The organism is Pseudomonas sp. XP1 (assembly GCF_053557675.1).
Map to the genome: position 1 here is coordinate 414699 of NZ_JBNRIJ010000001.1, position 55184 is coordinate 469882.

Consider the following 55184-nt stretch of genomic DNA (forward strand, 5'->3'; position numbering starts at 1 on the left):
ATACGAGGATCGCTTGCGAATTCAGTTATCTGTGCGACAGCGCGGCCTGAAGGGCTGGGCAATCTCCCACAGGTATCGCGTGGCTGCCGTTCCGAGCTTCACCGGCGAAGGCAATGGGGCAAATACAATTCAGACATGGCCGCTGCTGTTGACGATCCGCAGGCACAGTGCCTCATAAGGGTCCAGGTTCACCATCAGCCGCCCATCCTCGGTCAAATCCCCTTCGACCGTTTCATTGATCATGTCCACCACCGGCCCCGGCGTGAACCCGGTCAGTTGCAGCTCCTCGGCGATCACCTCCTGGCCAAAGTTCAGCGCAGTGATCTGGATGCCACGCCCGGCCGGCAGCTCATGCACCATCACCAGCAAGCCGGGGCTGCTGACTTCGGGCACCAGCACCTGGCGGCTGGTGGCGATGCCATAGGCCTGACGCACCGCCAGCAGTTTCTTCACCTTGCAGGCAAACGAATTGCCGTTTTCCAGCTGGCTGTCCAGGCTGCCATACAGCGCCCGGGCACGGGGCATGCCGCGCACAGACGTCTGAGCCTGCGGCTCGAGCCCGGCCAGGTCGTAGCCGCCGCGGTGAATCCAGCGGGTATCGCCATCGAGCATCCGCTGCGCGACCGCTTCGGCGGGCAAGGGCAGGGCGCCCACCAGGTCCCAGCCGGACAGCGCCACCACACCTGGCTGCATGGCGTTGTACATGACCAGCAGCAGGTGCACCTTCTGGATCAGCTCGATTTCTGCCACCCCGATCTGCCCAAGATCGCGGATGCCCAGTGCAGCAGCGATCAGGCTGGCCGTGGTACAGGATATGCCATTGGTGACGAAGCGCAGGTTGTACGGCGCATGTTCGCCCGACAGCCGTTCGTAGATCTCTTCGCGGATGTGCTCGCGCAGGATGCCGCCGGGCAAGGTCTGGCCCTTGTACAGGTACATGTCATGTGCATGCAGGGTCCAGAAATGCACCAGTTCCACGGTCAGCTCGTCATGGTTCTGCAAGGCATGGATCAGCGAAGCTGGGTCGATGCCGAAGGCATGCATCTCCTTGAGCATCAGGCGCAGGAACTCGGTGTCGCCGGTCAGCAGTGCATGCTGGTAGGCCGGCCGGGTAATGAAATCGTAGGACAGGTCGGCACCGCCTCTGGACATCTGCGCGATGTCGTCGAGGGTCAGGTTCAGTTCTTGGAAGCTGAAACCGCCGGCCTTGCGGATCATGCCGCCGATCAGCTGGTTGCCGACGATCGACAGCGGGTGGCTTTCCGACCAGGCAGTGCCGCTGGCGCGGGTCTCCACGCCGAGAAAGCCGTTGGCATCCAGGCGCAGGCCGCGCGCACCCAGGCAGTCCAGGGCGTGCAGGGCATCGCCAATGATCATCTGCTGGGCGGCGAAGGTCGGGTCCAGCCAGTTCAGCGACGGCTGACCTTCCTTGAAATAGTGCAGGTACACCCAGCGTCGGGTCTTGCCATCCACACCGGTCACCGGCGGTGTGGCGCTCCAGTCGGTTTCCTTCACGCCTGGTTCGAAGAAGATCACCCGTTGCAGTTGGCCGACGATGTAGTGGCGGGCCTTGAGTTCGTCGCACTGGGCCGGCAGCAGGTTGACCGCATCTCGCCCGGCAGGCACTTCGGGCAGTAGCGGCCAGTCTTCCTCGCGGATTTCGACCATGTGGTACAGCCCCGGGTAGGGACCGTAGGCCAGTTCGGCCAGGCGGAAGTCGGCGCCCTTGCCAGTGTGCGAGGGGATCAGGTCGTCGATGGTCACGGCGTTGTGCGCGGCGGCCATGCGGCTCATCTGGATCAGCTCCTGTTCGCTGCCGTACAGCGGGTCGATGTCGAAACTGATGCGGTCGAAGTTGCCGTCCACGCTGGGTGTGAGTTCACGCCCGCGAATGCCGCCGGACAACTTGATCGGGCCGGTGTGCAGGCCCTGGATGCCGATCTCCGACAAGCGCTTCCACAGCGCTTCGTGGGCCAGCGCACCGAGCACTGAACAGCCTTCGGGGGCGATGATGGCATCGGGGTAGACGGTCAGCCAGACCGATGCGATTTCAGTGGCGCGTCGGGGTTGGGCTTCGGCGTAGGGTTGCTGCCACAGGCGCGACTGGCCCGAGTACAGATGGGTGCGTTGCTGGGAGGCCCTGAGCATGGCGCGGTCTTCGAGCCATTTGACGTATGACGGGTCGGGTTGGGTCATTTCGCGTCCTCTTTGCGTGTCGGCAGCGGCTCAGGTTATGACGGTTGTGGCGGCTGATCGTTCGGCTTGAGAATGTTCGTGGGCTTGCTGATCTGTTTGCCAGCCTGGGAGGCGACTTCAAGGGCTTGGCCGTCCCGTTGCTTGCCCTGGCGAGCCAGGCCTTCAAGCTGCGGAATCAGCATGCCCTCCGGCAAATGTCGCCAGAACCGCCCGGGCATGTGCAGGCGCAAGGCGTCGGGGTTGAGGCGCGCAGGGTTGAAGGTATGACGATAGTAGGTGCGCCATAATTCGGCGCCAGGGTCTTCGGCGTTGCGGGCCCACTGGCGCCAGGGTTCGGGGCACTGGCGCTGGTAGTCGAATGCCTGGCCATCGAAGCGTATGCCGTCGTGCGCCGTGGCAATCACCCAGCGCAAACGCCCAAGGCGGTCAGCGAAATGCGCACTGGCGCTTTCCAGAACGTCATGCGCCGGCTCGTGATAGGCCACCAGGTCAAGTTGCAGCTGTTCGGCCAAAACTTCGGGGAGTGGCACGAAGCGCACAAACGCATGCAGGTGGTGTGCTTCGCGATTGACCTGCTTGATCCGTCTTTGCAGCTCGCTACCCAGTCGGTCACCCGCCAGCATTGCAGTGCGGTCACCATGGGCCACCCGCCAAAGTACTTCGTAAAGCAGGTTCCAGCGGTGCTCGCCACGGTAGCGGGCGGCCTGTTCCAGCTGGCTCAGCAGCGCCGCTGGCACCTTGGCGCGAAACGGACCGGAGCCCTCAGGCAGCGCTGTCGGTACGGCCAGCAAATCAGCCACTGGCCCTTGCGCCCAGGTCACTTCCGACGGGTCGATGCCATGCCCCAGCAACACCCGGGCCTGGTCACGCCAGGTGGCGAACAGGCCGTCGCAGTCGAGCGCGATCATCCCCACAAGCCCATCTGCACCGGCGCCTGCGGCTCACGCAAGCGCGCTCTCAGCAGGCCGCTGCGCAGCTCGGCCTGGGCCGGGCGGTAGTCGCTGGTGATAATGAACGGCCGCGCCTTGTCCAGTACGCAGCGCAGCTGGATCAGGTCATCGTAGCGAATGCGCCGTTCGCGTCGCAGGGCTACCAGCCGCTGCACGCTGCGCAGGCCGATGCCGGGGATGCGCGCCAGTAGCGCTGGCTCGGCACGGTTCACGTCCAGCGGGAACACTTCGCGGTTAGCCAGCGCCCAGGCCAGCTTGGGGTCGATGTCCAGTGCCAGGTTGCCGCTCTGGCCCAGCAGTTCGCCGGCCTTGTAGCCATAGCCACGCAGCAGGAAGTCAGCCTGGTACAGGCGGTGCTCGCGCAGCAGCGGTGGCGCCGCCAGGGGAACGCTGTCGGGGCTGTCAGGGATGGGGCTGAAGGCAGAGTAGTACACGCGCTTGAGGCCGTAGCCCTGGTACAGCGATTCGGCATTGCGCAGCAATGTGCTGTCGTCGGTGCTGTCGGCCCCGACGATCACCTGGGTGCTTTGCCCGGCCGGGGTAAAGCGCGGCGCCTTGGGTTCGTGGGCCACGGCTTGCTGGCCCTGATGGATCACGCCCATGGCCTGGCGAATGGTGTGCGCCTGTTTCTCTGGTGCCAGGCGTTTCAGGCTGGCGTCGGTCGGCAGCTCGATGTTGACGCTGAGCCGGTCTGCCAGGCGCCCGGCCTCTTCGATCAGCAGCGGGTCGGCATCGGGGATGGTCTTTAGGTGAATGTAGCCGCGGAACTCATGCTCTTCGCGCAACAGCCGCGCCACACGAATCAGCTGCTCCATGGTGTAGTCCGCCGAGCGGATGATGCCGGAGCTGAGGAACAGGCCGCTGATGCAGTTGCGCCGGTAGAAATCCAGGGTCAGCCGGACCACTTCCTCGGGGCTGAAGCGCGCGCGTGGCACGTTGCTGGAGCGGCGGTTGACGCAATACTGGCAGTCGTAGAGGCAGAAGTTGGTCAGTAGCACCTTGAGCAGCGAGACGCAGCGCCCGTCGGGGGTGTAGCTGTGACAGATGCCCATGCCATTGGTTGCACCCAGGCCATCAGCCCCGCGCGAGTTGCGCTTGGGCGCGCCGCTGCTGGCGCAGGATGCGTCGTACTTGGCAGCATCGGCAAGGATGCCGAGTTTGGCGATGAGTTGCATGGCGGCTGACCTGTGATACTGAATATTCATACAGTATTTTGAGATGTGACGGATTGCAAGTGATTGTGCGCCGGCCATGCCCGACTGAATCCGTCATCTAAGCTTGTGGCTGAACCTACGGATGGCAACGAGGCAAGGGAGAGGTTATGAAGATCACCATCAAGCCGGCAGTGGCGCTGACCGGGCTGGCTTTGGCATTCGGCATGCTGGGTGCCCAGGCCGCGGAAACCAGGAAGGTCGATGTCATGCTGGTGGGCGGCGGCATCATGAGTTCAACCCTGGCCGTCTGGCTCAATGAGCTGGAGCCGGGTTGGTCGATGGAAATGGTCGAGCGCCTGGACAAGGTCGCCGAAGAAAGCTCCAACGGCTGGAACAACGCCGGCACCGGCCACTCGGCCCTGGCCGAGCTGAACTACACCCCGGAGAAGGACGGCAAGATCGATATCAGCAAGGCGGTAGAGATCAACGAGTCGTTCCAGGTCACCCGCCAGTTCCTGGCCTGGCAGGTGAAGCAGGGCGTGTTGAAGAACCCGCATTCCTTCATCAACACCACCCCGCACATGAGCTTCGTCTGGGGCGACGACAACATTCGCTTCCTGAAGAAGCGCTACGAGGCGCTGCAGGCAAGCCCGCTGTTCAAGCCCATGCAGTACTCCGAGGACCACGAACAGATCCGCAAGTGGGTACCGCTGATGATGGAAGGCCGTGACCCCAACCAGAAACTGGCCGTGACCTGGACGCCGATCGGCACCGACGTCAACTTTGGCGAAATCACCCGGCAGTACGTGGGTTATCTGCAGACCCGGCCGAACTTCGACCTCAAGCTGTCGAGCGAAGTGCAAGCCATCACCCGCAACGACGACGGCTCCTGGCATGTCGAGTACAAGAACCTCAAGGACGGTAGCAGCTCTGCCACCGACGCCAGGTTCCTGTTCATCGGCGCCGGTGGTGCAGCGCTGCCATTGCTGCAGAAGTCGGGCATCGATGAGGCCAAGGACTATGCCGGTTTCCCGGTCGGTGGTTCGTTCCTGGTCACCGACAACCCGGCCATCGCCCAACGTCACATGGCCAAGGCCTACGGTATCGCCGCCACCGGCGCACCACCGATGTCGGTGCCGCATTTGGACACCCGCGTGCTCGATGGCAAGCGCATGATCCTGTTCGGGCCGTTCGCCACCTTCTCGACCAAGTTCCTCAAGCAGGGCTCGCTGCTTGACCTGTTCGCCAGCGCCAGTGTGCACAATGCCTGGCCTATGGTCAGGGTCGGGGTGCGCGAGTTCGACCTGGTGCAGTACCTGATCGGCCAGGTGCTGCAATCCGACGATGACCGTTTCGAAGCGTTGCGCACCTACTTCCCCGGGGCGAAGAAGGAAGACTGGCGGCTGTGGCAGGCAGGGCAGCGGGTGCAGATCATCAAGAAGGACGAAGCATTGGGTGGCGTGCTCAAGCTCGGCACTGAAGTGGTGGCGTCCAGCGATGGCAGCATTGCCGGCTTGCTGGGGGCTTCGCCTGGCGCCTCGACCGCGCCGCCAATCATGCTCGATGTGCTGAGCAAGGTGTTCAAGGACAAGATGGCATCGCCGCAGTGGCAGGCGAAGATCAGGCAGATCATCCCGTCCTACGGCATTCGCCTAAACGACCACCCGGACCAGGTGCAGAAAGAGTGGGCGTACACCAACGAGGTGTTGCAGCTGAGCGCTCCCGAGAGCGTCGTTACGCCGTAGCAAGATACCGTGCGGCCCTTCCGGGCAGCTCACTCCCATGAACTGCGCATGAGTCGTTGGTCCAGTGAGGTTCTGTAGGAGCAGCCTTGTGCTGCGAAGAGGTCGATACTGGCAAAGGCTGTTCATTGCGTGTACCGGCTTCTTCGCAGCACAAGGCTGCTCTTGCAATGTGTGGGTTGCGGCCTTCCTTCAGCGACTCGACGAAGCCGCGCGCGAACCATACCAGGGCCATGGCAGTGAACGTCCTGCACCAGGCCTGCCCCAAAGGCAGCGCTTGGGCAGCCACGGCAGCAGTGGCGCGATCACCTGTGGTCTTGTTGTGATTGGGCAGTGCGCTCGGGTGGGTGATGTCGAGGGTGTGGAAGCGGAAATGGGCAAAGCCGAAAAGTCGCTGCAGGCGAGCCAGCTTCAGCTTGACGCTGTAGTAGGCATCGAGGTTGTCGATGCCTGTCACCTCGATGCCTGCTTCGCACAGGCGCCGCGCAACGTGGTAGCCGATGAAGCCGGCCACGCCGGTAATCAGTACGGGCATGCTGGCTGTACCTGGCCACGGCCGATGCCGTAGTAAGTCAGGCCGGCAGCGGCCATGTGCTCGGGTTCGAACAGGTTGCGGCCGTCGAACACCACCCGGTCGGCCAGTTGTTGTGGCACCTTGTCCAGGTTGAGTACACGGTAATCCTGCCATTCGGTGACGATCACCAGGGCATCGGCGCCGCGCAGCGCATCGTCCTTGCACGGTACCAGTTGCAGGTCGGCGCGCGGGCCATAGTGGCGCTGGATCTCTTCCATGGCCTGTGGGTCATGGGCCTGTACCCGCACGCCGGCGGCCCACAGCGCCTCCAGCAGGACCCGGCTGGAGGCCTCGCGGATATCATTGGTGTTGGGCTTGAATGACAGCCCCCACAAGGCAAAGACCTTGCCCCGCAGGCCGCGTGGGTAGTGGCGCTGGATCTTGCTGAACAGTCGGCCCTTTTGCTGCTCGTTGACCGATTCCACCGCACGCAGCAGCTGCGGCTCGAAGCCTTCGGCCTCGGCGCTGCGGCGCAGGGCTTGCAGGTCCTTGGGGAAGCACGAGCCACCAAAACCGCAGCCGGCATAGATGAAGTCGTAGCCGATGCGCGGGTCCGAGCCGATGCCACGGCGTACCATTTCGATGTCGGCGCCCAGGTGCTCGGCCAGGTTGGCGATTTCGTTGATGAACGAGATCTTGGTCGCCAGCATGCAGTTGGCCGCGTACTTGGTCAGCTCGGCGCTGCGCGCATCCATGACCATGAGCTTTTCGCGGTTGCGGCTGAACGGCAGGTACAGCTCGCGCAGCAGTTCTACCTCGGCTGGTTCCGCGCCACCGATGATGATGCGCTCCGGGCGCATGCAGTCATCGACTGCCGAGCCTTCCTTGAGGAACTCGGGGTTGCTGACGACGCGGAAGCGGCTGGTGTCGGCCACGGCCTGGGCGATGCGCGCCTTGATGCGGTGCACCGTACCGACCGGCGCGGTGGATTTGTTGACGATCACCTTGGGACCGTCGGCATGTTCGAGGATGCTGTCGACCACGGCGAATACGTGCTTCAGGTCGGCACTGCCGTCGGCCTGTGGCGGGGTGCCGACGGCAATGAACTGCAAGCTGGCGTAGTTGGCCGCTTCGCTGGCGTCGGTGGTGAAGCGCAGGCGACCGCAGGCCAGGTTCTTCTCCAGCATCGGCGCAAGGCCGGGTTCGAAGATCGGGCAATGGCCTGCATTGAGGCTGGCGACCCGCTCGGCGTCGATATCCATGCACAACACCGAATGCCCCACCTGGGCCAGGCACACCGCCTGGGTGAGGCCGACATAGCCGGTACCGAAAACCGTGACCTTCATTTGACAGCTCCTTGGCGAGAAAGCTGAAAGAACATGTCACATCGTTGTTTAGATCTTGTTACTTGCGCAGGCCCCTGCCTCCTGGGCGGCGCTCCACAGTTGCTGGCGGAACCAGCGCCGCAAGGGGTCGGCGTGAGTGCGTTCGTGCCATATCTGCATCACCTCGATCGCTGGCAATGCCAGCGGCAGCGGGTACATGAGCAGGTCGTCATCACGCTCTGTGGCTTCGATGGCCAGCGAGCGCAAACAGGTGAGCAGCAGGTCGCTGCCGCGCAGCAGGCGCGAGGGGGCGACGAAGCTCGACAGGCCAGCCACGACCCGCCGTTGCATGCCCTGGCTGCGCAAGGCGCGGTCGACCAGGCCATCGAGGTCGCCGGTGAGGGTGGTGAGCAGGTGATCGCTGGCGAGGAAGCTATCGAGGTCCAGGCCCTGGTCCGCCGCTGGATGACTGCGCGAGGCCAGCACAACGAAGTGTTCGGTGAGCAGGCGCTGTTGGTGGAAGGTTTCCGGGAGGTCGGTATAGAACCCGGCAACGGCCAGGTCACAGGTGCCTTTCTCCAGCTCTTCGCGAGGGAGCTGGCCACGGGTGTTGTGGGTCACCAGCGTCAGGTTCGGTGCCTGGCTGCGCAGGATCGGCAGCAGCCTGGGCAACAGCGTCTGTTCTACATAGTCGGTGCTGTACAGGTGCAGGCGGGCAGGGCGGGCGAGGAAATCCCGGCCTTCGCAGCGTTCATAGAAACCCTCCAGGCCCACTACCAGGCGCTCTACCTCGGGCGCCAGTTCGTGGGCACGTGGTGTCGGGGTCAGGCCCCTGGGCGCGCGCACGAACAGCGGGTCGCCAAACTGATGGCGCAGCTTGTTCAACTTGTGGCTGAGCGCAGGCTGGCTCAGCGCCATGCGCTGGGCGGCAAGGGTGGCGTTGCGTTCCTGATACAGCACATGGAACAGGTACAGCAGGTTGAGGTCCTTGCTGGAGATATTCATTTTATGGATCGCAGACATGAGGGCTTTCGAATTATCGAATCATAGCCTTGCCACTAGCATGGACGCATCCCGCCAACATGAGCGGACGATTCTATTTGCCTGATCAGGAGATTGTTGCATGACCAAGATGTCCCGGCTTGCCCTGGCTGTTGCCGGCACCCTGCTCGCCGCCGGCGCACACGCTGCGCCCAAAGGTGAAGTGCTGGTGCTGTTGTCCAGCGAGCACCAGCTGCCGCTGCAGGAGGGCAAGCGCTACGCCACCGGCTACTACCTCAACGAGTTCGGCGTGCCTGCCGACCAGTTGCTCAAGGCTGGCTACAAGCTGGTGCTGGTTACCCCAAAGGGTAATGCCCCGCGCGTCGACCAGCGTTCGATCGATCCAAGCTACTTTGCCGGTGATGCGGCGGAGATGCGGCGGATCGAGAAGGTCGTGCAAGGCCTGCCGGGCATTGACGATACCCTGTCGGTGAAGGAAGTCCTGGCAGGTGATCTGGAGCGCTATGCCGGGCTGTTCATCCCCGGCGGCCATGCGCCGTTGATCGACCTGGCCAACAACCCGGACGTGGGCGCCTTGCTGCGGCATTTCCACCAGGCCGGCAAGCCCACAGCCGCCATCTGCCACGGCCCCATTGCCTTGCTCTCGGCCCAGCAGGACCCGGCGAGCTACCAGTCGGCGCTGGCGCGTGGTGAAAAGCCGGCAGCCACCGACTGGCTGTACAAGGGTTACAGGATGACCATCTTCTCCGACCCGGAGGAGCAGGTGTTCGAGAGTTCGCTCAAGGACCAGCGGCTGTTGTTCTACCCGGCCAACGCCATGGCAATGGCAGGAGGCGACATGGGCTACGCCAAGGCCTGGCAGCCCAATGTGGTGGTGGACCGCGAACTGATCACCGGGCAGAACCCGTTCTCGGACAAGGCACTGGCCAAAGTATTGCTGGAAAAGTTGGCTGGGCAGGCAAAGCCCTCTGATCAAGGCATCTAGACTTACAAGTGGCCTGCACCGGGCAACGCTCGGCAGGCCGATACCATTCAACCGACCACCGCCTCCCCGGAGCGGATGTCCCTCGCTGGCGATGGCCTTCTTTGCAGAGGAGGGCAGGTCATGGACGAGGCAAGGCTTCACGACTTCATGGGCAAGCTGGTGGGCGACATGGGCGCGGCGGCGACATTGGCCAACGTGATTCTTGGCGACGAACTGGGGTTGTACCGGGCCATGGCCGACAGCCAGCCGACCACCCCCGAGGCGCTGGCGGAAAAGACCGGCTGCCACCCGCGGCTGGTGCGCGAATGGCTCAGCGCCCAGGCCGCATCGGGCTACATGGTGCATGACAAGGGCCTTTTCGTGTTGCCTGAAGAGCAGGCCATGGTCCTGGCGCTGGAGGATTCGCCGGCCTACATGGCCGGTGGCGCGGCAGTGGTGGCAGCACTGTTCCATGACAAGGACAAGCTGGTCGCGGCCATGCGCGGCGACGGCGGGCTGGCCTGGGGTGACCATCACCCCTGCATGTTCAGTGGCACCGAGCGGTTCTTCCGGCCGGGTTATCGCACCTTCCTGGTGGCCGAATGGCTACCGGCGCTGGAGGGCGTGCTAGCCAAGCTGCAGGCGGGCGCCAAGGTGGCGGATGTGGGCTGTGGGCACGGTGCTTCGACGCTGGTCATGGCCCAGGCGTTCCAGGCATCCACCTTCGTCGGCTACGACTACCACGGGCCTTCCATCGTCACCGCCAACGAGCGGGCCCGCGAGGCGGGGTTGGCGGGGCGTGTGAGCTTCCAGCAGGCCAGTGCCAAGGACTACCCGGGGCATGACCATGACCTGGTGTGCTTCTTCGATTGCCTGCACGACATGGGTGACCCGGTGGGGGCCGCGAAACATGCCTACCGCGCGTTGAAGGCAGACGGCACGGTGATGTTGGTGGAGCCTTATGCCGAGGACTCGCTGGATGGCAACCTGACACCGGTCGGGCGCTTGTTCTATGCGGCATCGACGTTTATCTGCACGCCCAATTCGTTGTCGCAGGAGGTGGGGCTGGGGCTGGGCGCGCAGGCGGGGGAAGCGCGGTTGCGGGCGGTGTTCGAGGAGGCGGGGTTCAGCCGGTTCCGGCGGGCGACGCAGACGCCGTTCAACCTCATTCTGGAGGCTCGGAAGTAGAGTTAAGCCTGTGCCGGTCCTTTCGCGGGCACACCCGCGAAAGGGCCGGGCCTGCAAAAACAGAAGGGGCGCCTTGATGGCGCCCCTCTTTCTTGCTGCTTAGGCTTCAGCGTCCCAGGGACGATCGCCTTTTTCATCCTTGACGCGGGTCGGCAGGCCCATCACGTCCAGCGCCTTGAGGAACGGCTCGGCTGGCAGCTCCTCGACGTTGACCATGCGCTTGGCATCCCACTCGCCACGGGCGACCAGCAGGGCGGCAGCCACTGGCGGTACACCGGCGGTGTAGGAAATGCCCTGGCTGTCGGTCTCGGCGTAGGCTTCTTCGTGGTCGGCCACGTTGTAGATGAACACTTCGCGCGGCTGGCCATCCTTGGTGCCCTTGACCAGGTCACCGATGCAGGTCTTGCCGGTGTAGCCCGGGGCCAGCGAGGCTGGGTCCGGCAGCACGGCCTTGACCACTTTCAGCGGTACCACTTCCAGGCCTTCGGCGGTTTTCACCGGTTGCTCGGAGAGCAGGCCCAGGTTTTTCAGCACGGTGAACACGTTGATGTAGTGCTCGCCGAAGCTCATCCAGAAACGCACGTTCGGCACGTTGAGGTTCTTCGAAATCGAGTGAACTTCATCGTGGCCGGTCAGGTACAGGTTCTGCGAACCTACCACCGGCAGGTCGTCGGTACGCTTGACTTCGAACATGGTGTTGCTGGTCCACTGGCTGTTCTGCCAGCTCCACACTTGCCCGGTGAACTCGCGGAAGTTGATTTCCGGGTCGAAGTTGGTGGCGAAGTACTTGCCATGCGAACCGGCATTGACGTCGAGGATGTCGATCGAGTCAATGCTGTCGAAATACTGTTGCTGCGCCAGCTTGGCGTAGCTGTTCACCACACCCGGGTCGAAACCGACGCCGAGAATGGCGGTAATGTTCTTTGCCTGGCACTCTTCGAGGTGTTTCCACTCGTAGTTGCCGTACCACGGCGGGGTCTCGCAGATCTTGCCCGGCTCTTCGTGGATGGCGGTGTCCAGATAGGCGACACCGGTATCGATGCAGGCACGCAGCACCGACATGTTGAGGAAGGCGGAACCAACGTTGATCACGATCTGCGATTCGGTCTCGCGGATCAGCGCCTTGGTTGCCTCGACATCGAGGGCATTGAGCGAGAAGGCCTGGATGTCGGCGGGTACCTTGAGGCTACCCTTGGCCTTGACGCTGTCGATGATGGCCTGGCATTTGGAGATGTTCCGTGACGCGATGGCGATACGACCCAGTTCGTCGTTATGCTGCGCGCACTTGTGGGCCACCACCTTGGCGACACCTCCTGCACCAATGATAAGAACGTTCTTCTTCAATTTATCCCTTGCTCCTTACTGAAAGCCGGTCTTACGACAGGCTGGAAACGTAGTCTTCGAAACCGAACTCGCGCACCACTTCGACGCTGCCGTCGAGTTGCTTGACCACGATGGATGGCATTTTCAGACCGTTGAACCAGTTTTTCTTGACCATGGTGTAACCCGCCGCGTCGACGAACGACAGACGATCACCGATGGCCAGCGGACGATCGAATTGGTATTCGCCGAAGATGTCGCCGGCCAGGCACGACTTGCCGCAGACCATGTAGGTGTGCGCACCGTCGTTGGGGGCCATCTTGGCGTTGAGGCGGTAGATCAGCAGGTCGAGCATGTGCGCTTCGATCGAACTGTCGACCACGGCCAGGTGCTTGCCGTTGTACAGGGTGTCGAGCACGGTCACTTCCAGCGAGGCGCTGTTGGTGATGGCCGCTTCGCCCGGCTCCAGGTACACCTGCACGCCGTACTTTTCCGAGAAGGCTTTCAGGCGCGCGCAGAAGGCGTCCAGCGCGTAGTCTTCACCGGTGAAGTGGATCCCGCCACCGAGGCTTACCCACTCGACCTTGTGCAGCAGGTGACCGAAGCGCTCCTCGATGTGCGTGAGCATCTTGTCGAACAGGCCGAAGTCGCCGTTTTCGCAGTTGTTGTGGAACATGAAGCCGGAGATCTGCTCGATCACCTGTTCGACCTTGGCCGGGTCCCATTCGCCCAGGCGGCTGAACGGGCGGGCAGGGTCTGCCAGCAGGTAGTCGGAGCTGCTGACCTGCGGGTTGACGCGCAGGCCACGGACCTTGCCTTCGGACTGTTCGGCGAAGCGCTGCAGCTGGCCGATCGAGTTGAAGATGATCTTGTCGCAGTTATCGAGCATTTCCTCGACCTCGTCGTCGGCCCAGGCCACGCTGTAGGCGTGGGTTTCGCCGGCGAACTTCTGGCGGCCGAGCTTGAGCTCGTACAGCGACGAAGAGGTGGTGCCGTCCATGTACTGCTGCATCAGGTCGAAGACCGACCAGGTGGCAAAGCACTTGAGGGCGAGCAGGGCCTTGGCACCGGAGTGTTCGCGCACGTAGGCGATCTTCTCCATGTTGCCCAGCAGCTTGGTTTTATCGATGAGGTAGTACGGCGTCTTGATCATTTAAAGGCCCCCGGCCAGGCCGGCCAAAAAAAGGACACGCATTGTGCCTTCACTTGCCGCAGACCGAAAGGGTGGGTTACGCATTTCGTCGTGGTTTACGCCGTTGCGAGAGGATTTTTCCGGTTGCGGCGGGCTCAGTAGAACAGCGGCATGTGACTATCGTAAGCAGCAACCGGGTGCCGCAAGGAGAATCCGATGAGTGTTGCATTTGGATGGCACCGGCTCCGCCGGTGTTCGCGGGTGAACCCGCTCCCACAGGGAATGCGCTTGCTTCAGACCTTGCGCAGTCCAGTCTGTGGGAGCGGGTTTTCCCGCGAAGAGGCCGGTACAGGCAACCTCAATCAACCTGCTGCAACCATGCCTGGATCTGCTCCAGCGTGGCGGTAGCCCCGCCACAAACCACCACCAGCACATTCTGGTACTGCGCCAGGGCGCCCTTTGCATAGACCAACGCCAAAGCCGCCCCACATGCAGGCTCCACCAGCACGCGATGGTCCAGCAGGAACCGCTCGCAGGCTTCCAGCGCAGCGCGGTCAGTGACCAGGTGGCTGTGCACCGGATGCTGCTGCACGCACACCAGCGCCTGGTCAGCCACACGCTTGGCCCCCAGCGACGTCGCCACCGAGGCAATACGCTCCAGCTCCACCGAATGCCCCGCCTGAATGGCCGCATGCAGCGATGCTGCACCTTCGGTTTCCACCGCCAGCACAGGCACATCGTCCCAACCGTTGCGTTTCAGCCCCTCGACCACGCCACTGAGCAAACCGCCGCCGCCTACCGACAACACAACGGCATCCGGTTTCACGCCGGCTTCGGCCACCTCATCCACCAGGCTGGCATGCCCGGCCCACAGCAGCGAGTCATCGAATGGATGGATGAAGGCGTCATCCGGGCCGACCAAGGTCTGCGCCAGGGCGTTGGCCTCTTGCCAGGAGCTGCCATGCACCACCACCCTGGCGCCCTCCAGGCGTAGCAGGTCCTTGGCCCGCTCAGTGGTGGTCTCGGGCACTACCACGGTCACCGGCACGCCCAGCTTGCGCCCGGCATAGGCCACTGCCAGGCCGGCGTTGCCGCCCGAGGAAGACACGAAATGCCGCGCGCCGCGAGCATGGTGCACCTCGCAGGCGTGGCCCACGCCGCGCAGCTTGAACGAGCCGCAGGGCTGCAGGGCGTCGAGCTTGAGCCAGACGTTGCTGCCCGCAGCCAGCGACAGCGGACGGGACTCGATCAGGGGGGTGTGGACATGCAAGGTCATTGGCTGGCTCCGCGTAGTTGCTCGAGGTAGTTGTATACGGTGTAGCGGGTCACACCCAGGGCACTGGCGGCCTTTTCCACGCCGCCCTTGACGATGAACAGGCCACGCTCCTGCATCACGCGCACGGCCTCGACCTTGGCCTGCTTGTTCATTCGCCCCTGGCCGCTGCGCTGCAGGGACGCGTGGATTATCTCGCTCATCAGCAGTTCCATGTCGGCGGGTTCAGTGACGGCAGGTGTGGCCCCTAGCGGCTGGAACTGCTGAAGAAAGTTCATGGCGGCGTCCAGGCCGGTGACGTCGGTGTTGACGCAGAGGCTGGCGAAGGGGTGGCCGGTGCTGTCGCGAAAGATGGCCGTGGCGCTGCGCAGCGTGCGGCCCTTCAGCGTGGTGGGGTAATCGGGCAGCACCACCGGCTCGCAGCCGTGCTGATCGGCCGATGCCTGCATGAGCGCCTTGAAACCCTGGTCCTGTTCCGGGGCGGCGAGGATCGGGCTACCGACGCTGCGCCCGGAAAGATGGCCGTTGACGATCGCCACCACGGAGTGTTCCGGGTGGTCGAGGTCGTGCAGGAGGATTTCCATGTTGCGCGCGGCAACGCTGCCCAGGGCCTGGATGGCGGCCTTGAGGACGGTGAGGGTGAGCTGGCGTTCTTCGCTTGGGGTGATCGGCATGGCAGATCGCAAAATCAACGTTTTGTGTATTTTTACACATAAAGTTGAATTAGGCGATTTGCTTTTCCAGGCCCATTCGCGGGTAAACCCGCTCCCACAGGGACCTCACGGTTCTCAAGGGCTGTGGTGTCCCTGTGGGAGCGGGTTTACCCGCGAATGGGCCGCAAAGCGGCCCCTTTGACCCTCAGCCCAGGGGCGGGGTACGCGGCGGAATCACCCGACGCGACCCGGTGGCCTCGAAGGCCGCTCCAAAGCTCAGCAGCGCATTGTCGCTGTAAGCCCGGCCAGCAAAGGTCAGCCCCACCGGCATGCCGATATCGGCCATTACGCCCATCGGCACGGTCACGGTCGGCACGCCCAGGTGACGGATGGCCAGGTTGCCGTTGGCCACCCAGATGCCGTTGCTCCAGGCGATGTCCGCCGATGCCGGGTTTACGTCGGCATCCGCCGGGCCCACGTCGGCCACGGTGGGGAACAGAACCGCGTCCAGGCCCAGGTTGTCCATCCAGTCTTCCAGGTCCATCTTGCGGGTCTGCTCCAGGCCGCGCAGGCCGTCGGGCAGGGTCTCGATCTGGTCCCAGGTCTTCAGGCCACGCTTGGCCATGTTGACGTACTCGTCCATGCCGGCGGCCAGGTCGTCCTCACGGTTGGGCAGGGTACCCGGGTCGTGGGGGAAGATCTGTGGCCCGTCGACATCGGCCAGGCGGTTGAGCTTGGGGTCACCGTTGGCGCGCAGGAAGTCGTCGAAAGCCCAGCCCGACAGCTCCCACAGCTCGTCATGCAGGAATTCCTTGCTGACGATGCCGCGGTTGTACACGGTCGGCGCGCCCGGGCGGTCGCCCTCGCAGTTGGACACCAGCGGGAAGTCCACTTCCAGCACTTCGGCACCGGCCGCTTCCAGTGCCTGGCGGGCCTGTTGCCACAGGTCGATCACCGTGGTGCGGGTGTTGATGCGCTGGCCAGTGGGGCCGCCGATGCCAGGCTTCTCGGAAGTACCGGCTTCGGCATCGGCATTGATGTACATGCGCGGCACGCCGAAGCGCTTGCCCTTGAGCGCGCTGGCATCCACGGCCAGGTCCAGGTACGAAGCCGGGCGCACTGTCGAGGCCGCCGGGATTGGCACCCAGGGTTGCAGGCGCCACAGGTCGCCGCGCTTGTCGGCATCGTCGGCTACGACCACGTCGAGGATTTCCAGCAGGTCGGCCATGGTCCGGGCATAGGGCACCACCACGTCCATGGTCGGTGTCAGTGGCCAGTTGCCACGCACCGAAATCACCCCACGCGACGGGGTATAGGCGCACAGGCCGTTGTTGGACGCCGGGCCACGGCCGCTGGACCAGGTTTCTTCGGCCAGGCCGAAGGCACTGAAACTGGCGGCGGTGGCGGTGCCGGCACCGTTGGACGAACCCGAGGCGAACGGTGCGGTCAGGTAGTTGGCGTTGTACGGGCTTTCGGCGCGGCCATACACGCCGCGCTGCATGCCGCCGTTGGCCATGGGCGGCATGTTGGTCTTGCCCAGGCACACGGCGCCGGCGGCGCGCAGGCGTTCGATGGTGAAGGCGTCGCGCTGGGCCACCAGGTCCTTGAAGGCCGGGCTGCCGGAGGCAGCGGTCAGGCCTTTGACCAAGTAGCTGTCCTTGGCGGTGTAAGGGATGCCGTCCAACGGGCTCAGGACCTGGCCTTTGGCGCGACGGGCATCGGAGGCTGCGGCCTCTTTAAGCGCCTCGGGGTTGCGCACCACCACGGCGTTCAGGGCAGTAGCGGTGTCGGCGCCATCGTAGGCGTCGATGCGCGCCAGGTAGGCCTGGACCAGCTCGACCGCCGTCGTGCGGCCCGACTCGAGCGCGTCGCGCAGCTCGGCAATGGAAACCTCGGTTACCTCGATCATGCGTTCACCAAAAAAATGTGCAGGTGGGGGCTAATGCGAGGAGTGTACAAGAAGGGCTTGGCGGGCGCAGGTTTGCGCGGGGGCAAATGGTTTTTTGCAGGCGGGCATTGTCGGGGCCTGTATCGGCCCCGATTGCAGCTCAATCCAGGTCTGCCGCTGCATGCCGCTCCGGCACCTGGCTGGCCTCATCCCCCCAGGTCCGGTTCACTCGTGTGCCACGTTGCACCGCCGGGCGCAAGGCAATCTCTTCGGCCCAGCGCTGCACATGCGGGTATTCGTCCACCGCCAGGAACTCCGCCGCGCCATACAGGTTGCCGCGCACCAGCTGGCCATACCACGGCCACACGGCAATGTCGGCGATACTGTATTCCTCGCCGCCCAGGTAGCGGCTTTCGGCCAGGCGGCGGTCGAGCACATCGAGCTGGCGCTTGGCTTCCATGGTGAAGCGGTTGATCGCGTACTCGAACTTTTCCGGCGCATACACATAGAAGTGGCCAAAGCCCCCGCCCAGGTACGGCGCCGCGCCCATTTGCCAGAACAGCCAGTTCAGGCTTTCGGTGCGTGCAGCTGGCGCTTTCGGCAACAAGGCACCGAACTTTTCCGCCAGGTACAGCAGGATCGAACCCGACTCGAACACCCGCACTGGCGGCTCGACGCTGTTGTCGAGCAGGGCGGGGATCTTCGAGTTGGGGTTGACCTGGACAAAGCCGCTGGAAAATTGGTCACCCTCGCCAATGCGGATCAACCAGGCATCATATTCGGCGCCCGGGTGGCCCAGCGCGAGCAGCTCTTCGAGGGCGATGGTGACCTTGACGCCATTGGGCGTGGCCAGGGAGTACAGCTGTAGCGGGTGCTTGCCCAGCGGCAGCTCCTTGTCGTGAGTCGGGCCGGCAACCGGGCGGTTGATGCTGGCGAACTGGCCACCGGACGCTGCGTCGTTGCGCCAGACCTTGGGTGGCACGTAGGCGGGCTTGCTCATGCATGAATCTCCTTAAATGGCGCGAAACGGTCACGTAAAGACGTGGACATGCATCTATGCCACGGGTTCGACGAAAAGCGCAAATGCATAGGGCGCGGGCATGCATTGCATGACTTCGGTTTCATTCAGGTTTCATCCGGTGCAACTCAGGCCGGTTCTATTCTGGGCTATCTCTTCGCCCTGCAAGGAGCTGCCGGCCGATGACGCTCTCACGCTGCATGCTGACGCTGGCCCTGTTCGGCAGCCTGCTGGCCCACGCCCAGGCTGCGCCATGGGTTGCCGGCCTGCACCACATGACGCTACCCGACCCAGTCGACGCCCAGCCCATGCAGGCGCTGGCGTTCTACCCGGCCATCGGCACTACCCGCATGAGCCGCATAGATGGTTACCCGATCGAAGTGAGCGAAGAGGCGCCGGTCGCGTTGGGCCAGTACCCGTTGCTGGTGCTGTCCCACGGCAATACCGGCAGCCCGCTGGCCTTGCACTACCTGGCGACGTCGCTGGCGCGCCAGGGCTTTATCGTGGTGGCGGTGGTCCACCCCGGCGACAACGCCCGCGACCACAGCCGCCTGGGCACCCTGAGCAACCTGTATGGCCGGCCGCTGCAAATCAGTGCCGCGATTACGGCCGCCCGCGATGACGCCTTGCTGGGGCCTTATCTGAACGGTGGCAAGGTTGGGGTGATCGGCTACTCGGCCGGTGGTGAAACCGCCTTGATCCTCTCAGGCGCGCGCCCCGACCTGGACCGCCTGCGCAAGTACTGCCTGGAGCGCCCTGGCGACGCCGACGCCTGCAAGACCCACGGGGTAATGATTGCCGACCGCAGCGAGCTTGTGCCAGAGGCCGACCAGCGGGTGGGGGCGGTGATGCTGATGGCACCGCTCAGCCTGCTGTTCGGGCGCCATGCCCTGGCCGGGGTACGGGTGCCGGCGCTGATCTACAGTGGCGACAGCGACCAGTTGGTGGCGGTGGACCGCAACGCCGAAGCCCTTGCCCGCAAGCTGCCGGTGACGCCGGACTATCGCCTGCTGGCCGGTGCCGGGCACTTCGTGTTCATGGCCCATTGCGATGCCGAACAGTCCGTGCGGATGCCGACGCTGTGCCAGGATGCCGCAGGCGTGGATCGTCGGCACATCCACCATTCCCTGCAACGTGATGCCGCGGTGTTCTTCAGCCAGACGTTGGGCGCACCGCAGCCGGCCGAGCGTTCAGCCGCGAGCGGCGCGCCGCGCCAGCAACAGCGTTAGGCCGACACCGGCCAGGGCGAGCAGGGCGGCCACGCTGAAGATCGAGGCATAACCCAGGTGCGCGGCCACCGCGCCCATCACCGGCCCGGCGATGGCCAGGGCCATGTCGAAGAACACCGCGTAGGCGCCGAGCCCTGCGCCGCGGCTGCTGCTGGGTACCTGCTTGATCGCTTCCACTCCCAGCGCCGGGTACACCAGCGACAGCCCGAAACCGGTAAGCCCGGCACCGATCAGCGCCCACGGCGGCGACGGTGCCAGCCACAGCAGGCTCAGGCCGAGCACTTCGGTGGCCATGCACGCGACCGCCACGTTGTAGCCACCAAAACGGTTGACCGCATTGACGAACAGCAGCCGGGAGATGATGAAGCACACGCCGAAGGCACTCAGGCACCAGGCCGCGCCCGCCCAGCCGCGCTCCAGGTAATACAGTGTGACGAAAGTGGTCAGGGTGCCGTAGCCGATAGAGGCCAGGGTCAGGCCCAGGCCGCAGGGTGCGACCCGGCCGAAGGCCGACCAGAAGGGCAGGCGCTCACCGCGTACCACCACTACGTCCGGCCGCTTGCGCAGTACCAGCAGGGCCAATACCGCCAGCACCATCAATGCCGGCCCCAGTACGCTGAAGTCCAGCCCGTCCACGGCCAGTACACCCAAGGGGGCACCAATGGCGATGGCGCCATAGGAGGCGATACCGTTCCAGGAAATTACCCTGGCGGTGTGCTCGGGCCCGACCTGGCTGATGCCCCAACTCAGCGTGGCCACGCCGATAAGCCCTTGGGCGACGCCCAGCAGCAGTCGCCCGCCAAGCAACAGGGCCAGGCTCAGCAGCGGTAGCGACAGGGTCCAGGCTGACAGCAGCGTCAACACCCCGCAGCCGGCAATCCCCAGCAAACCGAAGCGAATGGCCTGCTTGCCCCCCAGGGTATCGGCGACCCGCCCGGCAAACGGGCGGCTGAGCAAAGTGGCCAGGTATTGCAGGCCAATGGTCAGCCCGGCGACCACCGCGCCAAACCCCAGTTGGTCATGCACATGGCTGGGCAGCACGGCGATCGGCAGGCCGATGCAGAGGAAGGCAATGAAGGTGTAGAAAACGATCGACAGGATCTGCAGGGTGATTTGCAGCGTGTTGCTGGCGGGGGCGGGTTGTTGCGCGGTCATGGGCTCGTTCGCGGGCGGGCGGTTGGGCGTGCCCCATCATGGCCGTTGCGCGGAGGAAATGAAAGCAGGCTAACGAATTAACTGCACATAACTCATTGAATTAGCCGGGACCGTGTGGGAGCGGCTTTAGCCGCGAACACCGGCGCAGCCGGTGCCATGCACCGCGTTGGATTCTTCGCGGCTAAAGCCGCTCCCACAGGGTACGCGGGTCGCTTGCGAATTCAACTCTCTACGCGACAGCGCAGCGCACAGGTACTGCACAATCCAGGAATGCAGTACCTGCATGAGCGGGCATGCCCCCGAAGAGGCCGGCCCAGCCATACAAGATGGCCAGGCCGCCCCATCAATCAGACCAATACACCCTGGCTACGCAGGTAATCGTCGTAGGTACCGCTGAAGTCCACCACGCCATCAGCCGACAGCTCGATGATGCGCGTGGCCAGCGACGACACGAACTCACGGTCGTGGCTGACGAACAGCAGGGTGCCCGGGTAGTTTTCCAGCGCCAGGTTCAGCGCCTCGATCGATTCCATGTCCAGGTGGTTGGTCGGCTCGTCCATCACCAGCACGTTCGGCTTCTGCAGGATCAGCTTGCCGAACAGCATGCGGCCTTGCTCACCACCGGAAATCACCTTCACCGACTTGAGGATCTCGTCGTTGGAGAACAGCATGCGCCCGAGGGTGCCGCGGATCACTTGCTCGCCGGAAGTCCACTGGCCCATCCAGTCGAACAGGGTCATGTCGTCTTCGAAGTCGTGGGCGTGGTCCTGGGCGTAGTAGCCCACTTCGGCGCTATCGGTCCACTTCACCTCACCCTTGTCCGGGGTCATTTCACCGACCAAGGTGCGCAGCAGGGTGGTCTTGCCGATACCGTTGGGGCCGATGATCGCGACACGCTCGCCAGCCTCGATTGTGAAGCTCAGGTCCTTGAACAGCACCTTGTCGTCGAAGGCCTTGGCCATTTTCTCGACGGTGACGGCCTGGCGGTGCAGCTTTTTGGTTTGTTCGAAGCGGATGAACGGGCTCACGCGGCTCGACGGCTTGACCTCGGCCAGCTGGATCTTGTCGATCTGCTTGGCTCGCGAGGTGGCCTGCTTGGCCTTGGAGGCGTTGGCCGAGAAGCGACTGACGAAGGTCTGCAGTTCGGCGATCTGGGCTTTCTTCTTGGCGTTGTCCGACAGCAGCTGCTCGCGCGCCTGGGTGGCAGCGGTCATGTACTCGTCGTAGTTGCCCGGGAATACGCGCAGCTCGCCGTAATCGAGGTCGGCCATGTGGGTGCAGACACTGTTGAGGAAGTGCCGGTCGTGGGAAATGATCACCATGGTGCTGTTACGCGCGGTGAGGATGCTTTCCAGCCAGCGGATGGTGTTGATGTCCAGGTGGTTGGTCGGCTCGTCGAGCAGCAGCACGTCCGGGTCCGAGAACAGCGCCTGGGCCAGCAGCACACGCAGCTTCCAGCCCGGCGCCACTTCGCTCATCGGGCCGAAGTGCTGCTCCAGCGGAATACCCAGGCCCAGCAGCAGCTCCCCGGCACGGGATTCGGCGGTGTAGCCGTCCATCTCGGCGAACTCGGTTTCCAGCTCTGCGACGGCCATGCCGTCTTCTTCGGTCATTTCCGGCAGCGAGTAGATACGATCGCGTTCGGCCTTGACCTTCCACAGCTGGCCGTGGCCCATGATCACCGTGTCGATCACGGTGAATTCCTCGTAGGCGAACTGGTCCTGGCGCAGCTTGCCAAGGCGCGTGTTCGGCTCGAGCATCACTTGCCCGCCGGACGGCTCCAGGTCGCCGCCGAGGATTTTCATGAAGGTCGACTTGCCGCAACCGTTGGCGCCGATCAGGCCGTAGCGGTTGCCGTTGTTGAATTTGACGGAAACGTTTTCGAACAGCGGCTTGGAGCCGAACTGCATGGTGATGTTGGCGGTGGAGATCAAAGGGCTTACCTATCAGTCACTTACAGAGCTGGCTTTCAAGCTGATACCGATTTGATACCAATTTTGAGTTTTTCCAGCTCGCTCCAGTCGGAGCTTGAGTTGAGCCAACGGGCATACGTCGACAGCAGCATTTGGACGCTGTGACCCAGCTGTTGGGCGATAAATGCGGGGTTGAGGCCGGACATTAAGCATATTGTCGCATAGGTGTGCCGGCAGTTATATGGGGGACGACGCCGAATGCCCAGCTCATTCAGCACCGGCACCCACTGTTTGTGCAGATCGGAGGTCTGTTTAACATGCTCGGCGTTCTTCGACGGCGGGAACAGGAACGGCGTTTCGGTCACCGCTCCCTTCCCATGCCGGCGGCGGTCTGCATATTCCCTGGCGAACTGAATCGCGCGCAAGGCCCGGTCATTCAGCAGCACGAAGCGATCCCTGCCTGTTTTCGTCCTTTCCTCCACCTCGCCCAAGGCGACGGTCCTCTTTACGTGCACAGTCCTCTTTTCCATATCGATCACATCCCAGCGCACTGCCAAGGCCTCCGACAAGCGGAGGCCGGTGAAGAACATAAACTCGAACAGCGCGGCATAGATGAGGCTCGGCCAATGCTTGTGTTCGTAGAGCTTGTTGATGATGGTGTTGGCTTCGGCCAGGGTGAACGGGTCGATCTCCTTACGCGACCGCTTCGGCAACTCAATCACCTCGGCAGGGTTCTTGGTCAGCAGGCCTTCCCGGGTTGCCGCAGCCAGAATCGTCGATAACCTGGTGATTGCGTTGCGCTTCACATTTGCCGAGGTCCATTCGGTTTCTGTGATGACACGGCGGAGCAGGGTGGTAGTGATCAGATCGATACGGACCATGGCCAGGCGCGGCACCCAGTACAGATTCAGGGCGCTTTTGTAGTTGTTGTGCGTTCCCTGGGTGATTTCGCGGCTGTCCAGCCAGAGTTGAGCGTACTCACCGAAGGTCGGCTTACCGCCGACCGCGGCCTGTGAGCTGGGGAACAGCTCGGCGTACTTGTCCTGGTCAAGGAGGCCGAGCTTGGTGAGGCTTGTTACCTGATCGCGAAGGCTGGATGCAGCTTTGATGCCTTTCTGTGTCGGGGGATAGGGGAGCGTTTCGCATCGACGGACACCGTCCCATGTGAAACGAATGCGGAGGGAGTTGCGGAAGATCTCGACCCCTCTGGGTAGATCCATTGGCTTTCCAGCCATTCGTCGTATCTCCTTTTGCTGTAAATGATGCGGCCGCCATGTTTCATCCAGACGCCTTCAGGAATGATGCCGCGCAAGCGGCGGTGCTCAAGAGAGCGTTTGGTGCAGCCGAGTAGGTCGGCCATGCGTTGTTCGGTTACTTTGTCGATGTCACCGGTGCTTTCGATTTTCATGGGATGGTCTCCACGCCGCCGTTCCGGAATCATTGCATCAGCTCCTTCGGCACCTGGACGGTATCGCCGAGCTTGGTGAGGACGAGAGTTCGGCAGAAGGCGACTAATGCAGTTGGTCCGTAGAGCCAAATGCCGGCGCCGGCCGGCCCGGCGCTGTACCGGCAACAGCCGTCCTCCAGGTGCGGGTTGTGATGGGCGCTGCCGAGGTGCTTATCGAATAGCGGGCCGCCTTGGCCCCAGCAGGTAGACGGTTCCCAGCTGGTTAGAGAGGTAACGCATCTGCCGTCCTTGTACCAATATTCGTGCTTTAGGCCTGTGGGCGTGTGTACGTACATTTCCTCTGCGATGGCCACCGCCCAGTCCAGCGCGGCGCCGATCAGGTTGGATACCCTCACTTCGATCAGCCAGGTCATGGCTGTACCTTGTGGCGGACCCATACGCAAACAGGGCCGTCCTCGGTGTCGTGGATCGAGAAGGTGAACCAGCCATCGCCGGTCGGCTTGCTTGGCTGCCAAGGCGTGCAGTCGTAATCGCCATCGTCCATCCAGGCTTCCATCATCCCTTCAGGCGCGTCGTTTTCCATCTCGACCACCCAGTAGTCCAGACCGTGCTCTCCGAACCAGCTGAACGGAAGCGCGCGTTCGTCGCCGTCGTCCGGCCAGGCCGGGTGGGTCCAGAAGCCGTATTCATCGCGCTCAACCTGCAGCGGCTGAATCAGTTGCTTTTCTTCAGGCATGACTTCGTCCTTAGCCGCCATATCGCGGCAGTAAGTTGTACAAGTGGTTGGGTTCGGTACAAGAAAATCGGCCGGTGGTCCGATTCAGTTCTCAAGCTGCGATACCGAGATTGCGTCTCGCCTCGCTTTGGCTATGGTGAGAGTTCACCTGTGCCATACAACTAAAGTCGTAGGAGGTCGACATGAGGATTCGCGGTGAAGTGTTCTGGGGGTGGGCTGATCCAACGCTTCACCACCGTGCTCACGACGAAACCCTCAGCGATGGAACGCACATTGATGTTCAGGTGCGCCTGTCGCGAACGGGTAACACGCAGATGTTCATTGGGGTATATGCCGCGAGTGGCATGGCCCTTCATGAGGAGGCGTTCGATTCCCGTCCCGGAGAATCAATGACCAGAGCTTTGGCCTGGGGCGTGGGTCGGGCTCGCCGTATCGCCACGGATACCCAGCCGAAATTCGACAAGGTCGCCTGCTCGGGATAGGAGAGAGGTTGCAGTGGGTGGAGTGCAAATGTGCTCTTACGTGGCGGAGTCTTCCGTGCGCATGAAGGCTGCCATGTGCCCCATCTGCTCGACGATGAAGCGCTCTTCTTCAGCCGCTGCAACGCTGATCCTTTCTCGGCGCTTTTTGCAGAGTCGGCAATCGACCATGGCCCAGTCGCCTGACAGTTCTGAGGATGCCCCTAGCCATGTGCCGCAGGGGCTTGCTCAATGTCTTCCAGGTCGGTGAATGGTGCGAAGTGCGTCTTCACGACTTCGCCCCTGGCTCTGCGGTGCGCTGGAACATGTTGACGTCATGCGCTCGCGGCAGAACTCCTGGCGCGTTCGGCTCTGCGCTGGCGGATAGGGCTTTGATCCGGTCAACGAGGTCGGCCGGGAGATCGAAATCCACACCAGACCAGTGACGCTTCGAGATATCAGTCACCAGCGCATCCTGATCGGCCAGCTTGTCGCTCAGTTCCTCAATGGCGGCCAGGTTCTTGATGCCGTGGGTTCGTGAGTAGAAGCGGTCCAGCTTGGCGCTCAGGTCGTCGCGTTCATCCCGCATATGGCCCAGCTCTATGCGAAGGAGAGCGGCCTCACCGGCATCGGGCATCGGCCCCAGGCCAACAATCGGTAGCCCAGTAGCCTCCGCATCCCTCTCTGCCTCTTCTTTGGTCCACCAGAAGGCAGTACCAACCATCCAGGCTATGGGCTCGGGGTGGGGCTGCGGTTCTGAATGCGTTTCGCGGTAGCCGGCGAGGAACAGCAGATAGTCGCTGTGGGTGCGCTGGTCTTCGAAGCCGGTGCTGTCCTTGCGCAGCTCCGCCTCGCCCAGGCCGAGCGGGTTGAGCCTGATGAACACATCGCGTGGGTCGGTGTTGCTGGATCGGTTTTCTGTGGGCATGGGGATACCTCAAGCGTTGGTCACAATCGAATGAATGGGTATGCTTGGCGACCAATCTAAGAGGGATTCAAGATGGTCATGTGCAAAGCGAAGGACTGCGGAGAGGAATTCGATGTTGAGTTCTATCAGGGGCAGCCGGACAAGATTGTTGAGTGCCACTTCTGCGATGCCCCGCACAAGTTGAGCTGGCAACAGCCTTCGCCTGGCGTGTACGTCAATTTCCGTTGCGAGTTGATCAGCGACCCGAGTCAGGCGGCTTCGCGGCCTGGTGAGTAGTCACTCCAGCCGATAACAGGCATTCTGGTCTTCGGGCTGAGGATCTTCTTGCCCTTCTCGTCGAGCAGGATGGCCTTGCAACGAATTTTCAGGTCTCGGCATGCCCCGGCCTTCTTGGCCAGCTCAATGAACTGCTGGGCGTGTTGCGGGGTGTCGAAGAGGGTGCTCAGCTGCTTCACCTTCTCGCCGGCCATGATGGCGTCGGCGTTGCGCTGCACCGCCTCATCCCACTCACTGGGCGTCAGCTCCAGGGGGGGGCAGCCAGCCTTTCCGCTGGGCTTGGTGATCTTGGTCTGCTTCCGGGCATCAGCGAGTGCCGCGCTCGCGGTCATGCCGAACACTGCGAATGTGCTCATGGATCACCTCATTGTGAGTGGCTAATCTGCGCGGCGACGTGGCCTGCGTGAGCCATTCCAGGGTTCAGCTCGACACGCTGCCCGGCAAGCATCCCGGCGATCTGTGCCGCCATATCAAGCTCAACGGCGCGGGCCTTGCGCTGTTTGCCGATCTCCTTGCCGGACAGGTACTGCTCGATCAGCGCCTTGTCTTGGCTTTCCACTGCCACAAGGTCGCGCCCATTGGGGTGCTGTTCGATGGCTGGATCTTCCTCGCCGCAGGGCACCAGTTGATGGATCTTGCCGTGCACCACTGAAACCCACGCGATTGCGAAGTGATCGCCGGCTGTCTCGGGGGAGTAGGCGCTGCGGCGCATACCACTCCTGACCGAGGCCACGTAGTCGCGGCGAGCCTGCGTGAGCTTGGTGAGCAAGGTCTCGTAGGCATACATCGCGATCTGCGGCGCAGGCATCACGCCTACGAACAAGGCCCGCTCAACCATTCGCCCAGACGACTCGCACCAGTGCTTATACGAGAGCGGTCGGCACCCGAACACCCTGGCCACGATGCCGCTTAGGTGCCGATCCCAGGTTGGCCGGCGGCTCGCCCTGGACTTCTCCGACTGGACTTCATCTACATCGCTCAGGCGGACATCCAGCTCGGTGAGGCGGTACTCACGCATCAGCGCCTGGGCTTGGCGCATGGCAGTGGCTGCTTCGTTCTCGTTCGAGCTTTTGGAAAGGGCCAGGCAGCGCTTGATCTTGCGGATGACCCGCTCGAGCTTGCTCTCGTCGTGCTGTTGTTCGGTCATGATGAGGTCCTTGCGTGCAGGCGCCGCCCTCGCCGGGGAGGCGTTATCGTTGAATAGGGGAAGGCGCTGGCGGGCAGCGCCGGAATGCTTGAACTACAGCGCGATTGCCGTGTGCACAGACGCTACTATAGAGTTCGCAGTCTGCTTAAGACGCCCTGCCTAGGGAGGCATTATGGAAGTAAAAGCTTTTGTTAACGGTTGCCAGGTCATCCATTCTGGAATAATCCATATGGTAGGCAGAAAAGCAGAGATTAATGTGGAAGGGCTGCCCATAAACATTAACTTTCTTGATGATGGGATGAGTCAGCGCTGGGGCTTAGAAGGTCACGGGAAATCAGTTGATTTAAATCTGTTTAACATTTCAGGAAGTCTACCTGAGGGTGTGGTAGAACCAATTGAAATTGCGAGGAGTCCAAGTGGCATATTTTACATAACGTTTTTGACTGCGCTAATGGATAAGTCCAAGCAATTTCGGAGCTTTGAATATACCATCCTCTTCAAGGAGCAATTAAATGGCTGAGCCTCAAGGTGGGGGGGATATGCAAGGAATCCAGGCACAAATCGCTGCAGGAGGAGGTATAGGCGATGCTCCTAAGCCAAGTACTGCTAGCTCTGGCCGCATTGCTGAAACCATTGGTACTGGCGAGGCAGCAAGAAACTCAATAGTATGGATGACCATAACGTGGAGCTTCGTCATAGCCACTATGCTCAGCCTGTTATTCTTCTCGTTAGTAGTCGCTTATAAAGACTTTAAGTTCCTTGACCAGCTCAAGTCGGTTTGGAGTTTGTTTATACCCATTATTACCCTCGCACTTGGCTATGCCTTTGGTAAAAGCCAGTAAATGAACGCTCAACAATTTGGCTTTGCGCAAAACCCCGCGGCTCATGACGAGAACGCTCCAGCCATTACGATCAACACCAGTGCCCAGAAGGCCAGCCAGCGAGTACGGGCGTCATCAGACGGACTGACCTTCAGCACCGGTACCGACTTTGCGTTCACAGCACGCTCCAGGCTCTCAGCGTAGGTCACCGCATCGAAGTAGCGGCGCCGCTGTCCGTACAGGCGGTTATCATCGGAACCGACGATGGCCCAGCTGTTGTTCTCACCCTGCTGGACGAAGAAGCGGGAGTTGCTGCGGAACTGGGCGGCTGCGGCTTCGGCCTGCTGCTGCACCTGGTCGTATTGCATACGGCTATTGCGAATGGCTGCGTTCATGGGTTGGTCCTTGTTGGTCAGGCATGGAGTTCCAAGGCTTCGGCCTTGCGAACGATTCGAACTTGGGCGGTGCGGCGCTCCGGAGCGCGGCGGTCGCGGCGCATCGGGTCGCTGTCGTCGATCACCGCATGCATGGCGATGAGGCCGGCGAGGGCGATGCAGAGCGGGCTTATGATCTGGCGGCGCATGGCCTCAGCGACCATCGCGGCGCGCCGGGCAACCTTGAGTTTCAGCATTGCGTCGCCGATGCGCTTCTCTACACCGCTCTCGCTGATGCCGAAGTGCTTGGCGATTTCCTTGGTGGTGAAGCCCTGCGCTACCTCCAGCAGGCATTGCAGTTCGCGAGGCGCCAGGCCTCGGCCGAGATGGCCTATCCATGCGCCGATGGTGATCGTGTCCATGATTGATCTCGGGTGTGATTTCCCGTCTGGCCCTGTTGCCAAGGCCAATCGGTGAAATCTGCCGCGACCCGCTACTGGCGTCAGTTGCGCGGCAATTTTCTGGTTGTTCCTCCAGCCGCGGGCCTTTCGGCTTGTTCTCCCGCTGGATAACTGCATCGGCGCTTTACGCTGCACGCCCGGGGCAGTTGCCACCCCTCTGGACTGTTGAGGCCTGTCCATCGCTGCCTTGCTGGCCGGTGTCGATCCGGCGACGAGGCAAATATGTACCTAAGGTTCACATCGGTCAAGTACCAAAAGTACATAAATTACTTTTGGACGAAAAAAAGCCCGCTAGAAGCGGGCTTTCGAAGTCTTGCTAAAAGTCGACTAGAGGGCAGAACGCGGCCACTTGGCATCAACCACGCGCCCCACCAGGCACCATTCGCCGTCCATCTCGACTGTTGGGAATGCGGGATTTAAGGGCTTCAGGTATGCCTTCCCTGAATCCCATATGAACTGCTTGAATGTTGCCTCGTTGGAGTCAATGAGCTTCGCGACCACATATTGGCCGTGCTCTACATCGAAGCCGGGAGCCACCAGGATGACCATGCCTTCAGAGAAGGACATGCCGTTCGGGGACGTCATCGATGGACCTTTAACCTTTAGCCAGAAGCCATTAGGGCCCGCCCAGGCGTCGGAAGGGTGCACCTCGCAGGAGGCCACGTTCGATAGCTCAATAGCTTCCATAGGCATCCCGGCCTGTACCCAGCTGATTTCAGGGTATTTGTAATAACGCACCGGACCCGCAGACGGCTCAACGTTAGCGTCGAACTCTGGCCTTTCATCGACCATCTCGCCCTTTCCGTACTCCAGCCACTCAAGGCGCACTTTGAGCGCGGTGGCGAGTGCAAGCATCTTCACGCCGCCAGGCATGGATTCCCCATTAAGCCATTTGCTGGCCGCCTTCGGGGTGACGCTAGCGATTGAAGCGAGACGCGCACCTGCACCCCATGCAGGGATGTCGCTGGCGGCAAGCGCTTGCTTGAGGCGACTCGCGAAGGCCGCCCTGATTTCTTCGATATGAACCATGGGTTCAATATCGCATGCGCTTGCATGTACTTTCAGTTCCGACATAGTATGTACTGACAGTTCATATTTCACCTGGAGGCCCTATGACGGCACTCAAGAAGGCGATCGACGATGCCGGTGGAGTCTTCGCTGTGTCGGTCGTCTGCGAGAAAACCCCGCGTGCTGTTTACAAATGGCTGGCCTCTGGCTGCCTACCGCGCACCGAATACACGGGCGAGACCCGCTACGCGGAAAAAATCGCCGAATTGGCAAAAACAAACGGCAAGCCATTCAAGGCCAAACAACTGCTGGCTGACATCGCTCCGGCCAAGTCGACTGCGTGAAGTATGCGAGGACTGGCATTCCTCTAGTAGTGATCTGAACCAGCTGTGAATTTAACCAGTAGGAGGGTGGCGATGAAGATAATTTGGCGCTTCGCTAAGCGAGCCTGGTTTGGGGGCCACTTCCAGAACGGGGTTATCTACTCTCCGCTAGAGCTGCTGCTGCTCGTAGGGTTGAAAGAAGTGCTTCGACGCAGACTTCGACGGGCTCTCCGGTGGTGCGGTTTATCAACCAAGCCGGACCGAGATGTGTGGGATCGAAACTCACAACGTCTCGGAGGTTTAGTACCCCGTGCATCAAATCCATTACTAGGTAGCCCGCAGGCGACCTCACAACATATCGACCGATGTTCAGATTCGCCGCCGCAATAGTCCCTTCAACTTTCATGTCCGGCCTCCTTGGACCTTTTCGTGTGGAAGCAAAAAGCTACCACGGATGTGCCGGACACCCATAACGCCTGAATCGCAGGCATAAAAAAGCCGCCTGGCAGGGCGGCTCTTTCTACAGCTTCAAACGAGATCAGAGCATGACAAACATCGTCCCACTTGACAAGTCCAGGGGGTTCACCCGGATGGACAACCAGCTCATGGATGGCCTGCTGGCTATCGATCTCCCGGCCCGGGAGATGAAGATTGTGCTGTACGTGGCCAAGGCCACCATCAACTACGGCGCGGGCGCTCAACGCATCCCGGCGACCGACATCGCGAAAGCCATTCACGCCCACCCTGACTCCGTATCCAAAGCAATTTCGAGCTTGCTGCGTCGTCGGGTTCTGTTCCGCGAGGGCGGTGCACGGGGTGATATCGGCGTAAATGACCCGAAAGACTGGGTCTACGTCATTGAGCCGAAACAGACCAAAACAGCCGAGTCGGCCGAAGTGGTCCGAATCGGCGACGAGTCGAAACAGACCAAAACCGCCGACTGCCTTCTTTATTCTAAGAATCTAACCCCCTATGTATCTCTTCCTTCGGAAGAGAATACATGCCCCCCCAGCGATGAAGAGCCGGCTCCGGCCAAGGCTGACCGTAAGGTGCCATTCGGTAAGGCCGCCATGTTGGCCAACAACCCGCACGGCCTGGACGAGTCGCTGATCGCTGACTACCTGACTGTTCGCAAGGCCGCCAAGGCCCCAGTGACGGCCCGCATTTGGGCAGGCCTCAACCTCAAGCTGGAGCAGTGCAAGGCGTTCGGTATTCAGCCTGCCCAAGCCCTGGAAGTCGCCGTGGAGAACGGCTGGCGCGGCTTTGAGGTGGAGTGGGTTACCAAGCGCATCAGTGCGCAGTTGCCTGCCCAGGCCAAACCGCACAGCCGTCACCACGGCTTCGACGACCGCGACTACACCGCCGGCCTGGCCGCGCGAGAGGACGGCACCTATGCGATCTGAATCGGTGATCACCATGTCCGAGGTGCGAAACGCCGCGGGTTTCCGCGTCCAGCCCGCGCACTGCGAGCATCACGGCGACTTCGAGCAGCGTGTAACCATGCTGATGGGTCGCGAAATCGTCGGGCGCTGCCCTGTGTGCGAGAAGATGGCCGTTGCCGAGCGCGAAGCCAAGCAGATGGCGGAGGACACCCGCCTGAAGCGTGAGGCGATGACCCGCAAGCTGGGTTCGGCGCTGATTCCCAAGCGCTTCGCTGACCGCACCCTGGCCAATTACCGCGTCGAGCACGAAGGGCAACGAAAGGCCCTGGCCTACTGCACTCGCTACGTGGCGGCGTTCTCGGAGATCGAGCGCACTGGGCGCTGCCTGATGCTGCTGGGCAAGGTCGGCACTGGCAAGACCCACCTGGGTGCCGGCATGGCCAACGAGCTGATGCGTAACACCTCGGCAACAGCCGTGTACCGGACGGTCGGCGCCGTCCTGCAATCCATCCGCGCCACGTACGACCGTCACAGCGAACAGACCGAAGCCGACATCCTGTCCAGCCTGATCGAACCTTCGCTGCTGGTGCTGGACGAGGTCGGGGTGAGCAAGGAGCAGCCGAGCGAATTCGAGCTGACCACCCTGTTTTCGATCATCAACGGGCGCTACGAGCAGATGCGCCCAACGGTGGTGATTTCCAACCTAGAGGCCAGCCAGCTGCGTCACGCCATGGGCGAGCGGTGCTATGACCGCCTGCGTGAGGGCGGCGGGGTGGTGGTGCCTTTCGAGTGGGAATCTCACCGTGGCAAGGAGGAGTTCTGACCATGCGGCAAACCAAGTTGACCAAGGCCGCGCGCGGCCGGGAGTGCCAGGTGCGCATCCCGGGCGTATGCAACGGCAACTCCGAGACCACCGTCCTGGCGCACTACCGCATGACCGGCACCTGCGGCGTTGGTACCAAACCGAACGACCTGCAGGGCGTCTGGGCGTGCAGCGCCTGCCACGATGCTTGCGATGGCCGCCGTAGCGACATCGGTCGCGCTGAGGCCAGGCAGTACCACGCCGAGGGCGTCGTGCGTACCCAGGCCCAGCTTCTGCGTGAGGGGTTGGTTTCGGCATGAGTGCAACTGTGGCGGTGAAGCTGTCCGATGCCGAGATCCGACGGCAGTCCGCTGTGCTCGGAGTGCGCGACCTGCGAGACCCGCGCCACCCGGGTTTGAGGTTTCGATTCGACCAGAGCCGACAGGCTGGTACCTGGTTCCTTGTCGTTCGTCGCAAGTGGAACCGGTTGGCTCGCTTTCCCGAGTATGGTCCGGCAGCTATTTTCGCCGAATTGCCTGGACTGCGGCAGCGCTTGTTGGGCCGTCCGAACGAGATGGTTGCATTGGCTGGCCTGGTGACGTTCAGCGACCTGCTGGTTTGGTTCAAGGACCGAGTTGCAAGTGACGCCTCGCTGTCCGATTCGTGGAAGAGCACTGTTCGCACGGTAGTCGATAAGCACTTGCAGCCCCGCCTTGGTGAGTTGCCGATACTCGCCCTGACCCCAGCAGTGCTGGACAAGTCGCTGATGTGGCCGCTCCAGGCTGAATGCTCCACCTCCTACGTTCGGCAGATTTTCAGGGTGTTGAGTCTGGCCGTGAGCACGGCGCGGGCGCTTGGGCTGATCCCTAGCAATCCCATGGCTGAGATAAAATTCACGAATTTCATCAAAACGAAGATTTCGCCAAAGGACGGCCGACTCCGTGCCGACCACCTACGAGAGGTTATGCCTGCGCTGGGGGCGCTATTCGGTTCCTCGCCCGTCGACGCCATGCTGGCACTGCTGATGATCTGCCACGGAACCCGGGTGGGTGAGAGCCGACAAGCAGAATGGGCTGACTTCGCCCTAGGGCACGCTGAGTGGTTCATTCCAGCCAAACGCACCAAGACGCGCACCGAGCACCGATTGCCGCTGACTCAGCAAGTGTGTGCCCTGTTGCGCCGGTACCGTGCCATCCAGCTCGAAAGCGGGTACGCAGGCAAGTACCTGTTCCCAGGCCGCAAAGGGCAACCCATGAGTGCCAGCCAGGCCTCATCGGTATTCCGTCGCCTGGCCAGCCGCGAATGGTCGAGCCACGACCTGCGGAAGGTGGCGCGCACCGCTTGGCTCGACATGGGGGTGGACGGGTTTATTGGCGAAATGCTGCTCAACCACTCGCTCGGGAAAGTTGCTGATACCTACATCAAAACCAAGGGCAACGGCCTGCGACGAGAGGCCCTGGAACAATGGCATGAGTGGTTAGACGGGATTGGGTTTGCGTCGATTCACGGGTTGACGGGCGTGCAATCCGCAATTCCTCACAAAGGCCCACAGGCCAAACCGCGCAAGGCGCGCAGCCCGATCAACGAATTAGTTACAGGGGAGAATGCAGAACGTGAAAAACCGACTTCCGGATGGCTTTAAACAGCCGCGCCTGGACCTTGTTCAATGCCCGGTATGCAGGGGCAGGGCGGTCGTGAAGGGGGTGTTTTATGAGCTGGTGTGCGCCGACTGCGATGGCTCAGGTTGGGTTGTTGAAGGTTCCAGGTTGGTGCTTCCGCTGGAGGAGCTAGTCACACAGCTGAGTTTCAAGCTGCAGCAGGCTCAGCGACAAATCGAAGCGCTGAAACGGCCGGCCAAACTTGCCGGCCCGCAGAAGCAGTACCTAGAACCGAACCGCCGGGGGGCGGGCGGCACAAATTACACAGGGGATTGATCCATGATGATTCGTAAACCAGCCGGCCGTCCGTTGGGTGACACCGAGTATTTGCTGGAGCAGTGGGGGTGGTGGCGGATGGATGGAGCGGGTGTGCCTACTTGCGTGTCGCCCACGTTGGCTGTGATGCATCAGGCCGTGCCGCAGGTAACCGCCAGTCGTAACTACTGCATCACTGACGATTGGGCGCTCGCTATCGACAATGCTGTGGCGAGGCTTGCGCACCGAGACTCACAGATGGGAGACATTATCTGGCTGTACTACGGGGCGAAATGGCCAATGTTGCGGGTTGGTAAGCACTTTGGAATCAGCGAGGGAAAAGCCAGGGAATTAGCCAGAGCAGGGGTAGCGTGGATCGATTGCGCTGTTAGCGTAATGCGCGAAGCGGCATGAATGCTCGATTGCATGGATGTGACACTCTTTTGCTCTTGGTCCCGTAAGGCGCGTCCTAATCGAGGCGTGCATCGAATACCAGACTTCTGCCTAGCCTGCTGCGCGCCTGGCTGATGTAGAGAGGCTGGAAGAAAACAGAAATTCTCAGCTATCCTGTGCCAGTCGGAGAATGCCGAGGGCGGTGTACAATATGTCAATGCTCGATAATGCTGTGCAGTCTATTCAGATTGGAATGGAAGACTTTCATGAGGAGGATGAGCGGCGATTACTTTCTGCCATCCGAAATCTATATGCCGGTATTCTGCTGCTGTTCAAATATAAGCTTCAGCAGTTGAGTCCGGCGGGTTCTGACGAGGCATTGCTGAAAACTAAAGTCTTACCTGCTGTCGATCCTACAAATGGGACGGTTGTATGGGTCGGTAAGGGAAAAAAGACTGTAGAAGTGCAGGAAATTATCGAGCGTCTCAATGCGCTTGGAGTGAGTGGTGTTGACTGGAAGCTTCTCACTGCGCTTCAGGGTATACGAAATGATATTGAGCATTATTTCAGTCCGCTACCTATCGAACGGATGAAAGAAGCTGTCGCAAATTCGTTGCATCTGATTACACAGTTTTGCGAGCCTCATCTTGAAGAGCGTCCCGTGGAGATATTGGGTCAACAGTGCTGGGATATGATGTTGAGTGTGGCAACGTTTTTTGATGCTGAGTTGCAAAGTTGCCAAGCAAATCTGGCGGCGGTTGAGTGGCCCTTCCAAGAGGTCAGGGATGCTACCAGTCATATGGTCTGTCCTGAATGTGAGTCCCGACTCATTAAAGTGGTAGATACTTCAGCGAAACGTGATTCGATTAGCTTCTTATGCCAAAGCTGTCAGTGTGAATCATTATATTGCCAAGTTGTAGGGCCTGCAGTTGATGCGAGCTTGTCTGGGCTCAATCATTGGAACGTGAGGAAAGGTGGGGAGCCAGCTACTTGTATATGCCCAGAGTGTGGTTATGACTCGTTGTTAGTGGAAGAGAACAAATGCGCTGCATGTTTCTATGAGTTCGAATACACACATTGCGAGTGGTGTGAAGAGTCGCTTTCCATAGACGAGCGTCAGTATTCTGAGGGGACATGCAGTTATTGTCAGAATCGGTACGACCGCATAATGGCAGAGTAGAGTCTGTACTAGGAGAGTCGTAAACCTTATCTGTCTGATGGCTTTCGGCACCATTCAGGATAGCGTCAGGAGGCTCAGGGTTAGTAATCACTAAGCCAAGATAGGTAGGAATCCAGCAAATTTTTCTTTTCCGCGCGGAATAGTTCTGTTTTCATAGCAGCGTGTGTTGCTGTGAACGCAGCGCGACGCTTTGTAGAGCCCGGCCCTGAGCCGGGTTTTTTGTGCCCATTTTCAAGCCCCGCCATCATGCGGGGCTTTTTCGTTTTCGGCCCTACGCCTGCTCCTAGCTTCCAGCGGATGCCAGTGACGTAGGAGCCGACCTTATCAGAGGAATGCAGATGAACAACGAGCATCAGGCGCTCGCTGATGTGCCCTTGTGGCTGTTGGTGCTGTTGAGCATGGCGGGTTTGTCCGGTGAGATGTTGCGTGCATCGGGCGCCGACCTAAGTCTGCGGCAGATCCTGCAGCGAGTTGCTCTGCGGTTTCTCGCGTCAGGGCTGCTCGGCATGGCCACGCTGCTGCTGGCCATGGCCCTCTGGAGCAATCTCTATCTTGCAGCTGGCCTCGGGATCGTCATTGCCGTGATTGGAGCCGATGTCGCCGGTGGCCTATACACGCAGTTCTTGGCCAGGCGCGCCGGGGTTTCCAGCGAGGAACGGTGAGGGCTGGTTATGATTGACCTGAAGTTGGATATAGACAGTGTCCAGCTGGTCCGGGAAATTTCGGACATTCAGCGCAAGCAGATTCCATTTGCCCTGATGCTCGCGCAAACGCGCCTGGCCACCCATCGCATCAAGCCGGGCATCACCCAGGTCATGGCCAAGCGCCTGGACCGGCCGACGCCGACCACCATGCGCAGCCTGTTTGCCCAGGCGGCGACCAAGAGTCGCGGTGCGAAAGTCTGGTTCAAAGATCAATGGACCACGGGCATACCCGCCGACACCTACCTGCAGCAGGCAGTGCAGGGCGGTCAGCGGCCGCACAAGCGCTTCGAGAAGTCGCTGATTGCGAATGCTTTGATGAAGGCCGGGCAATACGCCGTGCCCAGCGCTGACCTGTTGAACCAGTACGGCAACGTCTCGCGCGGCGTGATGACCCGCATCCTGTCGGGCCTTGGCGCTGCCGAGAGTAGGCGCGGCCATAAGGCCAACGCCACGGACAGCAAGCGCAGTAAGCGCAAGGGCAATGCCGAGCGCTACTTTGTCGGCACGGTTGGCGACGACACCGGTGTATGGGAGCGCAAGGCGCGTCAGCAGGTCGCGCCTGTGTTCCTCTACACCGATGGCGCGCCGCAGTACCGGGTGATTTTCCCGTTCTTCAAGATCGCCGAGAACATCGCCAAGGCGCACGGGCAGGCCGAGCTGGCAAGCGCGCTGCGTGAGGCGATCCTGACCGCGAAGTGAGGTCGCGCCAGGCGCGACAGGCCCCGCCACCCCCTTGGGCCGGCCGCCGACCCCGTGCCTGGCCCACCCCAACCCCCGGCCAATGGGTCCTCCCGGGTCCACCGGGGCTAGGGGGTAATTCGGGCCCCGCCTTTTCGCTATGTATGACCCAAACTTGGAGGTTGGTTGTTGTTTCGTCTATGGCCATCTCAACGATTACTCGCAAGCCGTACTGGCTGAACAAGAAAAGCATGGCCGAAAGCCTTGGTATTTCGGTCCAGGCCTTTGATAAATGGGGCGTCGAGCCGGTTGCAAAGATCGGTCGTGAGTCGTTTTACGACACCCGATCAGTGCTGGATAACCGGCTGAATCACCAGAGCGGGAAACAACAACTTGGCCTCGATGACATCGATCCGCTCGCCGAGCAGCGGTTGCTGCAGGAGCGCCTGCGCCTAACCAGGGAGCAGGCCGACGCCCAAGCCATGCGAAACGAGGTCAAGCGGCGCCACCTGGTGCCGGTCGATTTCGTGACGTTCGCCCTGAGCCGGATCACCAACTTGATCGGTTCGACCCTCGACACCGTGCATACCAAGGTCAAGCGCAAGCACCCCGACATCGAGCCGCGGCACCTTGAAGCATTGCAACGAGAGGTAGCCGTTACACGTAACGAAACGGCGAAGCTGAACGAGCGCTTGCCGGAGATTCTGAATGAGTTCATTTCCGCCTTGGATGACGACGGAGGCTGACCCACCATGGCTGACGCCGTTAGCCGACGCAATCAAGGTCGGGCTGTCGGCGTTGTACAAAGAGCCGCCCATGACTGTCGTGGAATGGGCGGATAAGCATTTCTACTTGTCGTCGGAGTCCTCCTATCAGGAGGGGCGATGGACAACGGCGCCGTTTCAGGTGGCCATTCTCAATGCGATGGGCAATGACCTGATCCGTGAAGTCAACTTCGTGAAATCGGCCCGTCTCGGTTACACAAAGATGCTGATGGCATTCATTGGCTATCTGATCCAGCACAAGAAACGCAACGTGCTGATGTACTGCCCGACCGAGGGTGACGCCGAGGGCGTCATGAAGCGCCACATTGAGGGCATGGTTCGTGACGTTCCGGTGGTCCTCGATCTGGCGCCCTGGTACGGCATGAAGCACCGCGATAACACCCTGGAGGCCAAGTGTTTCTCCAACCGCAAAATGCTGTGGTGCCTGGGTGGCAAGGCGGCGCGCAACTATCGGGAGAAGAGCCCGGACACCGTCATTTACGACGAGCTGTCGAAGTTCGACGAGGATATCGAGGGCGAGGGTGCGCCGACGTTCCTTGGCGACAAGCGCCTGGAGGGTGCCACCTTCAAGAAGTCAATCAGGGGCTCAACGCCGACCGAGGCCGAGAAGTGCCAGATCACCCGTGCCGCCATTGAGTCGCCGCATGACCTGCGGTTCAACATCAAGGCGCCGTGCTGCGGCAACGAGCTGGTACTGGCGTGGGGCGGCAAAGACGAGCCGTTTGGCATCAAGTGGCGGCTCAATGACCGTCATGAAGTCGAAGCTGCCTGGTATCTGTGCCCGCATTGCCAGGGCGGTACGTTCGAGTATCACGAAATGGTCACGGCGGCCGAGGAAACCGGCCGCTGGGTCTGCGACCGCTCGGGCATCTGGACGCGCGACAGCATGGAGTGGTTCGACGCTGATCGAGCGCCGACCGTAACGCCGCGCTCAGTGACATTCAGTGTGTGGACGGGCTATTCGACCTTTACCACTTGGGTCGATATCGCGACCGACTTCGTCAAGGTCGGCAACGACCGGGGCAAGCTGAAAACCTTCGTCAACACCACGCTAGGCGAGGTGTGGGAGGAAAACCTGGCCGAGAAAGTCGACTGGGAACAGCTGCGCGACCGTCGCGAGGTCTATGCGGCCCAGGTGCCGGCGCGTGCCTTGGTGCTGACGGGTGGTGTCGACACTCAAGACGACCGTTACGAGCTTCGGGTGTGGGCGTTCGGCAAGGACGAGGAAAAGTGGCTGGTTTACCGTCGGGTGTTGACGGGCGATCCGGCCAGTGCCGAGCTGCTGCGACAAGTCGGGTTGGAACTGCATCGACAGTTTACCCGCGCCGACGGCACCAAAATGGGCGTTCTGCGGTGGTGCTGGGACTCCGGCGGCCACCATTCGGAGACGGTGCGGGCGCAAAGTCGCAAGCACGGTCTGCACTGGGTGATCCCGATTTTCGGGGCCAGCACCTACGGCAAGCCCATCGCCAACTTCCCGCGCAAGAAGGACAAGAAGTCGAAGACCTACCTGACCGAGGTTGGTACCGACAACGCCAAAGAGGTCATTTACAACCGCCTCAAGCTGCAGCCGGACGGCAATCGTCCGGTACCGGGCCTAATCCACTTCCCGGCCGACGATTCGATCTGCGACGACGATGAGCTTAAGCAGCTGACCAGCGAGACCAAGAAATGGGTGCTGGTGAAAGGGCGGCGCGTGTTGCGCTGGGATGCCAGCAAGAAACGAAACGAGGCGCTCGATTGCCTGGTGTACGCCCTGGCGGCGCTGCGCATCAGTCAGGAGCGTTTCGGTCTCGACCTCGACCTGCTGGCCAGCCAGAACCCGGAAACCGGGGTTTGGGAGGTGCCAGCAGAACCACCACCAACGGCCGAGCCGGACGAACCACCAGCGCCGGCACTGCCGCCGTCGCCGGCGCCGGTGGCGCCGCAACCAGACCACCAGCCTGCCGCCGGCGGCTGGGTTAAAACAGGAGCAAGCGGATGGCTGACGTAAATGCCGTAGAAATCTTGACCCCCCAACATATGGTCGCGCTGTACATGCAGGCCGAGGCCGACCTGGTGGCAGGCGGAAAGGATGTGACCCTAAATGGTCGCCGTTTCGTGTATGCCGAGCTGAATCAGATTCGTGACGGCCGACTGTACTGGGAGCGCCGAGCAGCGGCCCAGGCGCGCGGGGGGCGTCCGGGCTTCGCCCTGGCGACGTTCCAATGATTGGGGAGCTGATCGACAAGGCCATTGCGCCGTTTTTTCCCAAGACGGCGCTGACTAGGATGCACGCGCGAAGCGTGATCATGGCGTTTGAAGCCGCCAAGCCCACCCGGACTCACAAGGCCAAGAAGCAGACCGGCAGCGCTGACCGATCACTGAATCACACGCTCAAGTCGATGCGTGAGCAGTGCCGCAAGCTGGACGAAGACCACGACATTGTCACCGGGCTGTTTGATCGCCTGGAGGAGCGTGTGGTGGGCGGTTCCGGCATTGCGGTTGAGCCGATCCCGCTGCACCTGGATGGCACGGTGCACCGTGAGTTCGCCGCCGCCATCAATGCGCTGTGGGGGGAGTGGTCGCTTAAGCCCGAGGCTTCGGGCGAGCTGACGCGGCCGCAGATGGAGCGCCTGGTGTGCCGCAGCTGGCTGCGCGATGGCGAGGCGCTTGCCCAGGAACTGATGGGCAAAGTGCCGAACTACCAGCACCTGCACGGTGTGCCCTATGCCCTGGAGCTGCTGGAGGCGGATTATCTGCCCATCGAGTACACCGACGATTCCAAGGGCATTGTCCAGGGCATTGAGCGCAACGGGTGGCGCCGCGTGCTGGCTTACCACCTGTACAAGGGGCACCCCGCCGGCCTTCGCGGCGGCCTGGCGCAAAACACCAAGCGCGTGCCGGCCGAGCAGGTGATTCACGTTGCCTACCGCAAGCGCATTGGTCAGAGCCGTGGCCAGCCGCTGCTCCACGCGGTCCTGATCCGCCTGGCGGATATCAAGGACTACGAGGAAAGTGAGCGGGTGGCGGCGCGGATCAGTGCGGCGCTGGCCATGTACATCAAGAAGGGCACGCCGGACGACTATGTGCCCGCCGGTCCCGGCGAGACGCGGACCGAGCGGACCTTCCCCATTGCGCCTGGCGTAGTGGTCGACACCCTGTTGCCGGGTGAAGACGTTGGGATGATCGAAAGTAACCGGCCTAACCCGTTCCTTGAGGGGTTCCGCAACGGACAGCTCAAGGCGGTGGCGGCCGGTACGCGTGGCACATATTCCAGCGTGGCACGCAGCTACGACGGCACCTATTCGGCTCAACGCCAGGAACTAGTGGAGGGCCAGCTGGGTTACGACCTGCTGCAGCATGAGTTCATCGACTACTGGTGCCGCCGGGTGTACCGCAACTGGCTGCGCATGGCGATTCTGAGTGGCCAGCTCAGGGTGCCGGCAGATGTGGACCCCCGGACCATCTACGGCGCGTTCTATCAGGGGCCTGTGATGCCGTGGATCAACCCGGTGCATGAGGCTGATGCCTGGGAAACGCTGATCAAGATCGGCGGCGCCGACGAGTCGGAAATGGCCCGTTCGCGTGGCCGCAACCCGTCCGAGCTTAAGGCGTCTCGCAAGTCCGAGATTGCCGACAACCGGGCAAACGATCTGGTGTTCAGTTCGGATGCCTACCACGAGTATTACGGGAGAAACCAACCCAATGAGCAAACGAAGAAGGCGGGAAAGGCCGCCCGTACTGGGGCCGCGCGCGGCAGTGGCGACGACGGCTGACCCGGCTGCACAGACCTGGTACACGCTGCGCGCATCGAGCCAGCGCGGCGTGGTCGACCTGATGCTGTACGGCGAGATTGGCGCCTGGGGTATCTCGGCTAACCAGTTCGCCCGCGATCTGAAAGCCCTCGGTGACGTGTCACAGATCAATTTGCATGTGCATTCCCCCGGTGGCGATGTGTTCGAGGGCATGGCCATGTACAACCTCCTGCGCAACCACCCGGCGCGCGTGGAGGGCACCGTGGACGGCCTGGCCGCTTCCATGGGCAGCGTGATCCTGATGGCCGCCGACGTTATTCGCATTCCCGAAAACGCCATGATCATGGTGCACAAGCCCTGGGGCATCCAGGGCGGTGACGCTGACGAAATGCGCCGTTACGCCGACTTGCTCGACAAGGTCGAGGATTCCCTGGTGGCGGCATACACCAACAAGACCGGCAAGACCGCCGACGAAATCAAGTCGCTGCTCTCTGCTGAGACCTGGATGACCGGGGCTGAGGCTGTCGAGCTGGGCTTTGCCGATGAATTGGTGGGGGCCCTGGAAGCCTTCGCCGCACTCAACTCTCAACGCATGCAGGAGTACACCAACATGCCCACCGCTGCACAACCGATGTTCGCCCCGCGCGGTCAGACCCAGCCACCGGCGCCGGTGAACCAGCCGACCCCGCCGGTCAACCAGCCGACCCAGCCGCCGGCGAACGAAACCCCCGAACAGATTCAGGCGCGCGTGCTGGCCGCTGACGCTACTCGCCGCACCGCGATCACCGCCGCGTTCGCCATGTTCGCCAGTGTCGAGGGCTCTGTAGCGCTGCGCGACGAGTGCCTGAACGACACCAGCTGCACCGTGGAGTCGGCCAACGCCAAGCTGCTGGCCCACATGGGCAAGTCGACCACTCCGACCGGCAGCCAAGTGCCTGGCCAGCATGGCCACATTACCAACGGCAACCTGGTCGGTGACTCGGTGCGGGCCGCCCTGGCGGGGCGTATCGGCCATGCGGCCAACGAGGCCGACAACGCCTACAACCACATGAGCCTGCGCGAGCTGGCCCGTGCTTCGCTGAATGACCGTGGCATTTTGACCGCCTCGCTCAACCCGATGCAGATGGTTGGCCTGGCCTTCACCCACGACACCAGCGACTTTGGCAATATCCTGATCGACACCGCCGCCGTGTCGGTGTTGGCCGGCTGGGACGAGGCGCCCGAGACGTTCGACCAGTGGACCCGCCGTGGTCGCCTGAGCGATTTCCGCGTCGCCAAGCGTGTCGGCATGGGGGCCTTCCCGTCCCTGCGTGAGGTTCGCCCAGGTGCCGAGTACCAGTACATCACCACCGGCGACCGTGGCGAGACCATCAGCCTGGCCACCTACGGCGAGCTGTTCTCGATCACCCGCCAGGCGATCATCAACGATGACCTCGACCTGCTGAGCACCATTCCCTACAACATGGGGCTGGCTGCGCGCGGCACCATCGGTGACCTGGTCTACGCGGTGCTGACCACCAATGCCAAGATGAGCGACAACAAGCCGCTGTTCGATGCAACCCGCAAGAACCTGTTCACTGGCGCCGGCTCGGCGCTGTCGATCGAGGCGATGATTGCCGCCAAGAACGCCATGGCGCTGCAGAAATCGCAGGTTGAAGGTGGCAAGGCCCGCACCCTGAACATTCGCCCAGCCTTCCTGCTGTGCCCGGTGGCCCTGGAAGACAAGGCCAAGCAGCTGATCCGCTCGGCCTCGGTACCAGGCGCCGACGTAAACGCCGGCGTTGATAACCCGATCCGCAATTTCGCCGAGGTGATCGCTGAGCCGCGGCTGGACGACGACAACGCGAAGTCGTGGTATCTGGCCGCCGCGCAAGGCCGCGACACTATCGAAGTCTCCTACCTGGATGGCGTCGACAAGCCGTACATGGAGCAGCAAGAAGGCTTCACCGTCGACGGCGTGGCCACCAAGGTGCGGATCGACGCCGGCGTTGCCGCGCTGGATTCTCGCGGCCTCAACAAGTCTGTCGGCGCGTAACCGCAGACCCCACTCAAACACCCCGCTTAGGCGGGGTTTGTTGTTTCTGGACAGGAGAAAATGGCCATGGCCAAGAACTATGTCAGCACCGGCAGCAGCATCACCTTGCGGGCGCCCACCGGTGGCTCGGTCGCGGGTGTGCCCCAGGTGATCGGCGCCCTGGCAGTGATTCCGCTGCAGAGCGGCCCGAAAGACACCCTCATTACCTATCGCACCTGCGATGCCTGGCGCGTGCCGTCGACTGCAGGTCTCAAGGCCGGCGCCAAGGTCAGCGTGCTGGCTGGGGTGTTGGTCGCTGATGGCACCGCCGACTCGCTGCCCTACGGCAAGCTGTTGAGCGACACCGTCGACGGCTTCGCCGATGTGTTGATTGTGCAGTGATGCGCAGGCCGAGCTTTCGCGAGCGCATGGCCGTAATGAGTGCCCGAATCCTTGATCGTGTGGGCGACCGCGCGACCTTGGAGGGCGGTACCGCGATCATGGGCACCTTCGACAACCCGTTTCTTGATCCGCAGTTTGGCGGCAAGAGTGGCGGCAAGGGTCGCGGCCTGGCTACCCAGGTCGACGCGGCCGAGCTGGGCGAGCCGCGTTTCTCGGTGCTGGCTGATGTTGCCCAGCGCTTGCCTGAGGGGGAGGCGCTGACCATCGAGCTACCGCCGGCCGAGGGTGGCGGTCGCTATACGGTGGTGCGCCATGAGCCAACCGGCGACGGCATGGTCGCCCTGGTACTGGAGCAAGAGCATGCACGAACCGCCGATATCTTCTGACGACCCGCCGGTGATCCCTAGCGAGTTGAAAGAGCTGCACGACGTAATGACCGCGACCATGCGGGAGCGCTTGCCGCTGTTCCAGGTGGTCGAGGCCTACCCGAAGATTAAAGAGGGCATGAAGCTGCCGGCGCTGCTGTACGCGGCGACGAACTTTGCCCCAGGCATCAAGCCTGGCGATGGCCGGTTGTGCATCAAGGTGACGTTCGAGGCGGTGGTGCTGCTGGAGTCCAGCCGGGCGCTAGCGCCGCTGCAGGCAGCCATTCTGGCGGCCAAGGTCATGCAACTGCTCGATGACCAGTATTGGGACCTCGACTTTGTCGGCGGCGTCGAGAACGTCGAGGCCATGCCGGCCGAGGCGGTGCCCGAGCTGGTGCGGTGTGTCGGCTGGGCGTTGCAGTGGCAGCAGGACGTTTACCTGGGTGACACCACTTGGCCTTGGGAGAATCAGCCGCCGGGCACGTTGCTGTTCGCCTTCGATCCCGACAGCGGCCCGGGCAGCGAACATCAATACCAGACACCGGAGGCCCTGGAATGAGCTACGTGGCAGGACAGCACGACCGCATATTGGCCGGCCTGGTGATTCCTTGCTATGTGGTGGGCGTCGACCTGGCGGCCGCCCGGGTGCGCGTTTCCGATGGTGGCGACTGGACCAGCGCCTGGGTGCGCTGGCATGCCCTGGCCGCCGGAAAGGCTCGCCACTGGCGTGCGCCAAGCATGGGCGAGCAGGGCGCGCTGGTCAGTCCGAGCGGCGAGCCTGCTCAAGGCACATTCGTGCCAGGCCTGTACGGCAACGCCGGCGCGCCGCCGGATAACCGCGACCATGTCGAGGTGTGGCGCTTCGAAGATGGCGGCTCGCTGGTCTACGACTGGCAGGCCAAAAGCTACACCATCACGCTCCCCAGCGGCACGGCCAAGGTCAAGGTCGGCGGCAGCGAGGTGGTCGTTACGGATAACGCGATTGTCGCCCAGTCCGGCGCGGTCACCATCAACGGTCCCGTCACCATCAATGGCACGTTACTAGTAACGGGCGATATCAACGGTGGCGCCCGAATCATCGACACGGCCGGTAACACGGCCAATCACAAGCACTGAGAACGTCATGAGCCAACTTGAAACGCTGCCGGCGAAGCCTGACCGCTTCACGGTGGCCAAGCTGATCGAGCAGCAAATTGACCAGGTGTATGACCGCTTTCGCATGCGCCAAGCCTGGGAGCGCGTAATGGCCAACATCGAGCCGGCCGAAATGGCCGAGGGTATGTGTATGGCCCTTTCGCACGGCGGTTTCACGCGTAAACAGGCGGCGCCGCAGGTCACGCTGAACATATCGGGCAGCGTCGATCCCGAGGTGCTGGCCAGCACGCTCAAGAGCGCGCTGAACGGTGGCCGGGCGGCGACCCTGTAACCCCACCATCCACCCCTAAAGCCCGCTTTTGCGGGCTTTGTCATTTCTGGAGGGCCTATGGCTACCAAGAAACCCACGGACGCCGAGCCCCGCTCGCCGGCGTCGGTGACCTACCGCGACACCGTTTTCACTTCCCGCGTACTGATCGTGGGTGAGCGGCAGCTGAGTGTGGCCGCTGGCAAGCTGCAGATCGAGGAGACCGACGCCGAGGCGCTGGCCTACCTGGAAGCGCACGCCGACTTCGAGCGCCTGCCGCCGGCGGAGTAAGGCCATGATCGGGCTGGATCGTCGCACCGGGCAGCCGCTTTCCGGCGTTGCCCACCTGAAACAGTCCATTGAGGACATTCTGACCACGCCTGTCGGTAGCCGGCGCATGCGCCCGGAATACGGCAGCAACCTGCGCCGTTACGTCGACCTGCCGGTTAACGACGGTTGGAAAAGCTCAGTGCAGGCCGAGGTGGCGCGCGCCCTGGGGCGCTGGGAGCCGCGCTTGAAGCTGGAGCGCGTGCGTGTGGTGGCGGTGGTCGGCGGGCAAATCACGCTGTCGCTGTCGGGCGCCTATCTCGGTGACAGCGTTGTATTTGAGGTGAGTGCATGAGCGCAATCGACCTATCCCAGTTGCCAGCGCCGCAGGTGCTGGAAGACCTGGATTATGAGGAGCTGTATCAGGCCGACCTAGCGACCTTCCGGGCGCACATGGGCGACAACTGGAGCGCGCCCCTGGAGAGCGACCCGGTGACCAAGCTGCTGGAGGTCGGGGCTTACCGCAAGCTGCTCAACCGCTCTCGCGTCAACGACGCGGCCAAGGCGCTGATGCTGGCCTATGCCGTGGGGGCCGACCTCGACCAGCTGGCGGCCAACGTCAACCTGTCGCGCCTGGTGGTCCAGGCCGAGGACCTGACGGCAGTGCCGCCGCAAGCCAAAGTGCTCGAGGCGGATGACGCCTTGCGCGAGCGGGTGCAGCTGGTCTATGAGGGGCTGACCACGGCCGGCCCCCGTAACAGTTACATCCTGCATGCGCGCAACGCGTCCGGCCTGGTGGCTGACGCCACGGCAGAAAGCCCGTCGCCGGCGGTGGTCGAGGTGACGGTGCTGGCCCTGGAAGGTGACGGCACGGCCTCGGCCGAGCTGCTGACAACGGTGGCCGCCTACCTGAATGACGACGATGTGCGTCCGGTGGCCGATAGGCTGGTGGTGCAGGGCGCTCAAATCTTGCCGTATCGGATCGACGCCAAGCTGTACATGGCCAGCACCGGACCGGAAAGCGAGGGCGTACTGGCTGAGTGCAGGGCGCGCCTGGCTGCATGGATCAACCCCCGCCGCCGGCTGGGGGTGGAGGTGTCACGTTCGGCGGTTGATGCCCAGCTGCATCTCGACGGGGTTGGGCGCGTGGAGCTGGCGGGCTGGACGGATATCAGGCCGACCAAGGCCCAAGCGGCCTGGTGCTCGGGGTTTACCGTCGAGCGGGGTGAGTGATGGCCAGTTTGTTGCCGCACAACCGCACGCCCCTGGAGGCCGCCATAGACGCGGCCGCCGAGGAAGACCTGGCGACCATGCTGCGCCGCCTCTACAACCCCGACACCTGCCCGGCCGAAATGCTGTACCTGCTGGCCTGGGCGTGGTCGGTCGACCGCTGGGACGACCGGTGGTCAGAGGCGGTAAAGCGCTCGGTCATTCGGTCGTCGTTCTACATCCACTCGCACAAGGGAACCATCGGCGCGCTGCGCCGCGTGGTCGAGCCGTTCGGCTACCTGATTGAGGTGGTCGAGTGGTGGAACATGGTTCCCGAGGGGGTTCCTGGCACCTTCGCCTTGAAGGTCGGCGTCTCCGACGCGGGCATTGACGAAGGCACTTACAAGGAACTGACGGCGCTTTTGGATGACGCCCGGCCCGTTTCCCGCCACATGACGGCCCTGGCGATCAGCCTGGAGACGGCCGGCGGTTTCTATGTCGGCGGCCGGCTGACGGAGGGCGACGTTCTCGACGTTTACCCGCTGGCACAGCGCGATATCGAGGTCACCGGCCGCATTGGCCGAGGCGGCCGCGAACACACCATTGACACCTTGGACATTGCAAATGGTTGATCAAAACTCCCAGTTTTACGCCATCCTCACGAACGTGGGCGCGGCGAAACAGGCCAACGCCGATGCCCTGGGCATCGCTTGGAAAATCACACAAATGGGCGTGGGGGATGCCAACGGCACCGACCCGACCCCCAATGCCACGCAGACGAAGCTGATCAACGAATGGCGCCGCGCGCCGCTGAACCAGTTGAAAGTCGATGACACTGATTCGGCAATCATTGTGGCCGAGCAGGTCATACCGGCCGAGGTGGGCGGTAAGTGGATTCGCGAGATTGGCCTGTACGATGCCGACGGCGATCTGGTCGCGGTGGCCAACTGCGCACCGACCTACAAGCCGCTGCTAAGCCAGGGCTCGGGCCGCACCCAGGTGGTGCGCATGAGCCTGATCGTCAGCAGCTCCAGTAACGTGCAGCTGAAAATCGACCCCAGCGTTGTGCTGGGCACCCGCGAATGGGTGACCGAGGAACTGGCCCGCCAGGACTTCAAGCATTCGGTGGTCGTGGCCACCACCGCCAACATCGCGCTGACTGGCCTGCAGACCATTGACGGGGTGTCGCTGCTGGCCGGCAACCGGGTACTGGTGAAGAACCAGACAGTGGCCAAGGACAATGGTCTCTACGAGGTGTCGACCGGCACCTGGACCCGCACCAAGGATGCCGACACCAGCGCCAAGGTAACGCCGGGGCTGCTGGTGCTGGTCGAGAAAGGCACGGTCAACGGTGACAGTGCATGGCAGTTGGTCACCGACGCGCTGATCAGCCTGGGGGTTTCGGGGCTGACTTTCGACATGGCGTTTGGTCGCACCGGCGTGACTGCCGGCACCTTCCGCAGCGTGACGGTCGACAAGTACGGGCGTGTCGTAGGTGCCACCAACCCGACCACGGTGGCGGGTTACGGCCTGACCGATGTGTACACCAAGACGGAAGTCGACAGCGCTTTGGCGGCCAAGGCGCCGCTGGCCAGCCCGGCGCTGAGCGGGGTGCCGACAGCGCCGACGGCGCCTACGGGTAACAGCTCCCAGCAGATCGCCAATACCGCGTTCGTGCAGACCGCTCTGGCGGCCCTGGTCGCAGCGGCGCCGGGCGCCCTGGATACCCTGAACGAACTGGCGGCGGCAATTGGTGACGACCCGAACTTTGCCACCACCATGACCAATGCCTTGGCGGCCAAGGCGCCGCTGGCCAGCCCGACCTTTACCGGGTCGCCCAAGGCGCCCACGCAAGCGCTGACGGTCAACGACACGACCCTGGCAACGACCCAGTTTGCGCAGTCGTTGCTGGGTGGCACTGGGTGGGGCGCGGGCGGCGTCATGGGCTCCAATCTTCCGAACGGCACCAACCTGAACAACGTGGTGACGCCGGGTTCGTATGGCCAGCCGCTGAGCGCTCAAACATCGCTTGAGCTGAACTACCCGGAAGCTGACGCCGGCACGTTGCTGGTGCAGGCTGCTACCGCCGGCATCGTTACTCAGTTGTACACGCTGTACCGGCCCACTAACCGCATGTTTCTCCGGACATGCTACGCCGGCAACTGGTCGGCGTGGTCAGAGCTGAGCCGGTTGGATTCGCCGGTCTTTACGGGCGCGCCGAAGGGGCCAACGGCACCGCTGGCCAACAACAGCCAGCAGCTGGCCAACACGGCGTTCGTTTATGGCCTGTTGAATCAGTTGGGCCTGGGTGGGGTGGGTCTCGGCATGACCATGCCGGACTTTGACGACGCCACCGTGCCGGCGGGCATGTACTACGTGAACAGCTCGACGCTCAATCTGCCCTTTAGCGGCGCTGGTGGCGTATTGATACACAAGATTCTCGGGTCAATTGGTTTCCAATTGCTGTTTCCGGGAGGCTCGGATCGGCTGATGTGGCGTCGACGCACGGCGAACATTTGGCAAGCTTGGAACGATGTGGCCACCCTGGATAGCCCGACGTTTTCCGGGGCGCCTACGGCGCCCACTGCGCTCAAGGGGACCAAGTCGAAGCAGCTGGCCACCACCGAGTTTGTACAGGACGCGATAGCCACCCTGGTCGATTCGTCGCCAGGGGCGCTGGACACGTTGCGCGAGCTGGCCAACGCATTGGCCAACGACCCGAACTTTGCCACCACCATGACCAACCAGCTGGCGACCAAGGCGCCGCTGGCAAGTCCGGCGTTCACCGGAACGCCGACGGCGCCGACGTTGGGCCTGGGTGGCAATGCGCTGGGCCTGGTGAACCTGCAGCACCTGCGCAATACCCTGAGCCAATATGGGCTGGGAGGGGGAGTGACGGGGTCCGTGCCGGCCACAACCGAAGAACTGTCGGCCTGGCCGGCGGGCAATTATTACTACCCGACCGGCATTTCTCCCTACCCTGCCTATGCCTTCGTGATGCGGATGGTATACAGCAATGATCGGGGGTTTGAGATTGCCAACATTCCTTACACGGACCGCGTTTTCTTACGGGCCGGTAACGGTGACGGCACATGGCGAGTACCTGTGGAACTGGCACCTTTGGTCAGTCCGGCATTTAGCGGCGTGCCAACCTGCCCGACTGCGCCGACAACGACCAATAACGGGCAGCTGGCAAGTACGGCGTTCGTTCGAAACGTCGTCATTCAGGAGGGTGTCCAGCCTGGGGAAATCAGTTTCTTTGCTGGTGCCGCCGCACCGCGCGGGTACATCAAGGCAAACGGCGCTGCGGTGAGCCGGACGGCCTACCCGGAGCTGTTCGCCGCCATCGGTACCACCTACGGGGCTGGCAATGGCACGACCACGTTCAACGTGCCAGACATACGCGGCGAATTCGTCCGAGGCTTGGACGATGGCCGAGGTGTTGACCCAGGGCGAGTGCTGGGTAGCTGGCAGAACCACCTGTACGCGTCGCACACCCACGCCGGTACTACTGACACGCAAGGCGCGCACGCGCACACGGTGACAGGCTCCACGACTTCCAGCGGTTCGCACAGCCACACGATGAATATGGGCCTGAACGATATCGCCGGCTCGCGGCCGGCGGTCAGCGCGCCGGGTGCGAGCCCTGGCGTGATTGACGGTGGGTTTGGTGGCGGTGACCACTCCCACAGCATCTACGGCACTTCCGATACAGCGGGCGCGCACTCCCACACCCTGCAGATCAGCGCAAGCGGTGGCAGCGAGACGCGCGGCCGAAACGTGGCCTTGATGGCCTATATCAAATTCTGACGAGAATCCTATGGACGCTCCAACTATCTATCACGCGGCCCCCGTTACCTGGGAGCTGTGCGGCACCGGCGTGCCTGATCCTGACCCACGGGTGCCCGACAACTGGCTGATTCCGGCGCGCGCCTACCTCGATGCGCCGCCCGAGCCGGTCGCCGGGTTTGCGATTGTGCGCAATGCCGACCAGACCGCTTGGGAGCTGGTCGAAGACCACCGGGGCCCGGTGTACGTGAAGGCCACCGGCGAAGCCCTGACCTATTCGGCGCTCGGGCCGCTGCCTGACGAGCTGACCCTGACGCCTTGCCCAGGGCGCTATTACACCTGGACCGGCGAGGATTGGCTGTTGGATACAGCGGCCCAGCGGGAGGGGCGCCGGCAAGAGGTGCTGACGGCCCGCGACGAGCGCCTGGCGGTGGCCAGTGTGCGTATCGCGCCGCTGCTGGATGCTGTGGAGCTGGGGCGCGCCACCGAGGCCGAGCAAGCGCTGTTACTCGCCTGGAAGCATTACCGCGTCGACCTCGGCCGAATCGAGCAGCAAGAAGGCTTCCCCATGGCTGTCGATTGGCCGCCGAGCCCCGAAGACGCCCCGGTCGATGACTGACGCCCCGCACTGACGGGGCGTTTTCTTTTCCGCTGTACCACCTGGCCCTGCTTTGCGGGGCCTTTTCACATCTGGAGTAAACATGGCTGGATTCTTTCACGGCGTTACCGTAACGAACGTCGACAACGGCGCGCGCACCATCGCCATCCCGTCGACCTCGATCATTGGCCTGGTCGACACCTTCACCCCCGGCCCTGGTGTAGATAGCACCCCAACCGCCAAGGCAAACGAACTGGTGCTCATCACCAGCGAGCGCGAGGCTATCGCCGCCTTTGGTGCTGGCTCGGCCATCGCCAAGGCCTGCCAGGCGATCTACACCCGTGCCAAGGCGGTGATCGTCGCCTGTGGCGTGACCAAGGTGGAGGATGCGGCCGCGCAGACCTCCGCGATCATCGGCGGTGTGCTGGCCGATGGCACCCGTACCGGCCTGCAGGCGCTGCTCGATGGTAAAAGCCGCTTCAACGCCAAGCCGCGGCTGTTGGTGGCGCCCAAGCACAGCTCCACCCTGGCGGTGGGTACCGCGCTGGTGGGCCTGGCTGACAAGCTGCGCGGTCTCGCCATCCTCGACGGCCCTGGCACTACCGACGAGGCCGCCCAGGCCTACGCCGCCGAGTTCGGTGCTCGGCGCGCGTTCATGGTCGATCCGGGCGTCAAGTACTGGGACACCATCGATTCCGCCACGGTGGATGCGCCGGCGTCGGCCTGGACTGCCGGCCTGTTCGCCTGGACCGATGCCGAATACGGTTTTTGGGCATCGCCATCGAACAAGGAATATGTCGGGGTCACCGGCACCACCCGCTCGGTGGAGTACCTGGACGGCGACGAGACCTGCCGGGCCAACCTGCTCAACAACGCCAAGATCGCGACCATCATTCGCGATGACGGCTACCGCCTGTGGGGCAACCGCACGCTGTCGAGCGATCCTAAATGGGCCTTCGTCACCCGCGTGCGGACCATGGATATCGTCATGGACGCGATCCAGTACGGCCACAAGTGGGCGGTCGACCGCTCGATTACCGCGACTTACGTCAAGGATGTGACCGAAGGGCTGCAGGCCTTCATGCGCGACCTCAAGAACCAGGGCGCAATCATCAATTTCGAGGTGTACGCGGACACCGAGCTGAACACCGCCAGCCAGCTGGAGCAGGGCAAGGTGTATTGGAACATCCGTTTCACCGATGTGCCGCCGGCGGAGAACCCGAATTTCCGCGTCGAAGTTACCAATCAATGGCTGACCGAAGTTATCGACTCGGCGGCATAAGGAGCGTTTTACATGGCAATGATTCCCGAAACCCTGGCCAACATGAACCTGTTCGTGGACGGCATCAGCTTTCAGGGTGATGTTCCCAGCCTGACCCTGCCCAAGCTCACCCTCAAGATGGAGGAGCACCGTCCCGGCGGCATGGATATGCCGATTGAGATGGACCAGGGCATGGAGAAGCAGGAGGCCAGTTTCACCACTACCGGCGTGCGCCGCGAGTCGCTGAAGTTCTTTGGCTTGGCCGACGGTACCGCCTTCAACGGCGTGTTCCGGGGCGCCTTCAAGGGACTCAAGGGCCGAATCACCCCGGTGATCGTCACCCTGCGCGGCAGTCTCAAAGAGGTCGACATGGGCGACTGGAAGGCCGGCGACAAGGCCGAGATCAAGCACGCCGTCAGCCTGACCTACTACAAGCTGGAGGTCGACAACCGCCTGGTCTACGAAATCGACGCCCTGGGCATGAAGCGCGTCATTGATGGCGTCGACCAGCTGGCCGAGCAGCGCGCCGCGCTCGGCCTGTAACCCCCTTTCCTCGAATTTAAGGACGTACCCGCATGACTACCAAGAAAACCCCGGCCTGGCTGAGCCTGTCGGCCGACCGCGTTACCGTAACGCTGAGCAAGCCAGCCGAACTGAACAGCGTGATGGTCGACACCATCACCATGCGCTCGCCGACCGTGCGCGACGTTCGCGTGGCGCAGCGGGGCGCAGGCGACGATGACGAACAGCGCGAGCTGAACCTGTTCGCTTCGCTGGCCGAGGTTAGCGCCAAGGACCTGGAGGGCATGGACCTCAAGGACTACACCCGTCTGCAGATCGCGTATTTTCGCCTGGTGCAAGACGACGACGTTTGATGCGGCCACGCAGAAGCGGCTGGCCAAGCGGCTGGCCAAGGAGCTGAATTTCTCGGCCGCTGAGATATCCGGCATGTCCTTCGCGGACATGCTGTGGTGGCTCTCGGACTGAGCAGGGGGTAACCGATGGCAAAAATGCAGCTAGCCCTGGTGATCGGGGGTGCCGTCGCATCGTCGGTCGGCGCCGCGTTCAAGAACGTCGAAGGGCGCATTTCCAAGCTCGAGCAGAAGGGCAACAAGGCCAAGGTGCTCAAGAGCACCATTGGCGAAACCATGAAGCTGCAGGCCGAGTGGAAGCGGGCGCACGACGCCGGCGCCGCCGGCGCCGACAAGCTGCTGCGCAAGCTCAATGGCAACCTGGATTCGCTGCGCAAGCAGGGCGTCGAGGTCGGCCGCCTGAGCCGCGAATATCAGCGCCTGGCCCGCGAGGCGAAAGGCGCCGACCTGCAGCTCAAGGGGCACCAGCAAATCGACACCGGCCGCTCGGGGCTCAAGTCCAACGCGGCCGCCGCCGCTGTGGGCGTGGGCCTGGCGGCCGTGCCGACCAAGATCAGCGCCGACTATCAGGCGATCATCCGCGACATTGCGATCAAGGCCGATGCGGTCAACAAGCCCGAAGAAGTGCAGCTCAGCCGCACCGTGATTCAGACGGCCAAAGACACTGGCATGGGCCGCAATGATGTGGCTGACCTGATCAACCAGCTGGTCGGCGCCGGCATGGAGCTGGACAAGGCCATGGCCTACGCGCCGACGGCGGCCAAGTTCGCAGTCGGCCAAGGCGCCTCGGGCGTCGACACGGCCAGCATGATCATGGCGCTGCAGCAAAACGCCAAGATCAGCGATCCCAAGGTCATGGAGCAGGCGCTGGAGGC

Annotated in this window: 59 protein-coding genes and 1 pseudogene (1 of these 60 only partly in view); 37 read left to right on the forward strand and 23 right to left on the reverse strand. The window is 62.4% G+C overall.

Annotated elements, in window-relative coordinates:
* Positions 1-129: 129 nt before the first annotated feature.
* Genes treS through ACK1U9_RS01925 form a run of 3 tightly spaced genes read right to left on the reverse strand, consistent with a single transcriptional unit; the run spans position 130 to position 4321 of the window.
* Positions 130-2196 (reverse strand): maltose alpha-D-glucosyltransferase, encoded by a 2067-nt coding sequence (gene treS / locus ACK1U9_RS01915; protein ID WP_046616572.1) that lies wholly within the window; start codon positions 2194-2196, stop codon positions 130-132.
* Between the two features lie 35 nt (positions 2197-2231).
* Positions 2232-3110 carry a TIGR03915 family putative DNA repair protein gene (locus ACK1U9_RS01920; protein WP_108481704.1) on the reverse strand — a complete coding sequence of 293 codons (879 nt, stop codon included), beginning with the start codon at positions 3108-3110 and terminating at the stop codon, positions 2232-2234.
* Positions 3101-4321 carry a putative DNA modification/repair radical SAM protein gene (locus ACK1U9_RS01925; RefSeq protein WP_108481703.1) on the reverse strand — a complete coding sequence of 407 codons (1221 nt, stop codon included), beginning with the start codon at positions 4319-4321 and terminating at the stop codon, positions 3101-3103. Before ACK1U9_RS01925 ends, ACK1U9_RS01920 begins: the two co-directional genes overlap by 10 nt.
* Before the next feature lie 146 nt (positions 4322-4467).
* Between ACK1U9_RS01925 and mqo the strand changes: the two genes are divergently transcribed.
* A complete protein-coding gene (gene mqo, locus ACK1U9_RS01930) occupies positions 4468-6045 on the forward strand; it encodes a malate dehydrogenase (quinone) (protein WP_108481702.1) in 1578 nt (525 codons plus the stop codon).
* 328 nt (positions 6046-6373) lie between these two features.
* Here the strand turns inward: mqo and ACK1U9_RS01935 are convergent.
* The 3 genes and pseudogenes from ACK1U9_RS01935 to ACK1U9_RS01945 all read right to left on the reverse strand — a co-directional run.
* Positions 6374-6577, reverse strand: a pseudogene (locus tag ACK1U9_RS01935) (NAD-dependent epimerase/dehydratase family protein); the annotation flags it as partial.
* Positions 6565-7902, reverse strand: a complete 1338-nt coding sequence (locus tag ACK1U9_RS01940) for a UDP-glucose dehydrogenase family protein (protein ID WP_135002691.1) — start codon at positions 7900-7902, stop codon at positions 6565-6567. The gene ACK1U9_RS01940 and the pseudogene ACK1U9_RS01935, both read right to left, overlap by 13 nt.
* A 48-nt stretch (positions 7903-7950) precedes the next feature.
* Positions 7951-8886, reverse strand: coding sequence for a LysR family transcriptional regulator (locus ACK1U9_RS01945; protein WP_449109677.1), 936 nt, complete (start codon positions 8884-8886; stop codon positions 7951-7953).
* A 118-nt stretch (positions 8887-9004) separates the two neighbouring features.
* On the opposite strand from ACK1U9_RS01945, the gene ACK1U9_RS01950 reads away from it, so the two are divergent.
* Both ACK1U9_RS01950 and ACK1U9_RS01955 read left to right on the forward strand, forming a co-directional pair.
* Positions 9005-9868 carry a type 1 glutamine amidotransferase domain-containing protein gene (locus ACK1U9_RS01950; protein WP_322492830.1) on the forward strand — a complete coding sequence of 288 codons (864 nt, stop codon included), beginning with the start codon at positions 9005-9007 and terminating at the stop codon, positions 9866-9868.
* A 120-nt stretch (positions 9869-9988) separates the two neighbouring features.
* The gene (locus ACK1U9_RS01955; protein ID WP_449109638.1) at positions 9989-11035 is read left to right on the forward strand and encodes a class I SAM-dependent methyltransferase; all 1047 of its coding nucleotides are present in this window, start codon (positions 9989-9991) and stop codon (positions 11033-11035) included.
* 99 nt (positions 11036-11134) lie between these two features.
* Here the strand turns inward: ACK1U9_RS01955 and ACK1U9_RS01960 are convergent, their stop codons facing one another.
* From ACK1U9_RS01960 to yghU, 6 genes are all read right to left on the reverse strand, one after another.
* Complete coding sequence (locus ACK1U9_RS01960) at positions 11135-12379, reverse strand: saccharopine dehydrogenase family protein (protein ID WP_003248123.1); 1245 nt, start codon at positions 12377-12379, stop codon at positions 11135-11137.
* Positions 12380-12410: 31 nt separating this feature from the next.
* On the reverse strand, positions 12411-13508 hold the full coding sequence (gene nspC / locus ACK1U9_RS01965; protein ID WP_025338965.1) for a carboxynorspermidine decarboxylase: 1098 nt from the start codon (positions 13506-13508) through the stop codon (positions 12411-12413).
* Between the two features lie 337 nt (positions 13509-13845).
* On the reverse strand, positions 13846-14763 hold the full coding sequence (locus ACK1U9_RS01970; protein WP_449109639.1) for a pyridoxal-phosphate dependent enzyme: 918 nt from the start codon (positions 14761-14763) through the stop codon (positions 13846-13848).
* Positions 14760-15434 carry a PAS domain-containing protein gene (locus tag ACK1U9_RS01975; RefSeq protein WP_153671096.1) on the reverse strand — a complete coding sequence of 225 codons (675 nt, stop codon included), beginning with the start codon at positions 15432-15434 and terminating at the stop codon, positions 14760-14762. The genes ACK1U9_RS01970 and ACK1U9_RS01975 overlap by 4 nt, the downstream gene beginning before the upstream one ends.
* A 184-nt stretch (positions 15435-15618) precedes the next feature.
* Positions 15619-17322: an amidase gene (locus ACK1U9_RS01980; protein ID WP_449109640.1), complete on the reverse strand. Its 1704-nt coding sequence runs from the start codon at positions 17320-17322 to the stop codon at positions 15619-15621.
* A gap of 139 nt (positions 17323-17461) precedes the next feature.
* Complete coding sequence (yghU, locus tag ACK1U9_RS01985) at positions 17462-18301, reverse strand: glutathione-dependent disulfide-bond oxidoreductase (protein WP_085598653.1); 840 nt, start codon at positions 18299-18301, stop codon at positions 17462-17464.
* Positions 18302-18501: 200 nt separating this feature from the next.
* Here yghU and ACK1U9_RS01990 point away from each other — a divergent pair, with 200 nt between their 5' ends.
* Entirely contained in the window at positions 18502-19548 is a 1047-nt protein-coding gene (locus tag ACK1U9_RS01990) for an alpha/beta hydrolase family protein (RefSeq protein ID WP_108481694.1), read from the forward strand.
* Here the strand turns inward: ACK1U9_RS01990 and ACK1U9_RS01995 are convergent.
* The 5 genes from ACK1U9_RS01995 to ACK1U9_RS02015 all read right to left on the reverse strand — a co-directional run bounded on the left by ACK1U9_RS01995 (position 19510) and on the right by ACK1U9_RS02015 (position 24760).
* On the reverse strand, positions 19510-20703 hold the full coding sequence (locus ACK1U9_RS01995; RefSeq protein WP_085598657.1) for an MFS transporter: 1194 nt from the start codon (positions 20701-20703) through the stop codon (positions 19510-19512). The genes ACK1U9_RS01990 and ACK1U9_RS01995 overlap by 39 nt on opposite strands.
* 347 nt (positions 20704-21050) lie before the next feature.
* Entirely contained in the window at positions 21051-22637 is a 1587-nt protein-coding gene (locus tag ACK1U9_RS02000) for an ABC-F family ATPase (protein WP_085598659.1), read from the reverse strand.
* A gap of 35 nt (positions 22638-22672) precedes the next feature.
* Complete coding sequence (locus tag ACK1U9_RS02005; RefSeq protein ID WP_085598661.1) at positions 22673-23851, reverse strand: tyrosine-type recombinase/integrase; 1179 nt, start codon at positions 23849-23851, stop codon at positions 22673-22675.
* A gap of 202 nt (positions 23852-24053) precedes the next feature.
* Positions 24054-24437, reverse strand: a complete 384-nt coding sequence (locus ACK1U9_RS02010) for a phage protein NinX family protein (protein WP_112253517.1) — start codon at positions 24435-24437, stop codon at positions 24054-24056.
* Entirely contained in the window at positions 24434-24760 is a 327-nt protein-coding gene (locus tag ACK1U9_RS02015) for a hypothetical protein (protein WP_449109641.1), read from the reverse strand. Before ACK1U9_RS02015 ends, ACK1U9_RS02010 begins: the two co-directional genes overlap by 4 nt.
* Before the next feature lie 182 nt (positions 24761-24942).
* Between ACK1U9_RS02015 and ACK1U9_RS02020 the strand changes: the two genes are divergently transcribed.
* Positions 24943-25242 carry a hypothetical protein gene (locus ACK1U9_RS02020; RefSeq protein WP_085598671.1) on the forward strand — a complete coding sequence of 100 codons (300 nt, stop codon included), beginning with the start codon at positions 24943-24945 and terminating at the stop codon, positions 25240-25242.
* A 265-nt stretch (positions 25243-25507) separates the two neighbouring features.
* On the opposite strand, the gene ACK1U9_RS02025 is transcribed toward ACK1U9_RS02020, so the two are convergent.
* The 3 genes from ACK1U9_RS02025 to ACK1U9_RS02035 all read right to left on the reverse strand — a co-directional run bounded on the left by ACK1U9_RS02025 (position 25508) and on the right by ACK1U9_RS02035 (position 27569).
* Positions 25508-26146 carry a hypothetical protein gene (locus ACK1U9_RS02025; RefSeq protein ID WP_449109642.1) on the reverse strand — a complete coding sequence of 213 codons (639 nt, stop codon included), beginning with the start codon at positions 26144-26146 and terminating at the stop codon, positions 25508-25510.
* Between the two features lie 248 nt (positions 26147-26394).
* A complete protein-coding gene (locus ACK1U9_RS02030; protein ID WP_449109643.1) occupies positions 26395-26778 on the reverse strand; it encodes a hypothetical protein in 384 nt (127 codons plus the stop codon).
* Between the two features lie 8 nt (positions 26779-26786).
* Positions 26787-27569 (reverse strand): DUF2786 domain-containing protein, encoded by a 783-nt coding sequence (locus ACK1U9_RS02035; RefSeq protein WP_449109644.1) that lies wholly within the window; start codon positions 27567-27569, stop codon positions 26787-26789.
* Between the two features lie 172 nt (positions 27570-27741).
* On the opposite strand from ACK1U9_RS02035, the gene ACK1U9_RS02040 reads away from it, so the two are divergent.
* On the forward strand, positions 27742-28089 hold the full coding sequence (locus ACK1U9_RS02040; protein ID WP_449109645.1) for a DUF6864 domain-containing function: 348 nt from the start codon (positions 27742-27744) through the stop codon (positions 28087-28089).
* A complete protein-coding gene (locus tag ACK1U9_RS02045) occupies positions 28082-28411 on the forward strand; it encodes a hypothetical protein (RefSeq protein ID WP_449109646.1) in 330 nt (109 codons plus the stop codon). The genes ACK1U9_RS02040 and ACK1U9_RS02045 overlap by 8 nt, the downstream gene beginning before the upstream one ends.
* A 41-nt stretch (positions 28412-28452) precedes the next feature.
* On the opposite strand, the gene ACK1U9_RS02050 is transcribed toward ACK1U9_RS02045, so the two are convergent.
* From ACK1U9_RS02050 to ACK1U9_RS02060, 3 genes are all read right to left on the reverse strand, one after another.
* A complete protein-coding gene (locus tag ACK1U9_RS02050) occupies positions 28453-28785 on the reverse strand; it encodes a hypothetical protein (RefSeq protein ID WP_449109647.1) in 333 nt (110 codons plus the stop codon).
* Positions 28786-28802: 17 nt separating this feature from the next.
* Positions 28803-29186, reverse strand: a complete 384-nt coding sequence (locus tag ACK1U9_RS02055) for a helix-turn-helix transcriptional regulator (RefSeq protein WP_322491976.1) — start codon at positions 29184-29186, stop codon at positions 28803-28805.
* A gap of 366 nt (positions 29187-29552) precedes the next feature.
* Positions 29553-30299, reverse strand: coding sequence for a helix-turn-helix domain-containing protein (locus ACK1U9_RS02060; protein ID WP_449109648.1), 747 nt, complete (start codon positions 30297-30299; stop codon positions 29553-29555).
* Between the two features lie 38 nt (positions 30300-30337).
* On the opposite strand from ACK1U9_RS02060, the gene ACK1U9_RS02065 reads away from it, so the two are divergent.
* The 30 genes from ACK1U9_RS02065 to ACK1U9_RS02210 form a co-directional block, all read left to right on the forward strand.
* Positions 30338-30577 (forward strand): hypothetical protein, encoded by a 240-nt coding sequence (locus tag ACK1U9_RS02065; protein WP_449109649.1) that lies wholly within the window; start codon positions 30338-30340, stop codon positions 30575-30577.
* A 524-nt stretch (positions 30578-31101) separates the two neighbouring features.
* Positions 31102-31959, forward strand: a complete 858-nt coding sequence (locus ACK1U9_RS02070) for a replication protein (RefSeq protein WP_253139608.1) — start codon at positions 31102-31104, stop codon at positions 31957-31959.
* Positions 31949-32761, forward strand: coding sequence for an ATP-binding protein (locus tag ACK1U9_RS02075; protein ID WP_449109650.1), 813 nt, complete (start codon positions 31949-31951; stop codon positions 32759-32761). Before ACK1U9_RS02070 ends, ACK1U9_RS02075 begins: the two co-directional genes overlap by 11 nt.
* Positions 32762-32763: 2 nt before the next feature.
* A complete protein-coding gene (locus ACK1U9_RS02080) occupies positions 32764-33060 on the forward strand; it encodes a DUF1364 domain-containing protein (RefSeq protein WP_449109651.1) in 297 nt (98 codons plus the stop codon).
* Positions 33057-34382 (forward strand): tyrosine-type recombinase/integrase, encoded by a 1326-nt coding sequence (locus ACK1U9_RS02085; RefSeq protein ID WP_449109652.1) that lies wholly within the window; start codon positions 33057-33059, stop codon positions 34380-34382. Before ACK1U9_RS02080 ends, ACK1U9_RS02085 begins: the two co-directional genes overlap by 4 nt.
* The gene (locus ACK1U9_RS02090; protein ID WP_449109653.1) at positions 34354-34674 is read left to right on the forward strand and encodes a hypothetical protein; all 321 of its coding nucleotides are present in this window, start codon (positions 34354-34356) and stop codon (positions 34672-34674) included. Before ACK1U9_RS02085 ends, ACK1U9_RS02090 begins: the two co-directional genes overlap by 29 nt.
* A 3-nt stretch (positions 34675-34677) precedes the next feature.
* Positions 34678-35067, forward strand: a complete 390-nt coding sequence (locus ACK1U9_RS02095; protein WP_449109654.1) for an antiterminator Q family protein — start codon at positions 34678-34680, stop codon at positions 35065-35067.
* Between the two features lie 190 nt (positions 35068-35257).
* Complete coding sequence (locus tag ACK1U9_RS02100; RefSeq protein WP_449109655.1) at positions 35258-36226, forward strand: hypothetical protein; 969 nt, start codon at positions 35258-35260, stop codon at positions 36224-36226.
* A 338-nt stretch (positions 36227-36564) separates the two neighbouring features.
* Positions 36565-36888 (forward strand): phage holin family protein, encoded by a 324-nt coding sequence (locus ACK1U9_RS02105; RefSeq protein WP_449109656.1) that lies wholly within the window; start codon positions 36565-36567, stop codon positions 36886-36888.
* 9 nt (positions 36889-36897) lie between these two features.
* On the forward strand, positions 36898-37629 hold the full coding sequence (locus tag ACK1U9_RS02110; RefSeq protein ID WP_449109657.1) for a hypothetical protein: 732 nt from the start codon (positions 36898-36900) through the stop codon (positions 37627-37629).
* Positions 37630-37808: 179 nt separating this feature from the next.
* On the forward strand, positions 37809-38354 hold the full coding sequence (locus ACK1U9_RS02115; RefSeq protein WP_449109658.1) for a terminase small subunit: 546 nt from the start codon (positions 37809-37811) through the stop codon (positions 38352-38354).
* On the forward strand, positions 38338-40386 hold the full coding sequence (locus ACK1U9_RS02120; RefSeq protein WP_449109678.1) for a phage terminase large subunit family protein: 2049 nt from the start codon (positions 38338-38340) through the stop codon (positions 40384-40386). Before ACK1U9_RS02115 ends, ACK1U9_RS02120 begins: the two co-directional genes overlap by 17 nt.
* Positions 40374-40604, forward strand: coding sequence for a primosomal replication protein PriB/PriC domain protein (locus ACK1U9_RS02125; RefSeq protein ID WP_449109659.1), 231 nt, complete (start codon positions 40374-40376; stop codon positions 40602-40604). Before ACK1U9_RS02120 ends, ACK1U9_RS02125 begins: the two co-directional genes overlap by 13 nt.
* Complete coding sequence (locus ACK1U9_RS02130; RefSeq protein WP_449109660.1) at positions 40601-42151, forward strand: phage portal protein; 1551 nt, start codon at positions 40601-40603, stop codon at positions 42149-42151. The genes ACK1U9_RS02125 and ACK1U9_RS02130 overlap by 4 nt, the downstream gene beginning before the upstream one ends.
* On the forward strand, positions 42081-44165 hold the full coding sequence (locus tag ACK1U9_RS02135) for a ClpP-like prohead protease/major capsid protein fusion protein (protein WP_247846131.1): 2085 nt from the start codon (positions 42081-42083) through the stop codon (positions 44163-44165). The genes ACK1U9_RS02130 and ACK1U9_RS02135 overlap by 71 nt, the downstream gene beginning before the upstream one ends.
* 66 nt (positions 44166-44231) lie before the next feature.
* Positions 44232-44546: a DUF2190 family protein gene (locus ACK1U9_RS02140; protein WP_085720006.1), complete on the forward strand. Its 315-nt coding sequence runs from the start codon at positions 44232-44234 to the stop codon at positions 44544-44546.
* Positions 44547-44581: 35 nt separating this feature from the next.
* Positions 44582-44932, forward strand: coding sequence for a head-tail joining protein (locus ACK1U9_RS02145; protein ID WP_256573557.1), 351 nt, complete (start codon positions 44582-44584; stop codon positions 44930-44932).
* Complete coding sequence (locus tag ACK1U9_RS02150; RefSeq protein WP_449109661.1) at positions 44907-45470, forward strand: hypothetical protein; 564 nt, start codon at positions 44907-44909, stop codon at positions 45468-45470. Before ACK1U9_RS02145 ends, ACK1U9_RS02150 begins: the two co-directional genes overlap by 26 nt.
* Positions 45467-46027 (forward strand): phage baseplate assembly protein V, encoded by a 561-nt coding sequence (locus tag ACK1U9_RS02155; RefSeq protein WP_449109662.1) that lies wholly within the window; start codon positions 45467-45469, stop codon positions 46025-46027. The genes ACK1U9_RS02150 and ACK1U9_RS02155 overlap by 4 nt, the downstream gene beginning before the upstream one ends.
* Before the next feature lie 7 nt (positions 46028-46034).
* On the forward strand, positions 46035-46337 hold the full coding sequence (locus ACK1U9_RS02160; RefSeq protein WP_449109663.1) for a hypothetical protein: 303 nt from the start codon (positions 46035-46037) through the stop codon (positions 46335-46337).
* Between the two features lie 57 nt (positions 46338-46394).
* Positions 46395-46604 carry a hypothetical protein gene (locus ACK1U9_RS02165; protein WP_449109664.1) on the forward strand — a complete coding sequence of 70 codons (210 nt, stop codon included), beginning with the start codon at positions 46395-46397 and terminating at the stop codon, positions 46602-46604.
* 4 nt (positions 46605-46608) lie between these two features.
* Positions 46609-46935, forward strand: a complete 327-nt coding sequence (locus tag ACK1U9_RS02170; RefSeq protein WP_449109665.1) for a GPW/gp25 family protein — start codon at positions 46609-46611, stop codon at positions 46933-46935.
* The gene (locus tag ACK1U9_RS02175) at positions 46932-47813 is read left to right on the forward strand and encodes a baseplate assembly protein (protein WP_449109666.1); all 882 of its coding nucleotides are present in this window, start codon (positions 46932-46934) and stop codon (positions 47811-47813) included. The genes ACK1U9_RS02170 and ACK1U9_RS02175 overlap by 4 nt, the downstream gene beginning before the upstream one ends.
* On the forward strand, positions 47813-48421 hold the full coding sequence (locus ACK1U9_RS02180; RefSeq protein ID WP_108481771.1) for a phage tail protein I: 609 nt from the start codon (positions 47813-47815) through the stop codon (positions 48419-48421). The genes ACK1U9_RS02175 and ACK1U9_RS02180 overlap by 1 nt, the downstream gene beginning before the upstream one ends.
* Complete coding sequence (locus tag ACK1U9_RS02185; RefSeq protein WP_449109667.1) at positions 48414-51599, forward strand: phage tail-collar fiber domain-containing protein; 3186 nt, start codon at positions 48414-48416, stop codon at positions 51597-51599. Before ACK1U9_RS02180 ends, ACK1U9_RS02185 begins: the two co-directional genes overlap by 8 nt.
* Positions 51600-51609: 10 nt before the next feature.
* A complete protein-coding gene (locus tag ACK1U9_RS02190) occupies positions 51610-52197 on the forward strand; it encodes a tail fiber assembly protein (RefSeq protein WP_247846122.1) in 588 nt (195 codons plus the stop codon).
* 82 nt (positions 52198-52279) lie between these two features.
* Positions 52280-53458, forward strand: a complete 1179-nt coding sequence (locus ACK1U9_RS02195) for a phage tail sheath subtilisin-like domain-containing protein (protein ID WP_449109668.1) — start codon at positions 52280-52282, stop codon at positions 53456-53458.
* Between the two features lie 12 nt (positions 53459-53470).
* A complete protein-coding gene (locus tag ACK1U9_RS02200) occupies positions 53471-53980 on the forward strand; it encodes a phage major tail tube protein (RefSeq protein ID WP_449109669.1) in 510 nt (169 codons plus the stop codon).
* A 32-nt stretch (positions 53981-54012) separates the two neighbouring features.
* Entirely contained in the window at positions 54013-54312 is a 300-nt protein-coding gene (locus ACK1U9_RS02205; RefSeq protein ID WP_085720037.1) for a phage tail assembly protein, read from the forward strand.
* Between the two features lie 126 nt (positions 54313-54438).
* Positions 54439-55184: the 5' end (the start) of a phage tail tape measure protein gene (locus tag ACK1U9_RS02210; protein ID WP_449109670.1), read on the forward strand. Its footprint extends 2302 nt past the window's final position; 746 of the gene's 3048 nt are visible here — the first part of the coding sequence; the start codon lies at positions 54439-54441; its stop codon lies beyond the right edge, outside the window.

Bases quoted from the DNA above. Each gene is read 5' to 3' on its own strand.
- treS (WP_046616572.1), bottom strand. From the start codon at position 2,196: ATGACCCAACCCGACCCGTCATACGTCAAATGGCTCGAAGACCGCGCC.
- ACK1U9_RS01925 (WP_108481703.1), bottom strand. From the start codon at position 4,321: ATGCAACTCATCGCCAAACTCGGCATCCTTGCCGATGCTGCCAAGTAC.
- mqo (WP_108481702.1), top strand. From the start codon at position 4,468: ATGAAGATCACCATCAAGCCGGCAGTGGCGCTGACCGGGCTGGCTTTG.
- ACK1U9_RS01940 (WP_135002691.1), bottom strand. From the start codon at position 7,902: ATGAAGGTCACGGTTTTCGGTACCGGCTATGTCGGCCTCACCCAGGCG.
- ACK1U9_RS01945 (WP_449109677.1), bottom strand. From the start codon at position 8,886: ATGAATATCTCCAGCAAGGACCTCAACCTGCTGTACCTGTTCCATGTG.
- ACK1U9_RS01950 (WP_322492830.1), top strand. From the start codon at position 9,005: ATGACCAAGATGTCCCGGCTTGCCCTGGCTGTTGCCGGCACCCTGCTC.
- ACK1U9_RS01955 (WP_449109638.1), top strand. From the start codon at position 9,989: ATGGACGAGGCAAGGCTTCACGACTTCATGGGCAAGCTGGTGGGCGAC.
- nspC (WP_025338965.1), bottom strand. From the start codon at position 13,508: ATGATCAAGACGCCGTACTACCTCATCGATAAAACCAAGCTGCTGGGC.
- ACK1U9_RS01970 (WP_449109639.1), bottom strand. From the start codon at position 14,763: ATGACCTTGCATGTCCACACCCCCCTGATCGAGTCCCGTCCGCTGTCG.
- ACK1U9_RS01975 (WP_153671096.1), bottom strand. From the start codon at position 15,434: ATGCCGATCACCCCAAGCGAAGAACGCCAGCTCACCCTCACCGTCCTC.
- ACK1U9_RS01980 (WP_449109640.1), bottom strand. From the start codon at position 17,322: ATGATCGAGGTAACCGAGGTTTCCATTGCCGAGCTGCGCGACGCGCTC.
- yghU (WP_085598653.1), bottom strand. From the start codon at position 18,301: ATGAGCAAGCCCGCCTACGTGCCACCCAAGGTCTGGCGCAACGACGCA.
- ACK1U9_RS01990 (WP_108481694.1), top strand. From the start codon at position 18,502: ATGACGCTCTCACGCTGCATGCTGACGCTGGCCCTGTTCGGCAGCCTG.
- ACK1U9_RS01995 (WP_085598657.1), bottom strand. From the start codon at position 20,703: ATGACCGCGCAACAACCCGCCCCCGCCAGCAACACGCTGCAAATCACC.
- ACK1U9_RS02005 (WP_085598661.1), bottom strand. From the start codon at position 23,851: ATGGCTGGAAAGCCAATGGATCTACCCAGAGGGGTCGAGATCTTCCGC.
- ACK1U9_RS02010 (WP_112253517.1), bottom strand. From the start codon at position 24,437: ATGACCTGGCTGATCGAAGTGAGGGTATCCAACCTGATCGGCGCCGCG.
- ACK1U9_RS02015 (WP_449109641.1), bottom strand. From the start codon at position 24,760: ATGCCTGAAGAAAAGCAACTGATTCAGCCGCTGCAGGTTGAGCGCGAT.
- ACK1U9_RS02020 (WP_085598671.1), top strand. From the start codon at position 24,943: ATGAGGATTCGCGGTGAAGTGTTCTGGGGGTGGGCTGATCCAACGCTT.
- ACK1U9_RS02025 (WP_449109642.1), bottom strand. From the start codon at position 26,146: ATGCCCACAGAAAACCGATCCAGCAACACCGACCCACGCGATGTGTTC.
- ACK1U9_RS02030 (WP_449109643.1), bottom strand. From the start codon at position 26,778: ATGAGCACATTCGCAGTGTTCGGCATGACCGCGAGCGCGGCACTCGCT.
- ACK1U9_RS02035 (WP_449109644.1), bottom strand. From the start codon at position 27,569: ATGACCGAACAACAGCACGACGAGAGCAAGCTCGAGCGGGTCATCCGC.
- ACK1U9_RS02040 (WP_449109645.1), top strand. From the start codon at position 27,742: ATGGAAGTAAAAGCTTTTGTTAACGGTTGCCAGGTCATCCATTCTGGA.
- ACK1U9_RS02045 (WP_449109646.1), top strand. From the start codon at position 28,082: ATGGCTGAGCCTCAAGGTGGGGGGGATATGCAAGGAATCCAGGCACAA.
- ACK1U9_RS02050 (WP_449109647.1), bottom strand. From the start codon at position 28,785: ATGAACGCAGCCATTCGCAATAGCCGTATGCAATACGACCAGGTGCAG.
- ACK1U9_RS02055 (WP_322491976.1), bottom strand. From the start codon at position 29,186: ATGGACACGATCACCATCGGCGCATGGATAGGCCATCTCGGCCGAGGC.
- ACK1U9_RS02060 (WP_449109648.1), bottom strand. From the start codon at position 30,299: ATGTCGGAACTGAAAGTACATGCAAGCGCATGCGATATTGAACCCATG.
- ACK1U9_RS02065 (WP_449109649.1), top strand. From the start codon at position 30,338: ATGACGGCACTCAAGAAGGCGATCGACGATGCCGGTGGAGTCTTCGCT.
- ACK1U9_RS02070 (WP_253139608.1), top strand. From the start codon at position 31,102: ATGACAAACATCGTCCCACTTGACAAGTCCAGGGGGTTCACCCGGATG.
- ACK1U9_RS02075 (WP_449109650.1), top strand. From the start codon at position 31,949: ATGCGATCTGAATCGGTGATCACCATGTCCGAGGTGCGAAACGCCGCG.
- ACK1U9_RS02080 (WP_449109651.1), top strand. From the start codon at position 32,764: ATGCGGCAAACCAAGTTGACCAAGGCCGCGCGCGGCCGGGAGTGCCAG.
- ACK1U9_RS02085 (WP_449109652.1), top strand. From the start codon at position 33,057: ATGAGTGCAACTGTGGCGGTGAAGCTGTCCGATGCCGAGATCCGACGG.
- ACK1U9_RS02095 (WP_449109654.1), top strand. From the start codon at position 34,678: ATGATGATTCGTAAACCAGCCGGCCGTCCGTTGGGTGACACCGAGTAT.
- ACK1U9_RS02100 (WP_449109655.1), top strand. From the start codon at position 35,258: ATGTCAATGCTCGATAATGCTGTGCAGTCTATTCAGATTGGAATGGAA.
- ACK1U9_RS02105 (WP_449109656.1), top strand. From the start codon at position 36,565: ATGAACAACGAGCATCAGGCGCTCGCTGATGTGCCCTTGTGGCTGTTG.
- ACK1U9_RS02110 (WP_449109657.1), top strand. From the start codon at position 36,898: ATGATTGACCTGAAGTTGGATATAGACAGTGTCCAGCTGGTCCGGGAA.
- ACK1U9_RS02115 (WP_449109658.1), top strand. From the start codon at position 37,809: ATGGCCATCTCAACGATTACTCGCAAGCCGTACTGGCTGAACAAGAAA.
- ACK1U9_RS02120 (WP_449109678.1), top strand. From the start codon at position 38,338: ATGACGACGGAGGCTGACCCACCATGGCTGACGCCGTTAGCCGACGCA.
- ACK1U9_RS02125 (WP_449109659.1), top strand. From the start codon at position 40,374: ATGGCTGACGTAAATGCCGTAGAAATCTTGACCCCCCAACATATGGTC.
- ACK1U9_RS02130 (WP_449109660.1), top strand. From the start codon at position 40,601: ATGATTGGGGAGCTGATCGACAAGGCCATTGCGCCGTTTTTTCCCAAG.
- ACK1U9_RS02135 (WP_247846131.1), top strand. From the start codon at position 42,081: ATGAGCAAACGAAGAAGGCGGGAAAGGCCGCCCGTACTGGGGCCGCGC.
- ACK1U9_RS02140 (WP_085720006.1), top strand. From the start codon at position 44,232: ATGGCCAAGAACTATGTCAGCACCGGCAGCAGCATCACCTTGCGGGCG.
- ACK1U9_RS02145 (WP_256573557.1), top strand. From the start codon at position 44,582: ATGAGTGCCCGAATCCTTGATCGTGTGGGCGACCGCGCGACCTTGGAG.
- ACK1U9_RS02150 (WP_449109661.1), top strand. From the start codon at position 44,907: ATGCACGAACCGCCGATATCTTCTGACGACCCGCCGGTGATCCCTAGC.
- ACK1U9_RS02155 (WP_449109662.1), top strand. From the start codon at position 45,467: ATGAGCTACGTGGCAGGACAGCACGACCGCATATTGGCCGGCCTGGTG.
- ACK1U9_RS02160 (WP_449109663.1), top strand. From the start codon at position 46,035: ATGAGCCAACTTGAAACGCTGCCGGCGAAGCCTGACCGCTTCACGGTG.
- ACK1U9_RS02165 (WP_449109664.1), top strand. From the start codon at position 46,395: ATGGCTACCAAGAAACCCACGGACGCCGAGCCCCGCTCGCCGGCGTCG.
- ACK1U9_RS02170 (WP_449109665.1), top strand. From the start codon at position 46,609: ATGATCGGGCTGGATCGTCGCACCGGGCAGCCGCTTTCCGGCGTTGCC.
- ACK1U9_RS02175 (WP_449109666.1), top strand. From the start codon at position 46,932: ATGAGCGCAATCGACCTATCCCAGTTGCCAGCGCCGCAGGTGCTGGAA.
- ACK1U9_RS02180 (WP_108481771.1), top strand. From the start codon at position 47,813: ATGGCCAGTTTGTTGCCGCACAACCGCACGCCCCTGGAGGCCGCCATA.
- ACK1U9_RS02185 (WP_449109667.1), top strand. From the start codon at position 48,414: ATGGTTGATCAAAACTCCCAGTTTTACGCCATCCTCACGAACGTGGGC.
- ACK1U9_RS02190 (WP_247846122.1), top strand. From the start codon at position 51,610: ATGGACGCTCCAACTATCTATCACGCGGCCCCCGTTACCTGGGAGCTG.
- ACK1U9_RS02195 (WP_449109668.1), top strand. From the start codon at position 52,280: ATGGCTGGATTCTTTCACGGCGTTACCGTAACGAACGTCGACAACGGC.
- ACK1U9_RS02200 (WP_449109669.1), top strand. From the start codon at position 53,471: ATGGCAATGATTCCCGAAACCCTGGCCAACATGAACCTGTTCGTGGAC.
- ACK1U9_RS02205 (WP_085720037.1), top strand. From the start codon at position 54,013: ATGACTACCAAGAAAACCCCGGCCTGGCTGAGCCTGTCGGCCGACCGC.